The sequence below is a fragment of the Amycolatopsis sp. NPDC023774 genome (assembly GCF_040639695.1).
GTDB lineage: Bacteria > Actinomycetota > Actinomycetes > Mycobacteriales > Pseudonocardiaceae > Amycolatopsis.
Genome location: NZ_JBFAAJ010000030.1, coordinates 1 through 57,671 on the forward strand (window position 1 = coordinate 1; position 57,671 = coordinate 57,671).

47 protein-coding genes and 3 pseudogenes (1 of these 50 running past the window's edge) are annotated in these 57,671 nt (G+C 71.7%); 18 read left to right on the forward strand and 32 right to left on the reverse strand.

What is annotated here, in order from left to right; translation table 11 throughout:
• From AB0F91_RS37905 to AB0F91_RS37925, 5 genes are all read left to right on the forward strand, one after another.
• A partial coding sequence (locus AB0F91_RS37905) for a hypothetical protein (protein WP_360605713.1) occupies positions 1-198 on the forward strand: 198 nt, incomplete at its 5' end.
• Between the two features lie 918 nt (positions 199-1,116).
• Entirely contained in the window at positions 1,117-3,546 is a 2,430-nt protein-coding gene (locus AB0F91_RS37910; protein ID WP_360605715.1) for an MFS transporter, read from the forward strand.
• The gene (locus tag AB0F91_RS37915; RefSeq protein ID WP_360605717.1) at positions 3,546-4,448 is read left to right on the forward strand and encodes an alcohol dehydrogenase catalytic domain-containing protein; all 903 of its coding nucleotides are present in this window, start codon (positions 3,546-3,548) and stop codon (positions 4,446-4,448) included. Before AB0F91_RS37910 ends, AB0F91_RS37915 begins: the two co-directional genes overlap by 1 nt.
• Positions 4,445-5,413 (forward strand): CoA transferase, encoded by a 969-nt coding sequence (locus tag AB0F91_RS37920; protein ID WP_360605718.1) that lies wholly within the window; start codon positions 4,445-4,447, stop codon positions 5,411-5,413. Before AB0F91_RS37915 ends, AB0F91_RS37920 begins: the two co-directional genes overlap by 4 nt.
• Before the next feature lie 220 nt (positions 5,414-5,633).
• Positions 5,634-6,449 (forward strand): IclR family transcriptional regulator, encoded by an 816-nt coding sequence (locus AB0F91_RS37925; RefSeq protein WP_360605720.1) that lies wholly within the window; start codon positions 5,634-5,636, stop codon positions 6,447-6,449.
• 7 nt (positions 6,450-6,456) lie between these two features.
• Here AB0F91_RS37925 and AB0F91_RS37930 read toward each other — a convergent pair whose 3' ends face one another.
• Complete coding sequence (locus tag AB0F91_RS37930) at positions 6,457-6,891, reverse strand: VOC family protein (RefSeq protein ID WP_360605722.1); 435 nt, start codon at positions 6,889-6,891, stop codon at positions 6,457-6,459.
• A gap of 230 nt (positions 6,892-7,121) precedes the next feature.
• Here AB0F91_RS37930 and AB0F91_RS37935 point away from each other — a divergent pair, with 230 nt between their 5' ends.
• Positions 7,122-7,655 (forward strand): DUF1062 domain-containing protein, encoded by a 534-nt coding sequence (locus tag AB0F91_RS37935; RefSeq protein WP_360605724.1) that lies wholly within the window; start codon positions 7,122-7,124, stop codon positions 7,653-7,655.
• Between the two features lie 153 nt (positions 7,656-7,808).
• Here AB0F91_RS37935 and AB0F91_RS37940 read toward each other — a convergent pair whose 3' ends face one another.
• From AB0F91_RS37940 to AB0F91_RS37950, 3 genes and pseudogenes are all read right to left on the reverse strand, one after another.
• Positions 7,809-9,209, reverse strand: a complete 1,401-nt coding sequence (locus tag AB0F91_RS37940) for an AMP-binding protein (protein WP_360605726.1) — start codon at positions 9,207-9,209, stop codon at positions 7,809-7,811.
• A gap of 219 nt (positions 9,210-9,428) precedes the next feature.
• Positions 9,429-10,605 (reverse strand): annotated as a pseudogene (locus AB0F91_RS37945) (CaiB/BaiF CoA-transferase family protein).
• Positions 10,602-11,780 carry an acyl-CoA dehydrogenase family protein gene (locus AB0F91_RS37950; RefSeq protein WP_360605728.1) on the reverse strand — a complete coding sequence of 393 codons (1,179 nt, stop codon included), beginning with the start codon at positions 11,778-11,780 and terminating at the stop codon, positions 10,602-10,604. The pseudogene AB0F91_RS37945 and the gene AB0F91_RS37950 overlap by 4 nt, the downstream one beginning before the upstream one ends.
• Positions 11,781-11,886: 106 nt before the next feature.
• Between AB0F91_RS37950 and AB0F91_RS37955 the strand changes: the two genes are divergently transcribed.
• On the forward strand, positions 11,887-12,684 hold the full coding sequence (locus tag AB0F91_RS37955) for a methyltransferase domain-containing protein (protein WP_360605730.1): 798 nt from the start codon (positions 11,887-11,889) through the stop codon (positions 12,682-12,684).
• A gap of 15 nt (positions 12,685-12,699) precedes the next feature.
• Here AB0F91_RS37955 and AB0F91_RS37960 read toward each other — a convergent pair whose 3' ends face one another.
• The gene (locus AB0F91_RS37960; protein ID WP_360605732.1) at positions 12,700-13,029 is read right to left on the reverse strand and encodes a hypothetical protein; all 330 of its coding nucleotides are present in this window, start codon (positions 13,027-13,029) and stop codon (positions 12,700-12,702) included.
• Positions 13,030-13,397: 368 nt separating this feature from the next.
• Between AB0F91_RS37960 and AB0F91_RS37965 the strand changes: the two genes are divergently transcribed.
• The 3 genes and pseudogenes from AB0F91_RS37965 (at position 13,398) to AB0F91_RS37975 (ending at position 14,194) form a co-directional block, all read left to right on the forward strand.
• Complete coding sequence (locus AB0F91_RS37965; protein ID WP_360605734.1) at positions 13,398-13,568, forward strand: LLM class flavin-dependent oxidoreductase; 171 nt, start codon at positions 13,398-13,400, stop codon at positions 13,566-13,568.
• A gap of 33 nt (positions 13,569-13,601) precedes the next feature.
• Positions 13,602-13,841: pseudogene (locus tag AB0F91_RS37970) on the forward strand (LLM class flavin-dependent oxidoreductase); the annotation flags it as partial.
• Positions 13,842-13,936: 95 nt separating this feature from the next.
• Entirely contained in the window at positions 13,937-14,194 is a 258-nt protein-coding gene (locus AB0F91_RS37975; protein ID WP_360605736.1) for a hypothetical protein, read from the forward strand.
• A 13-nt stretch (positions 14,195-14,207) separates the two neighbouring features.
• Here AB0F91_RS37975 and AB0F91_RS37980 read toward each other — a convergent pair whose 3' ends face one another.
• The 5 genes from AB0F91_RS37980 to AB0F91_RS38000 are packed head-to-tail and all read right to left on the reverse strand — an operon-like array spanning position 14,208 to position 19,342.
• A complete protein-coding gene (locus tag AB0F91_RS37980; protein WP_360605738.1) occupies positions 14,208-15,065 on the reverse strand; it encodes an NAD(P)-dependent oxidoreductase in 858 nt (285 codons plus the stop codon).
• Complete coding sequence (locus tag AB0F91_RS37985; protein WP_360605740.1) at positions 15,062-16,114, reverse strand: alcohol dehydrogenase catalytic domain-containing protein; 1,053 nt, start codon at positions 16,112-16,114, stop codon at positions 15,062-15,064. Before AB0F91_RS37985 ends, AB0F91_RS37980 begins: the two co-directional genes overlap by 4 nt.
• A gap of 8 nt (positions 16,115-16,122) precedes the next feature.
• Positions 16,123-17,103, reverse strand: coding sequence for a zinc-binding dehydrogenase (locus AB0F91_RS37990; protein WP_360605742.1), 981 nt, complete (start codon positions 17,101-17,103; stop codon positions 16,123-16,125).
• Positions 17,104-17,117: 14 nt separating this feature from the next.
• A complete protein-coding gene (locus AB0F91_RS37995; protein WP_360605744.1) occupies positions 17,118-18,503 on the reverse strand; it encodes a Xaa-Pro peptidase family protein in 1,386 nt (461 codons plus the stop codon).
• A gap of 59 nt (positions 18,504-18,562) precedes the next feature.
• Positions 18,563-19,342, reverse strand: coding sequence for a glucose 1-dehydrogenase (locus AB0F91_RS38000; protein ID WP_360605746.1), 780 nt, complete (start codon positions 19,340-19,342; stop codon positions 18,563-18,565).
• A 170-nt stretch (positions 19,343-19,512) separates the two neighbouring features.
• Between AB0F91_RS38000 and AB0F91_RS38005 the strand changes: the two genes are divergently transcribed.
• Positions 19,513-20,211, forward strand: a complete 699-nt coding sequence (locus AB0F91_RS38005) for a cupin domain-containing protein (protein WP_360605748.1) — start codon at positions 19,513-19,515, stop codon at positions 20,209-20,211.
• A gap of 44 nt (positions 20,212-20,255) precedes the next feature.
• Here AB0F91_RS38005 and AB0F91_RS38010 read toward each other — a convergent pair whose 3' ends face one another.
• From AB0F91_RS38010 to AB0F91_RS38030, 5 genes are all read right to left on the reverse strand, one after another.
• Complete coding sequence (locus AB0F91_RS38010) at positions 20,256-21,350, reverse strand: SDR family oxidoreductase (RefSeq protein ID WP_360605750.1); 1,095 nt, start codon at positions 21,348-21,350, stop codon at positions 20,256-20,258.
• A 43-nt stretch (positions 21,351-21,393) separates the two neighbouring features.
• Positions 21,394-23,907, reverse strand: a complete 2,514-nt coding sequence (locus tag AB0F91_RS38015; protein ID WP_360605752.1) for an ATP-binding cassette domain-containing protein — start codon at positions 23,905-23,907, stop codon at positions 21,394-21,396.
• A gap of 11 nt (positions 23,908-23,918) precedes the next feature.
• A complete protein-coding gene (locus tag AB0F91_RS38020) occupies positions 23,919-25,028 on the reverse strand; it encodes a substrate-binding domain-containing protein (RefSeq protein ID WP_360605754.1) in 1,110 nt (369 codons plus the stop codon).
• Positions 25,029-25,040: 12 nt separating this feature from the next.
• Complete coding sequence (locus tag AB0F91_RS38025; protein WP_360605756.1) at positions 25,041-26,123, reverse strand: ABC transporter permease; 1,083 nt, start codon at positions 26,121-26,123, stop codon at positions 25,041-25,043.
• Positions 26,124-26,238: 115 nt separating this feature from the next.
• Positions 26,239-27,300 (reverse strand): 2,3-butanediol dehydrogenase, encoded by a 1,062-nt coding sequence (locus tag AB0F91_RS38030; protein ID WP_360605758.1) that lies wholly within the window; start codon positions 27,298-27,300, stop codon positions 26,239-26,241.
• Positions 27,301-27,591: 291 nt separating this feature from the next.
• Between AB0F91_RS38030 and eboE the strand changes: the two genes are divergently transcribed.
• From eboE to AB0F91_RS38045, 3 genes are all read left to right on the forward strand, one after another.
• Entirely contained in the window at positions 27,592-28,794 is a 1,203-nt protein-coding gene (gene eboE, locus AB0F91_RS38035; protein WP_360605760.1) for a metabolite traffic protein EboE, read from the forward strand.
• Between the two features lie 68 nt (positions 28,795-28,862).
• Positions 28,863-29,555 (forward strand): XRE family transcriptional regulator, encoded by a 693-nt coding sequence (locus AB0F91_RS38040; RefSeq protein WP_360605762.1) that lies wholly within the window; start codon positions 28,863-28,865, stop codon positions 29,553-29,555.
• Positions 29,556-29,989: 434 nt separating this feature from the next.
• Complete coding sequence (locus AB0F91_RS38045; RefSeq protein ID WP_360605764.1) at positions 29,990-31,423, forward strand: MFS transporter; 1,434 nt, start codon at positions 29,990-29,992, stop codon at positions 31,421-31,423.
• Here the strand turns inward: AB0F91_RS38045 and wrbA are convergent.
• Positions 31,407-32,018 (reverse strand): NAD(P)H:quinone oxidoreductase, encoded by a 612-nt coding sequence (wrbA, locus tag AB0F91_RS38050; protein WP_360605766.1) that lies wholly within the window; start codon positions 32,016-32,018, stop codon positions 31,407-31,409. The genes AB0F91_RS38045 and wrbA overlap by 17 nt on opposite strands.
• 426 nt (positions 32,019-32,444) lie before the next feature.
• On the opposite strand from wrbA, the gene AB0F91_RS38055 reads away from it, so the two are divergent.
• The gene (locus AB0F91_RS38055; protein WP_360605768.1) at positions 32,445-33,170 is read left to right on the forward strand and encodes a PIG-L deacetylase family protein; all 726 of its coding nucleotides are present in this window, start codon (positions 32,445-32,447) and stop codon (positions 33,168-33,170) included.
• A 193-nt stretch (positions 33,171-33,363) separates the two neighbouring features.
• On the opposite strand, the gene AB0F91_RS38060 is transcribed toward AB0F91_RS38055, so the two are convergent.
• Both AB0F91_RS38060 and AB0F91_RS38065 read right to left on the reverse strand, forming a co-directional pair.
• Positions 33,364-34,350, reverse strand: a complete 987-nt coding sequence (locus AB0F91_RS38060; protein ID WP_360605770.1) for a hypothetical protein — start codon at positions 34,348-34,350, stop codon at positions 33,364-33,366.
• Between the two features lie 116 nt (positions 34,351-34,466).
• Positions 34,467-36,200, reverse strand: coding sequence for a GAF domain-containing protein (locus tag AB0F91_RS38065; RefSeq protein ID WP_360605772.1), 1,734 nt, complete (start codon positions 36,198-36,200; stop codon positions 34,467-34,469).
• Between the two features lie 138 nt (positions 36,201-36,338).
• Between AB0F91_RS38065 and AB0F91_RS38070 the strand changes: the two genes are divergently transcribed.
• Entirely contained in the window at positions 36,339-37,334 is a 996-nt protein-coding gene (locus AB0F91_RS38070; protein ID WP_360605774.1) for a nitroreductase family protein, read from the forward strand.
• Between the two features lie 18 nt (positions 37,335-37,352).
• Here the strand turns inward: AB0F91_RS38070 and AB0F91_RS38075 are convergent, their stop codons facing one another.
• The 12 genes and pseudogenes from AB0F91_RS38075 to AB0F91_RS38130 all read right to left on the reverse strand — a co-directional run bounded on the left by AB0F91_RS38075 (position 37,353) and on the right by AB0F91_RS38130 (position 53,653).
• Positions 37,353-39,062, reverse strand: coding sequence for a GAF domain-containing protein (locus AB0F91_RS38075; protein ID WP_360605776.1), 1,710 nt, complete (start codon positions 39,060-39,062; stop codon positions 37,353-37,355).
• A gap of 144 nt (positions 39,063-39,206) precedes the next feature.
• A pseudogene (locus AB0F91_RS38080) lies at positions 39,207-39,863 on the reverse strand (DUF6292 family protein).
• 73 nt (positions 39,864-39,936) lie between these two features.
• The gene (locus AB0F91_RS38085) at positions 39,937-40,575 is read right to left on the reverse strand and encodes a response regulator transcription factor (RefSeq protein WP_360605778.1); all 639 of its coding nucleotides are present in this window, start codon (positions 40,573-40,575) and stop codon (positions 39,937-39,939) included.
• A gap of 132 nt (positions 40,576-40,707) precedes the next feature.
• On the reverse strand, positions 40,708-41,319 hold the full coding sequence (locus tag AB0F91_RS38090) for a CBS domain-containing protein (RefSeq protein ID WP_360605780.1): 612 nt from the start codon (positions 41,317-41,319) through the stop codon (positions 40,708-40,710).
• A gap of 25 nt (positions 41,320-41,344) precedes the next feature.
• Positions 41,345-42,535: a CHAD domain-containing protein gene (locus tag AB0F91_RS38095; protein ID WP_360605782.1), complete on the reverse strand. Its 1,191-nt coding sequence runs from the start codon at positions 42,533-42,535 to the stop codon at positions 41,345-41,347.
• Entirely contained in the window at positions 42,532-43,416 is an 885-nt protein-coding gene (locus tag AB0F91_RS38100; protein WP_360605784.1) for a universal stress protein, read from the reverse strand. The genes AB0F91_RS38095 and AB0F91_RS38100 overlap by 4 nt, the downstream gene beginning before the upstream one ends.
• A complete protein-coding gene (locus AB0F91_RS38105) occupies positions 43,305-44,261 on the reverse strand; it encodes a universal stress protein (protein ID WP_360605786.1) in 957 nt (318 codons plus the stop codon). Before AB0F91_RS38105 ends, AB0F91_RS38100 begins: the two co-directional genes overlap by 112 nt.
• Before the next feature lie 401 nt (positions 44,262-44,662).
• Positions 44,663-45,679 (reverse strand): nitroreductase, encoded by a 1,017-nt coding sequence (locus tag AB0F91_RS38110; protein ID WP_360605788.1) that lies wholly within the window; start codon positions 45,677-45,679, stop codon positions 44,663-44,665.
• A gap of 191 nt (positions 45,680-45,870) precedes the next feature.
• A complete protein-coding gene (locus tag AB0F91_RS38115; RefSeq protein ID WP_360605790.1) occupies positions 45,871-46,599 on the reverse strand; it encodes an alpha/beta hydrolase in 729 nt (242 codons plus the stop codon).
• A gap of 188 nt (positions 46,600-46,787) precedes the next feature.
• Positions 46,788-49,637 carry an FAD-binding and (Fe-S)-binding domain-containing protein gene (locus AB0F91_RS38120; protein WP_360605792.1) on the reverse strand — a complete coding sequence of 950 codons (2,850 nt, stop codon included), beginning with the start codon at positions 49,635-49,637 and terminating at the stop codon, positions 46,788-46,790.
• 176 nt (positions 49,638-49,813) lie between these two features.
• A complete protein-coding gene (locus AB0F91_RS38125; protein ID WP_360605794.1) occupies positions 49,814-51,352 on the reverse strand; it encodes an amidase in 1,539 nt (512 codons plus the stop codon).
• 186 nt (positions 51,353-51,538) lie between these two features.
• Positions 51,539-53,653: an MMPL family transporter gene (locus tag AB0F91_RS38130; protein WP_360605864.1), complete on the reverse strand. Its 2,115-nt coding sequence runs from the start codon at positions 53,651-53,653 to the stop codon at positions 51,539-51,541.
• An 85-nt stretch (positions 53,654-53,738) separates the two neighbouring features.
• On the opposite strand from AB0F91_RS38130, the gene AB0F91_RS38135 reads away from it, so the two are divergent.
• Positions 53,739-54,266, forward strand: coding sequence for a MarR family transcriptional regulator (locus AB0F91_RS38135; protein ID WP_360605796.1), 528 nt, complete (start codon positions 53,739-53,741; stop codon positions 54,264-54,266).
• Positions 54,267-54,912: 646 nt separating this feature from the next.
• Here AB0F91_RS38135 and AB0F91_RS38140 read toward each other — a convergent pair.
• Positions 54,913-55,260: a TraR/DksA C4-type zinc finger protein gene (locus tag AB0F91_RS38140; protein ID WP_360605798.1), complete on the reverse strand. Its 348-nt coding sequence runs from the start codon at positions 55,258-55,260 to the stop codon at positions 54,913-54,915.
• A 113-nt stretch (positions 55,261-55,373) separates the two neighbouring features.
• On the opposite strand from AB0F91_RS38140, the gene AB0F91_RS38145 reads away from it, so the two are divergent.
• Entirely contained in the window at positions 55,374-55,571 is a 198-nt protein-coding gene (locus AB0F91_RS38145; RefSeq protein ID WP_360605800.1) for a hypothetical protein, read from the forward strand.
• Between the two features lie 157 nt (positions 55,572-55,728).
• Here AB0F91_RS38145 and AB0F91_RS38150 read toward each other — a convergent pair whose 3' ends face one another.
• Positions 55,729-57,671, reverse strand: partial view of a right-handed parallel beta-helix repeat-containing protein gene (locus AB0F91_RS38150; RefSeq protein WP_360605802.1) — the 3' portion only. Its footprint extends 52 nt past the window's final position; 1,943 of the gene's 1,995 nt are visible here — the last part of the coding sequence; the start codon falls outside the window, past its right edge — the gene reads right to left on this strand; its stop codon occupies positions 55,729-55,731.

Genomic DNA, 57,671 nt, shown 5'->3' on the forward strand with positions numbered 1-57,671 from the left:
CGTGCCAATGTGAGCAATCCGTTGATCGCGCCGACGCAAGATTCCACGAAGGCGTATTCGGGTATTTCGTTGCTGGAATCCGCGAATGACCTGTCGACGGCCATCGAGTCGGGCGACTGGGCGTCGGTGGCGATGGGGGCGGTCGGGACGGGGCTGGAGGCGTCGCCAAGGAACTGGGCAGCGTCTCCTCGGATCTGACCGCTGCGATCAACGCCGACCTGCAGTCGTGGTCGGGGTCGGCGTCGGATGCCTACCGGCAGCGCGGGCAGGATCTGGCGACGTCGTTGCAGGCGGCGCAGAAAGGCTGCGAAGGCGCCTCAAGCGGGGTGAAGACCGCCGGTGAGGTCGTGGCCGCGGTTCGCACCCTGGTCCGCGACATCATCTCCGAGCTGATCGGTCACATGATCAGCTGGGCCCTGCAAGTCGGGCTCACCGTCGGCATCGGGCTCACCTGGGTCGTCCCGCAGGTCGTGAACGCCGTGGCGAAAACCGCGTCGCAGATCACCGGTCTGGTCACCAAGCTGGTCAAGGCCCTCAAAGCATTGGTGCCGTTGCTGAAGGAGGCCGGGACGCTGTTCGAGGACGCCGGGAAGGCGTTCAAGGGCCTCAAAGCCGGCAAGGTCGCTCCGCCGTCCAAGACCAAAGACCTTTCCGGCACCCCGAAGGCGCCACCGGGGAAAACCCCCGGCGGCGACGGGGGCGGCACCCCGAAGGGCGGCGGTTACGAGGGCACCCCGAAGGACTACAGCCCACCCCCGGGCAAGTCGAGCGGCGACGACACCACCACAGCCTCCGGCTACAGCGGCGACGCCAAGTACTACACCCCACCCCCGGGCAAGTCGAGCGGCGACGACACCACCACAGCCTCCGGGTACGACGGCGACGCCAAGGCCTACACGCCGCCACCCGGCAAGTCGAGCGGCGACGACAGCACCTCGGCCTCGGGCTACAGCGGCGACGCCAACGACTACACCCCGCCACCGGGGTCCAAGGGCTGCGACGACACCACCCCACGCGTCCAGCCCGGGCGGCGGCGGCTCGACCGGAGGTGGCGGCACCCCGCCGCCGGCGAAGAGCGACCCGCCCCCGCTCAACACCGACCCCGAACCGCCTCCGGTGCAGACCCCGAAGGGGCTGGGGGACGACAAGACGGTCACCTCGAGCTCCGGTGGCTCCGGAGGTTCCGGCGGCGGCAAGAGCATCAAGGACAGCAACGCGAACCCGCACGAGAACGCCACCCCGCCCCCGGACCGGTCGGTGTGCGGCGACCCGATCGACGTGGCCACCGGGTGGATGCTGCTGACGCAGACGGACCTCGAGATCCCCGGCGCGTTGCCGCTGGAGGTGTCGCGCACGCACATCTCGTCCTACCGCGCGGGCCGCTACTTCGGCCCGTCGTGGGCGTCCACTGTGGACCAGCGGCTCGAGGTCGAGGACGACGGCCTGCACGTCGCGCTCGCCGACGGCAGCCTCCAGAGCTACCCCGTGCCGATGAGCTCGCCGGTGCTGCCGGTCGCGGGCCCGGCGCGGCCGCTGCGGCGCGTCGAGGGCGGGTACCTGGTCGAGGATCCGGAGCAGCAGCACACGCTGTTCTTCGAGGAGTCCGCCGACGGCGTGTTCCCGCTGCGGACGATCTTCGACGGTGACGGCAACCGGATCGACGTGGTGGACGGCGTGAACGGGGGGCCGGCGGAACTGGTCCACTCCTCCGGCGCCCGGGTGCTGTTCTCCGGCGAAGACGTCGCGACCTTCGCCTACGACAAGGCCGGCCGCATGATCTCCGCGCGCAACGCCGACGCCGAGGTCACCTTCGCCTACGACGCGCTGGGCCGCGTCGTCGCCGAGACCGTGGACGGGCGCGTGGTGCGCTCGGAGTACGACGAACTCGGCCGGCGCCGAGCGCGCCACACGCCTTCGGGCGCGGCGTCGCGCTTCGAGTACGGGCCGGCCGGCACGCTCGCCGCGCTGCACGTCGGGAACCGCTCACTGCGCTTCGAGCACGACCTCGCCGGCCACGAGCGGGTCCGCCGCTTCGGCGCCGCGGAACTTCGCCAGAGCTGGGCCCCGGGCGACCGGCTGGTGGCTCAGACGGTCGTCTCTGGCAACCGCACGACCCAGCACCGCGAGTACGGCTACCTCGCCGACGGCTATCTGGCTTCGGTGACCGACGCGATCACCGGCCCCCGCACGCTGGAGGTGGACCGCTCGGGCCGTGTCCGGGCCGTCGTGGGCCACGGCTGGCAGGAGAACCACGCCTACCACCGGACCGGCGTCATCGCCCAGGCGCAGACGCCGGGTGCGCCTACGACCGGGCCGCGCGAGTACCGCGGCACCCTGCTCATCGCCGCGGGCGCGGTCCGCTACGCCCACGACCCCGAAGGCCGCACCACGCTGCGCGGTGCCGGGCCGGCGGGCCCGCAGTGGCAGTTCCGGTGGAACGCCGAGAGCCGCCTGACCTCGGTGCTCACGCCCAACGGAGAGCACTGGCGCTACCGCTACGACGCGCTGGGCCGCCGCGTCGCCAAGCAGCGGCTCACGCCGGACGGCCGGGTGGCCGAGCAGGTGCAGTTCGCGCGGGACGGAGACACGCTCGCCGAGCAGGTGCGCACCGGACCGGGCCAACCTCAGGTCGCCACCGTGTGGGAGTGGGAACCGGGCACCGGCCGCGCCCTCACGCAGACCGAACGCGTCCTGGGCACGCCGGACGAGCGGTTCCACACCATCGTCACCGACCTCGACAGCTGGGGCTGGCCTGTGCCGTTCTTCGTCGCCGCGCCGCTGGCCGCCGTCGGCCTCTACGTCCGCCAGCGGCTGGAGGACACGTCGGTCTTCGAAGAACTAGCCAAGAGCGACGCGCCGCGCGCCCGGCTCAAGGACGCGCTGCGTCGCGACCAGGCGAAGGCGATCTTCGTGACCTTCGGGTTCTCCTGGATCTGCGGGGTGGGTCTGTACTTCCTCGGCACCTACGTCGTGAACTACCTGACCGCGACCGCGCACGTCGGCGGTACCCGCGCGACCGTGCTGACCTCGATCGGGCTCGCCGTCTACTGTGGACTGTGCCCGCTCGCGGGCCGGCTGTCCGACCGGCTGGGCCGGCGCCGCACGTTGCTGTTCGGCTGCCTCGGCCACGTCGTGTTCGGCATCCCGGTGTTCGTGGCGCTGGGCACCGGGTCGACGCCGGTGGTGATCGTCGCGCTGATCGTGTTCGCGATCTTCCAGGCGCCGATCAACGCCAACACCTCGCTGGTGCTCATCGAGATGTTCCCGGCCTCGACACGGCTCACCAGCGGGGCGCTCGGCTTCAACCTCGGCGTGGGCGCGCCGTCGGGCTTCGCGCCGCTGGTCGCCGCGGCGCTGGTGGTGTCGACCGGGCTGAGCTACGCACCGGGCATCCTGCTGGTCGGCGTCGCGCTGGTTTGCGGGCTGATCCTGCTGTTCTGGCTGCCGGAGACGGCCGGGCGCGACCTCACGCTCGACGTCGACGCGACCAAGCGCGGCCCCGCCCCGACGATCGCGCGCAAGGTGACCGAGCTCGTGGTGCCGTGATGCGAGCCGCGGTGCTGACGGCGCCGGACCGCTTCGAGGTGCACGACCGCCCGGTCCCCGAACCCGCGGCCGACCAGCTGCTCGTGCGGGTGGCAGCGTGCGGGATCTGCGGCCACGACGTGCTGGCACGCAAGGGTTTGCTGGCCGCCCCACCCGGCCAGGTACTCGGGCACGAGATCGCCGGACGCGTCGAGGCCGTCGGTCCCGCGGGCGATGCCTCGTGGGTCGGCCGCCGGGTCGCGCTCGTGCAGCGGTTCCCGTGCGGTACGTGTGCCGAGTGCTTGGCCGGGCACACCAACACCTGTCGCAGCGGCCCGGGTTTCTACGGTGAGGACCTCCCCGGCGGATACGCGCGAGCCGCGGCAGGTGACCTCGTGCTCGTGACCGGCGCCAGCGGAGGCGTCGGGGTCCACACGGTACGGATCGCCGACGCACTCGGCGCCACCGTGATCGCCGTGACGAGCAGCGACAGCAGAAAACAAGCGCTGCTCGACTCCGGCGCCCGGGCCGTGGTCACTCTCGCGGAAGGCGCACCGGCCGTACGCGCGGCCGCCGCGGACCTCGGCCGGCCGCGCGGGGTCGACGTCGCGATCGAGACCACCGGCACCCCGACCTTCGGGCTGTCGCTGAAAGCCTTGGCACCGCGCGGAAGACTGGCCGTCGTCGGCAACACCGACCCCGGCGCCGTCGAAGTCCACTTGGGACTCGTGATCCTCAAGGAGCTCGAGATCGCCGGCTCGGCCCACGCGAACCGCCGGGAGCTGCTCGACGTCGTCGACCTCGTCTCCAGCGGCAAGGTCACCCCGGTGCCCCCGAGGATCTGGCCCCTCGGCGACGTCGCGGCCGCCCACGCCGCCGTCGAATCCGGCGAGCTCGTCGGCCGGGCGGTGGTCCGGCCGTGACCGGCCCGCTGCACGGCATGACCGTGCTGGACCTGAGCCAGCAGCTGCCGGGGCCGTACGCGACGTTTCTGCTGGCGTCACTCGGCGCCGACGTCCTCAAGGTGGAGCCGCCCGCCGGCGACCCGGCCCGCCGCTTCGACCCGCCGATGTTCGAGCGCGTGAACGCCGGCAAGCGCAGCGTTTTCCTCGACTTGAAGTCCTCCGCCGACCGCGAACGGCTGCTGCAGCTGGCGGCCGGGTGCGCGGTGTTCGTCGAAGGCTTCCGCCCCGGGGTCACCGCCCGCCTCGGCTGCGACGAGCGGGCCGTGCGCGAGGTGCGCCCGGACGTCGTCTACTGCTCGATCAGCGGAATGGGCCAGACCGGGCCGCTGGCAGGCCACCCCACGCACGACCTGTCGCTGCAGGCCATGGCCGGCATCCTCGGCGACACAGGACAGTCCGACCGCATCGGCGTGCCGTGGGTCGACCTCGGCACCGCCACCACGGCCGCGCTCGCGATCAGCGCGGCGTGGCACGCGGGCGGTGGCACCTTCCTCGACCAGGCGATGCTCGACGTCGCCACCTCCTGGAACTCGGTCAAACCCCTCGCCGTGACCGAGCCGGAGGCGACCTACGGCGTCGTGCCGGCCAAGGACGGCTCCGTGGCGCTCGCGCTGCTCGAAGACCACATGTGGCTCCGCCTGTGCACGGCGCTGGGCTGGCCCGACGAACCGGCGCTGGCCACCTACGCCGAGCGGCGCGGCCACGCGGCGGAGATCCGCGCCCGGCTGGAGACCGCGTTCGCGCAGTACACCGTCGCGGAGCTCATCGCGCTGGCCCACGAGCACGACCTGCCGCTCGGCCCCACCGACGCCACGGGCGACCCCGACACGGTCGCCCAGCTCCACGCCCGAGGCCGCGGCGACAGCCCGGCCGCGCGCCACACCCCGTTGCCGCTCAACCTGATCACCCCGCGGGAGTCCTGACCTGTTCTCTCGCGCTTCCGCGGACCGGACGCGACGCCATGGCACATCGGCGTGATCGACGGCCCGATCACGTCCCCACCACAGCTATTCCGGCGCATTGCCGGGCCTGGCCCTGGCGCTGGATGACGTGGATTTCCTCGCCGGCGGGACCCGGCGGCACTGATCACCCCGGCCGTCTCGCCGCCGGGGACGGCCGGGGATCGGCTAGGCTTTTTGGCGGATGACCAGCGACGAAGGGCAGGGGTGCGTGGCAGCCGACGGAGGGGCGGAGCGGTTCTCGCGGGTGTTCGACACGCTCGAGCTGCTCGTCGGGCACCCGGAGGGCATGACGCTCACCGAGATCGTGAAACGGCTCGGGATGCCGGCGAGCAGCGCCCACAACCTGCTGCAGCGGATGGCCGCCACCGACGTCATCGTGGTCTCCGACGACCTGCGCTACTCGCTCGGCTCCCGCGCGGTGCGCCTGGGCATCCGCATCGTCGACGGCCTGGAGGTGCGTGACGTCGCCCGCCGCCCCCTGCAGGAGCTGACACGCGCGACCGGCGAGGACGTCTACCTCGCGGTGCGCCTGGGCACGCGCGTGTCCTACATCGACCGGTTCCCCGGCACGCGCCCGATCGCGGTCGACATCCGGCTCGGCCAGTCGCTGTTCCTGCACGCCACGGCCGTCGGCAAGCTGTTCGCCGCGTTCCACCCGCCGCTGCACCGGCGGCTGACGGGCGAATCGCGGCCGCGGCTGACCGAGCACACGCTCACCGAAGAGGCCGACCTCGAGCGCGAGCTGGAGACGATCCGGCGCGCCGGCTACTCGGTGAGCCGCGAGGAAGCCATCCCCGGCGTCGTCGGCTACGGGTTCCCGATCCGTGACGCGTACGGCGAGATCACCGCCGCCATCCACATCTCTGTGCCACTGGCGCAAATCGACGAGACGCACGAGAAACTGTTGCTGGACAAGGCTTTTGAGGCCGCCTCCGCGATCGAGGCCGACCTGGGCCGCGGCGGTGCGGACCTGTCGCGCCGCGGCCGCCGGGCCTAGCGCCGCCTCAGTCGAGGCAGAACTCGTTGCCCTCGACGTCCTGCATCACCAGGCACGACTCGTTCTCCTCGTCGGCGACCAGCAGCTGCTGGCGGACCGCGCCGAGCGCGACCAGACGGGCGCCCTCGGCTTCGAGCACGGCGACGCGCTCCTCGCCCGCGAGCCCGGTACCGACTCGCACGTCGAGGTGCACCCGGTTCTTGACGACCTTGCCTTCGGGCACGCGCTGGAAGTACATCCGCGGGCCCACACCGGTGGGATCGCTGCAGACGAACCCCGCGTCCTGCTTCTCCGGTGGGAGCGAGCGGGTGAACTCGTCCCACGTGGCGAACCCGTCCGGTGGCGGCGGGACGACGTAGCCGAGCACCTCGCACCAGAACCGCGCGACGCGCTCCGGCGACGCGCAGTCGAAGGTGATCTGGACCTGCCTGACTGACCCCATGGCCCCACCCTAGCCCGGCGCCGTCTTCCGCCGCACGCGAAAACCGGTGGAGCGGTGCTGCCGTGGCCGTTACCGTGCTGCCGAACCATGTTGCCCAGGAAAGGCCTGCCGTTGTACACGCTGTGAGACCTCCCGAGAGCTGATTCGTCGCGCGTCGCGCCTGTGCGCCGCGCTGACTTTTGCTGCGGACTTCTCACAGAGACCGGTGTACTTCTGTGCTCACTCATTGGGTGGTCGAACCCACCCGCCTTCCTGTTGTCCTCCGTCCTTGCCCTGCCTGCGCTTCCGGGCGTTTCCGGGCCAGTGGCAAGTTTCGTGTCAACGCCAACCACAAGCTCCTCGACGCTTGGCTCCTCGTGCTCTGCACCTCGTGCGGGGACACGGCGAAGCTGTCGGTCCTGGAGCGGGTGCACGTGCGCTCCGTCCGGCCGGAGCTGCTGGAGCGCTTGCACGACAACGACCTCGGCCTGATCGCCGAGCTGCTGCAGGACCCGGTCGTGCGGCACCGCAACCGCGTCGCCCTCGACTGGGCCGGCGCCTGGCGCCTCAACACCGGCGGATCGGATCACCTCGACCGCGAGGTGATCGACGTTTCGGTCCGCTTCGCCGCCCGGATTCCGGTCCGGCCGGTGCGCTTGATCGCCGACGGGTGCGCGCTTTCGCGCGCCGAAGTCGAAAGGCTTCTCGCCGACGGGAAACTCGTCTCGGCGGTCCGGCTGAGCGGCAAGCTCTCCGGCGACTTCACCTTCACGCTGAAGCGCTGAATTTTTCTGCCCCGGCTCCGCCGGGGCGTGCGAGATCGCCTTTGAGCCGGTGCGGGGATCGAGCGGTCGGATCGGCCCGGCGGCCGATCGCACCGCTCGATCCCCACACCGGCGCGATCTCGCGCGGTGTTCAGCACCAAAACCCAGCCGGGTTCAGGACAACAACGCCCAGCCGGGTCGTCCGGACTTGCAGGTCTCGTAGGCCACCGGGTCGATGGTCTGGTAGATGCCGATCACCGTCTCGCCTTCGCAGGTGACGCGGCACAGGTGCTCGTCGAGACCGCGCAGCCCGATTCTGGTGCGTGGGTCGGTCAGGTCGTAGGTCACGCCCTCGGTCAGCTCCGGGCCGTCGGTGCGGAACCAGCCGTCGCCGGTGAAGGTGTCGGCGTTGGCCTCGTCGTCGTCGAGATAACCCGGTGTCAGGCGGCCGCGCACCTGCAGCTCCCCCGGCTCGCCGGCCGCCAGCAGCGCGCCGGTTTCCTGGTCGGCCACCCGGATCTCGACGCCGGTCAGCCGCTCGCCCTGCGTGCTCAGGCGCGTCCCGAGCGGCATGCGGTGGTCGGTGACGCAGCAGTTGCCGTAGGTTTCGGTCGAGCCGTAGACGTTGCACATCTCGGTGATGCCCAGCTGCGTGATCGCGCGCTGGACCTCTTCGGGCCGGCCGATGGTCAGCCCGGTGCGCAACGACTCCACCGCCCGCACGCGCTCCGGCGGCCCGTTGGCGAGCGCGTCGACCATGGCGGGCAACAGGTATGCAGCCGTCACGCGCTCCGCCGCCATCAGCTCGGCCGCGGCTCGGGGTTCGAACTGCTGCTGCAGCACGAAGCAGGCCTGGTGCGTCATCGTGGCCATGAGCGCGTTGGCGCAGCCGAAGCTCCAGAACAACGGGGAGCCGAACCACACGCGGTCGTCGGCGGACAGGCCCATGCGCTCGCCGATGTGGAAGCCGTTGAGGATGAGGTCGCGGTGGCACAGCGGGACGGCCTTGGGGTTCTTCGTCGAGTCCGACGTGTAGAGGACGAACGCGGGTTCGGCGGGATCGGGTTTCGCCGGGGTTGCCGGCGGCCTCGGCAGATCCCGCCACGCCAGCGCCCCGTCCGGCACGTCGTCCCCGAGCACGACGATGTGCCTCAGCTCGGGAAAGGCGTCTTGCGGTCTCCCCAGGTGCGGCACCAGCTTCCGCAGCGCGCCGACGAGGTCGTTGCCCCGCACCCGGTCCACCATCACGAGCACCGACGCCTTCGAGCCGGTCAGCAGGTAGTCGATGTCGTAGGCCTTGACCCACGTGTTGAACGCGTCGACCCGCGCCCCGGCCGCCATCGCCCCGAACGCCACCGGCACCCACGCGGCGTCGTTCGGCGCCAGCAGCGCGACGACGTCCCCTTCCCCGACGCCGATCCCCTGCAACGCCCTGCGCGCGTCGTCCATCCGCTCGTCCAGCTGCGCGTAGGTCAGCCGCACCCCGGCGACCACGAGCGCCTCTCGCCCCGGCACGGCCGCGGCACACGCGCGCAACGGGTCGGGCAGGGTCTCGGCAGCAGGTGTCGTGGTCATCGCGACATCATCGTCACTTTCGTAATTTCGAATCAAAATTCGTATTTCTGCAAACAACGGGCCGTGCGGCGAGGGAGTCAAGGCGATCTGAAGCCGGGGCGGGGACCTGCTGTGGCGAGGGTGTGGTCGTGCCGCGGGCACGACCACACCGGCCCGGAACCACGCTGGTACCAACGGGTTGCGCGGGGCCGCGCTGAAAGTCCGGCGGCAGCCGGAACCTCACACCCTGGGCGGCCCTGCGATTCCGCGGGCGATGACGTCGTCGGCGTCCACTCCGGACTCGACGAGCAGGGCGCGCGTGTGCTGGCCCAACGCGGGAACGTCGCCCATGCGGGCCTCGACGTCGGTGAAGGTCGCGGGGGGCAGCAGGGCGTCGATCTCGGCGAACTCGGTGCCGACCTTGCGCCAGCGGTCCCGGGCGCGCAGCTGGGGGTGGTCGACGGCCTGCCCGACTTCCTTGAGCTGGGCGGCGGGAACGCCGGCCGCGGCGAGGCGCTCGTCGAGCTCGGCGTTGGTCCAGCGGGCGGTGCGGCCGGCGACCGCGGCGTCGCAGGCGGCGCGGTGGGCGACGCGGTCGACGTTGGTGGTGAAGCGCGGGTCGTCGGCGAGTTCGGGGGCGTCGAGCACCGCGGTGACCAGGGTGCGCCAGCCGCTGTCGTTCTGGACGCCGATGAGCATCTGGCCGTCGCGGGTCGGAAACGCGTCATACGGGGCGATCGAGGCGTGACTCAGGCCCATGCGGGCGGGCTGCGTGCCGGCGTACATCTGCGTGTAGAGCGCGTAGCCCATCCACTCGACGGTGGCCTCGAGCATCGAGACCTCGACGGTGGCGCCCTCGCCGGTGCGCCAGCGGCGCAGCAGCGCGGCCAGCACCGCTTGCGAGCAGTACATACCCGAGGCGATGTCGGCGGTCGGGATGCCGGTCTTCGCCGGCGTCTCGGGCGTGCCGGTGATGGCGATGAGGCCGGCCTCGGCTTGGATGAGCATGTCGTAGGCCTTGCGCTGCTCCATCGGCCCGCCGGCGCCGAATCCGGACACGTTCACCACGACCAGCTCCGGGTGCTCGGCGCGCAGGTCACCGAACCCGAGCCGCTCGGCGGCACCGGGGGCGAGGTTCTGCACGAACACGTCCGCGTTCGCGACGAGCCGGCGCGATGTCACGGCCCTCCGCCACCTTCAGGTCGAGCGCGATCGACTCCTTGCCCCGGTTGAGCCACACGAAGTGCGCTCCAGTGCCGTGCACGACATGGTCGTAGCCGCGCGAGAAGTCACCGCCGTCGATGCGCTCGATCTTGATCACGCGGGCACCGAGATCGGCCAGGTTGCGGGTCGCCAGCGGGGCCGCGACGGCCTGCTCGACGGCGACGACGGTGACCCCTTCAAGGGGGCGCGTCACGATTGCTTCTTCTTCTCGGCCCGCACGAGCCCACCGCCGACGATGAGCCGCTGGATCTCGCTGGTGCCTTCATACAGCCGCATCAGCCGCACGTCGCGGTAGATGCGCTCCACCGCGACTTCCCGCAGATAGCCGCTGCCACCGTGGATCTGCACCGCGAGGTCGGCGGTCTTGCCGGCCATCTCGGTGCAGAACAGCTTCGCCGCCGACGGCGCGATCCGGCGGTCCTCCCCCGTCACGTACAACCGCGCCGCCTCGCGGGCCAGCGCCCGCCCGGCCAGCACGCCGGTCTGCTGGTCGGCGATCATCGCCTGCACCAGCTGGAAATCCCCGATCACCGTGCCACCCTGCGTCGCGGTGGCGGCGTAGGACACCGACTCGTCCAGCGCCCGTTGCGCGGCACCGACGGCCAGCCCGGCCATGTGGACGCGGCCGCGGGCCAGCGACGTCATCGCGGCTTTGTACCCGACCTCGCCGTCCCCGCCGACCAGCGCTTCGGGGCCGACGCGGACCCCGGTGAAGGTGACCTCCGCGGTGCGCGAGCCCTCTTGCCCCATCTTGGCGTCCTTCGGGCCAACCGTGATCCCCGGCGCGTCGGCCGGTACGAGGAACACCGCGATGCCCGTGCCGGACTCCGACGCCGGCCGCGTGCGCGCGAACACCACGAACAGGCCCGCCTCGGTGGCGTTGGTGATGAACTGCTTACCACCATCGATCACCCAGCCCGCACCGTCCGGCTTCGCCGTGGTGCGCAGGCCCGCCGGGTTCGACCCGGCGCCGGGTTCGGTGAGCGCGAAGGAGGCGACGATTTCACCGGACGCGATGCCCGGCAGCCACCGCGCCCGCTGCTCCTCGGTGCCGAACCCGACCAGGACCTGGCCCGCGATGCCGTTGTTCGTCCCGAACATCGACCGCAGAGCCAGTGACGTATAGCCCAAGGCCATCGCGACCTCGACGTCCTGCACCAGATCCAGCCCCAGACCGCCCCACTCCTGCGGGATCGCGTACCCGAACAACCCCATCTCGGCGGCCTGCGCCCGAAGATCGGCCGGTATGGCATCCGTGGTCATGATCTCGACCTCGCGCGGCATCACGCGGGTACGCACGAAGTCGTTGATCTGGCTGAGAACGGCCGTGAACACGTCGTCAGGGACGTCGGGGTTGCCTGAGTACATGGCTATCACTATCGAGCCATGATCGACCTCAGTCCAGGGTTCCGCTCTGGTCCAGATGACGAGAACGACGTCCCGATTACTGAGAAGCGGAGCTAAGCTCACGAACGTGTCGTCCTACACCCATGGTCACCAGGAATCCGTGCTCCGCTCACACCGCTGGCGCACTGCCGAAAACTCGTGTGCGTACCTCCTGCCCCGGCTCGCGCCCGGGCAGGCGCTGCTCGACATCGGCAGTGGCCCCGGGACGATCACCGCCGACCTCGCCACGCTGGTGGCCCCGGGTCGGGTCACCGGTGTCGAGATCACCGAGGCCGCCCGTCAGCTCGGCGAAGCAGAGGCCGCCCGGCGCGGCCTGGACAACGTCGAGTTCGTGGTCGGCGACGTTCACGCGCTCGACTTCCCCGACGACAGCTTCGACGTCGTCCACGCCCACCAGGTGCTGCAGCACGTCGCGGACCCGGTGCAGGCTCTGCGCGAGATGCGCCGCGTCTGCCGTCCGGGCGGTCTCGTCGCCGCACGCGACGCGGACTACCAGGCCTTCACGTGGCACCCCGCGGACGCGGCGCTCGACCGATGGCTCGAGGTGTACCGCCAGGCCTTCCGCGCCAACGGCAGCGAACCCGACGCCGGCCGGCGACTGCTCACCTGGGCCCACGCCGCGGGGTTCACCGACGTCACGCCGTCGTCCGCCACGTGGTGCTTCGCCACCCCGGAGGATCGCGCCTACTGGGGCGGCATGTGGGCCGACCGCGTGCTGAACTCCGACACCACCGCCCAGATCCTCCGCGACGGCCTCGCGCGATCGGCCGAACTCGAGCAAATCTCCACCGCGTGGCGCCGCTGGGTCGACGATCCCGACGGCTGGTTTTCCGTGCTGCACGGCGAAATCGTGGCAGTCGCGTAAAGTCCGCGCAGGAAATCAGATTTCGTCGACCTGATACGCGACCACACTCGCCGGCGCGAGCAACGCGCCATGGCATTCCGCGGTCGCCGGGCCGAATCCGTACGGGACGAAATCACCCGCCGCGAACCAGAACGCGTTACCACTCGCACAGTACGCGATAACGCGGTAACCGTGGCCTTCACCGGGCAGGCACGAGACACTGATGCCCTGCCCGAAAAAGATGCTGTACCGCTCCCCGAAACAGCCCGCCGGCGCGAACTGGGCACCACTCGCCGCGGCAGGAACAGCGCACAGGCCCAGCAAAGAAAACACCACCGCGGCAAGAACAAGCAGCTTCCGACGCACACTTCCTCCCAGGCACGAGGATCTCGACCTTTTCCAGCGTAGAAGCGCGAGAGAATCACCGGCAATTCATCGGGCGAGTGAGCGAAAGCCAGCGGAAAGTCACAGCGCTGCTCCATTCGAGCCGGTCTGGGCGGCCCCCGGACACGTCCGCGCGACGGCCCGGCACACCACGCCGAACTCAGGGCCGTGCGCTCGGGTGGCGACGCCCGTGCCCTCCGCCTGCCCCAACGACTGGGCGTGGACCTGCGGCACGACGTGGTCGAAGCGGCCCGGGCGGCGGAAGCGGCCGGGTACGCCGGCTTGTGGACCTACGAACGGCTGCTCTTCCCGGAGCAGCCGTTGGAACCGTACGCGCCGCTGGACGTGCCATGGCCGTCCGCGTCCCGGCAGGCGGCCGACACTTGGCCGTGCTCGCCGCCGCCGCGGTGGTGACCAACACCGTGCGCCTCGGCACGTCCGTCCTGGTGGCCCCACTCCACCTGCCCACTCAGCTGGCGAAGGAACTGGCCACGGTCGACCAGCGCGCAGCGGCCGCGTGATCGCGGGCCTGAGCACCGGCTGGTCCACCGACGAGCTCCAGGCCGCACGGCACCGCCCGCGCCGACCGCGGCCGCATCCTCGACGAGACCCTCGACGTCTTCGACGCCGCGTGGGGCCCGGACCCGGTGACCTTCCGCGGCACTCGCACCGTCATCGACCACGCGGCAGTCCTGCCCAAGCCCCTGGCGAAGATCCCCGTCATGCTGGACGGCGGTGGCGACTCGCGCGCCATGCGGCGCATCGCCCGGCGCGCCGACGGCCGGCTGCCGCGGCTCACCACCCCCGGCCCGGCCGGCGCCACCGGACCGCGCACCGGCTGGGACCGCATCCGGAACTGGCCACCGGCTACGGCCGCGACACCAGCCGGATGGAGATGGTCGTGGTCGGCAACGTCACCTTCACCGACCGCCCGGCCGGCTCCGACCGCACCGCGTTCGTCGGCTCCCTCGACCAGATCCTGGAAGACGTCCACACGGCCGCCGAGGCGGGCGCGGACGAGCTCATCGTGGACGGTGAACCTGCAGGACTGCTTCACCGGCACCTGCCGGATGCTCGAGACCGCCGTAGAAATCCGCGACCGGGCCGACGTCTGACCACCGCAGTCGCAACCGGTTCCGCCGCCTGAGCGGCCCGCGCGCTCAACTCCCGTCGTACAGCCGCGCGAGCGTCGCCATGTCCTCCTGTCCAAGACCGGCGGACTGGGCCCGGTGCACCACGTCGACGGCGGTCCGCACCGTCGGGCTCTGCCGCTGCGGGTCGGGAACCGCCTCGAGGAACAGTTCGAGGTCCTTGCGCACCAGGTCCACCGCGAAGGCCACCGGGGGGTTGGTCTCGGACAGGAAGGCGTCGCGCTTGTAGCGCACGAACGGGGCGGCGATGGCGGACTCGCCGATCGTGTCGTAGGCCGTGCGCAGGTCGATGCCCGCGCGCGTCGCGGTGCCGAGGACCTCGCCGAGCGTGGCGTTGAACGTGTGCAGCAGCGCGTTGACGCACAGCTTCAGCGTCGAGGCGGCGCCGACCGGTCCGATGTGGATGGTCCGCCCGCCCAGGAACCGCAGTACCGGTTCTGCCGTGGACAGGTCCTCGGCGGAACCGCCGAACATGATCGTCAACGACCCGGTGCGGGCCGCGCCGACCGACCCGGACACCGGGGCCTCGGCGAACCGGATCCCGTGCCCGGCCAGGGTTTCCGCCACTTCGCGCGAAAGCCCCGGCCCGGAGGTGCCCATGTCGAGCACCAGCGTGTTGCCGGCGAGCGCGTCGACGATCCCGGTGAGCACGGCCCGCAAGGCCGGCCCGTCGGCGAGCATGGCGATCACCACGTCGGCCCCGGTCACGGCGTCGGCCGCCGACGACACGACCCGGTCCGGCGCGATCCCGGCTCGCCGCGCGCGTTCGGGATCGCGGTTCCAGCCGACGACGTCCACGCCGCTGTCGATCAGCCGCAGCAGCAGCTGCGAGCCCATCGCGCCCAGCCCCAGCACCGCTACCTTCACGAGCGCCTCCCCGGATCGATGAGGACCTTCCCGTCCACGCCCCCCGCGGCCAGCCGCGCGAGGCCGCGGTCGGTGAGCTCGTCGAGCCCGATCACCGAGTCGAGCAGCTCGGCACCGAGCACCCCGGTGGAGAGGATCTCCAACGCCGGCACCAGATCCTCGCCGCACACGTGCGCCACGGTCGACTCGACGGTGAGCTCGCGCAGCACCAGGCCGAACAGGTCGACCGCGGGCGCCTGCTTGGGCAGGCCAACGGCGAGAACGCGCCCGCCGTCGGTGACCATCCGCAGCGCGTTCTCGAACTGCCCGGGCGCGCCGCTCGCCTCGACGACCACGTCGGCGCCACGCCCACCGGTCAGCTCGCGCACGGCCTCGACGACGTCGAGCGCCGCGTCCACGGTCCGGGTGGCGCCGAGCCGGGCGGCCCGGTCCAGCTTGTCGCCGGCGAAGTCGACCACGGTCACGTCGGCGTCATACAGGTGCCGCAGCCCGGCCAGGACGAAGGAGCCGATGGCACCGGCCCCGATGACCACCACGGAGTCACCCGGCCGGACGCCCGCCCGCCGCGCGGCGTGCAAGCCGACGGCCAGCGGCTGCGCCAGCCCGGCGTGGTCGAGGGACACCCCGGCCGGGATCGGACGGAGCATGCCGGCAGGGGCGGCGACGTACTCCGCGAGCCCGCCGGGGGCGTTGAGCCCCAGCGTGTAGTACCGGCGGCACAGGTTGGTGCGGCCCTCGCCGCAGCGATCGCACTGTCCACACGAGACACCGGCGCCCGCCGCGACCAGATCACCCGCGGCGAACCCCTCACCGCCGTCCACGACCTCGCCGACGAACTCGTGCCCGATGATCATCGGGCCGAGGTGTCCGCTGCCGGGGTGGCGCCGGGTCAGCGGCACCATCTTCGGGCCGGCCGCCCACTCCGTGGCGTCCGAGCCGCAGATCCCACTGCGCCGCACGGCGACGAGCACCTCGCCGTCGCGGAGCCGCGGCACAGGCACCTCTTCGATCCGGACGTCCTCGCGGCCGTGGTAAACGGCCGCCCGCATGGTCCCGCTCACCGCGTCGCCCCGAACTCGAGGTGCACCTTGATGTTCTTCGCGGTGTCGCGCGAGGCGGTGATCGCCTCCGCGGCCCGCTCCACGGCGAACCGGCCGGTCACCAGGTCGGACAGGTCGAGCCCGGCGCGCGCGAGGAACCGCAGCGTCTCCGGCCACACCCCCGGCGAGCCGATGATGCCGCGGATGCTCAGCTCCTTCGACTGGATCAGACCCAGCTTCGCCGGCGCGCTGCCGCCCACGTCGATGCCGACGTACACGACCCGCGCGCCGTGCGCGGCGACGTCGAGCACGTCGGCCATCACCGACGGCCGCCCCGTCGCCTCGATCACCACGGTGCCCCCGACGCCGCCGGTCGCCTCGGCCACCTGCTGCGCGATCGGCCCGGCCGTCGGGTCGAGCACGACCGCGGCGCCGAGCTTGCGCGCCGCCTCCGCGCGCCCGGCCGCCGGCTCGACGGTGATGGTGCGCGCCCCCAGCGCCGCGGCCCCGGCGGTGACGCCGAGCCCGATCGGGCCGGCGCCGAACACCACCACCGTGTCGCTGGCGTTGACGTTGCCCGCCTTCATCAGCGCGTGGTACCCGCAGCTGAACGGCTCGACGAGCGCGCCGTCGGTGAACGACAGCGAGTCGGGCAGCCGGTGCAGCCACGCGGGTTTGGCGACGAAGAACTCCGCCGCCGCACCGCTGATCGAGAAGCCGAAGTGGTCGTCGCCGATCACGCACTCGCCCACCACGCGATCGCCGGGCTCGAACTCCGTGACGTCGCTACCGGTTTCGACGATCTGGCCGGACCACTCGTGGCCCGGGATCACCGGGTAGGAGAACGGGATGATGTAGCGGCCTTCGAGCAGCTCGATGTCGGAGTGGCAGATGCCGACCGAGCGGGCCGCGACAAGCACCTCGTCGGCCGCGATCCGCGGTACCTCCAGCTCGTCGACGGACACGGTGTCCGCCGCGGTGAACCTCAGGGCTTTCATCGTCTGGCTCCTTCTCAGGCGGTGGCTTCGCCGCGGCCGGCGGGCGTGTTGAGGTGCGACTGGGCCTCGCGCGCGGTGGAGAGCGCGCCGCTGACGGCGATGTAGCGGGGACCGGCGACCAGCAGCTCCTCGGCCGGGAACTTCGTGATCACCTCGCAGCCCTCGGGGGTCACCACGAGCTCCTCCTCGATCCGGGCCGCGCCGACGCCGTCGGCCGAGGGCCAGTACGTCTCGAGCGCGAACACGTTCCCGACCTCCAGCACCTCGGGATGCTCCAGCGAGACCAGGCGCGAGAAGATCGGCTTCTCCCAGATGGACAGCCCGACGCCGTGCCCGTACTGAAGGGCGAACGCGGCTTCCTCGTCGGCGAACCCGAACTCCTGCGCGGTGGGCCACACCGAGACGATGTCCGCTGTGGTGGCGCCCGGGCGCACCAGCGCGATGGCGTGGTCCATGTACTCGCGGGCCCGCACGTAGGCGTCGCGCTGCGCGCGACTGGCCGAACCGACCGCGAACGTGCGGTAGTAGCAGGTGCGGTAGCCCTGGTGGCTGTGCAGGATGTCGAAGAACGCGGGGTCACCGGGCCGGATCAGCCGGTCGGAGAACACGTGCGGGTGCGGCGAGCAGCGCTCACCGGAGATCGCGTTGACACCCTCGACGTACTCCGAGCCGAGGTCGTAGAGCGACTTCGAGACCAGCCCCACGCACTCGTTCTCCCGCACGCCCGGGCGCAGGAACCGGTAGAGGTCGTCGTAGGCCGCGTCGACCATCGAGGCCGCCTGGGTCAGCAACGAGATCTCGTCGGCGGTCTTCACGCGCCTGGCCTCCATGAAGACCTGCTGCCCGTCGGTGACTGTGACGCCCGCGCGCTGCAGGGCGGCGAGGATCGGCAGCTCGATCACGTCGACGCCGAGCGGTTCGTTCAGCAGCCCGAACTTCTCCAGCTCGCGCTTGATCTTCGCGGCGACCTCGTCGGCGATGCCCGCGTCCGGGTGGAACGCGCCGCGCAGCGTGGAGATCCCGGCGCGGGCCCCGGACTCGGCGCGCGGCCGGACCGCGCCGTGGTGCGGCGCGTGCGGGTCGGCGTCGGCCTCGGCGGTCGTGGTGGCGAGCCAAGGGTTGTAGAGCTCGTGGTGCTTGGCCGCGGACCCGAAGTCCCACACGATCGGGTCGGTGGTGCGGGTCAGCAGGGAGAATCGGATGAGCTTGTCCATGGCCCACGTGCCGATGTGGGTGGCGGACATGTAGCGGATGTTGGCGAAGTCGAACGCGAGGACAGCGCCGAGGCTCGACTTGTCCAGCTGCTCGCGCAGGCGCTGCAGGCGTTGGGTGCGCAGGCGTTCGTGGTCGATCCGGGTCTCCCAGTCGACGGCGTTGGGCCCGAACGTGGCGATCGGCATGAGTTTTCCTTTCCCCCGCGGCGGTGGACCGCCGGGAACGTGTGACGAGCGGGTCGGTCTCAGACGAGGACCATCCCGCCCTCGATCGGGATCACCTGCCCGGTGATGTAGTCGGAGTCGGGACCGGCGAGGAAGACGGCCGTGGGCACCAGGTCCTCGGGTTCGGCCGGGCGGCCGAGGATGATGTCCCCGGCCATCGCGGCGAACCCCGAGCCGCCCTCCCCGATGCGCTCGAGGTCGCTGTCGAGCTTGTCCCACAACGGGGTCCGCACCACGCCGGGTGCGAAGGCGTTGACGGTGATGCCGTGGCCGGCCAGCGCCCGCGCGCCCGACTGGGTCAGCGAAATCACGGCGGCCTTGCTCGCGCAGTAGGGCGCGAAGCTCGCGAACCCCTGGCGGCCGGCGATCGAGGCGGTGTTCACGATCTTGCCGCCACCGCCCTGCCGGATGAACTGGCCGGCCGCCTCCTGGCTGCCGACCACGACGCCGAACGCGTTGACGCGGAAGATGCGCTCCCACACGGCTTCGGTGATGTCGAGGAACTTCTCCGGCTCGTTGAAGCCCGCGTTGTTGAAGTATGCGTCGAGCCGGCCGAACTCGCCCACGGCGAGGTCGATCGCGGCGCGGACGTCTTCGCGGTCGACGACGTCGACGCGCCGGTGCACGGCACGCCCGCCACCGTCGCGAATGGACTGCGCCACCGCGGCGGCTTCGGGCTCGTCACGGTCCGTGACAACCACCGCCGCGCCTTCGGCCGCCATCCCGCGGGCGAGCGCGGCTCCGATCCCCCGGCCCGCGCCGGTCACCACCACGGTCCTGTCGGTCAGCCGAGCCGGCATGGCCACGCTCCTCTCGTCGAGACACCGGGCGTTCGCTCCCGCTGAACGAAACACCGTCGATCCGGGATGTTGCGCAGGTCGCACCCGGGCGTGTGTACAGCCACAACGCACGAACGTATGATCGAGTGAACAGTCGGCGATGGCGCCGTGATTGGAACGGGAGCGGCACCGTGGACGACCGGATCGGCTCTGCCCTGCGCGAAGCGCGGATCAGGCAGAAGCGCACCCTGCGCGGCGTGGCCCTGGCCACGGGGATCTCGGCAAGCCTGCTGTCGCAGGTCGAGACCGGCAAGTCGCAACCGTCCGTGAGCACGCTCTACACGCTGGTCAGCCACTTGGGCCTGTCGCTGGACGAAGTGCTCGGCCTCGAGGTCGCCGGCCGCCGAACGACGGCGGAACCCGGCAGCCGCCCGGTCGTCCTCGAGCCCGACGAGACCGGCACCACCATCCAGCGCGCGGCCGACAACCCGGTGCTGGACATGGACAACGGCGTGCGCTGGGAACGCCTCGCGATCGACGGCTCGCGGTCGGTGGAACCGCTGCTGGTGACGTACGAGCCCGGCGCGAGCAGCTCCGTCGACGGCGGGCTGATGCGCCACCCGGGCACGGAGCACGCCTACCTCCTCGACGGCGAGCTCACGCTGCGGTTCGAGTACGACGAGCACGTGCTGCGCGCCGGTGACTCGTTTTCCTTCCACTCCGACCGCCCGCACCTCTACGTCAACCACACCGACGCGCCCGCGCGCGGACTGTGGTTCGTCGTCGGCCGCACCGGCCCCGTCCGGCCGCGCGACTGGCTCGCCGAGCCGCCGGCCGAACTGTTCGAGCTGCTCGGCCACCCGCTCCCGGCGACGAGCGACGAGCGCTGACCGGGCGCCCGGTGCGCCGGTCCTGCTCATTGCGTCCACTGTGCTCATTCCGCCGCGCTTGATTCCGTCGGGGCGGGCGGGATGATCCGCTCCGCACGCAAGGTCTCGAAGAGCCGGGCGAACGAGTCCAGCGTGCTGGTGTAGCCCGTGAACCCGGCCTTGCGGCTCTTGCTCATGTCGGTGAGGCACTCGATGGGCCGGCCGAGGTCGCTGTCGGTGTGCCACCACGACGCGACGCGGGCGAGATCCGGCTCGCGCAGCCCGTGGCGCTCGGCGATCCGGCGCCAGACTCCGGCGGCGTCGGCCATCTGCTCCTCCAGCGGCGCGGGCTTGCCGTCGAACCCGGCCGGCGTCACGCCGAGCAGCTTCGCGAGGCGGGGCCACATCCAGCGCCAGCGGAACACGTCGCCGTTGGCGATGTTGAACGCCTGGTCGCGCCCGTTCTCGTCGGTGGCCGCCCACACCATCTGGTCGGCCAGCAGCCCGGCGTCGGTCATGTCGGTGACGCCGTTCCACTGGACCTCCGAGCCGGGGAACCGGAAGTCCCGCCCGGTCTCCCGGCAGACGGCCGCGTAGACGGCCAGCGTCATCCCCATGTTCATGGCGTTGCCGACGGCGTGGCCGATGACGGTGTGCGCCCGGTGCACGCTCCAGGTGAAGCCGTGGCGCTCGGCGGCGGCGAAGAGCTCGTCCTCCTGTGCGTAGTAGAAGTTCGGCACGTCGAGCCGCGCCTCGTCCTCGTGGAACGGCGTGTCGGGCGTGACCCCGGCGGCGTAGGCCTCGAACGGCCCGAGGTAGTGCTTCAGCCCGGTCATCAGGGCGACGTGGCGCACGGCGCCGCCCGCGGTGGCCGCCGCCAGTACGTTGCGCACTATGCCCGCGTTGACCTCGATGTTCTCCGCTTCGGTGGGGCGGCGCGACCACGCGGTGAGGAAGACGTGCGTCGGTTTTGTGTCCGCGAGCGCGGCGCTCAGCGCGGCCGCGTCCTCGAGGTCGGCGCGCACCGAGCGGACTCCGGCGATTCCGGGCTCGCTGCGGCGGGACACCCCGGTCACCGCCCAGCCGCGCTCGACCAGCCGGGTGGCCACCGCGGCCCCGGCGATGCCGGTGACCCCGACGACGAGTGCTGTTTCGGTCACTGTCTCCTCTTTCTGCTCGAATGGGGCTCGGGTCCGGGAGGGCTCAGACCAGGGCCGGGGTCCGGCGGCGCACCCGGGTGTAGATCGCCGCCGCGACGAGGATCAGGATTCCCTGGAAGAAGTACTGCCAGCTCTGACTCAGGTTCAGGAACGTCGTCGCGTTGAGCACCTCCTGGATCAGCGCGGCGCCGAGCAGCGTCCCGATGAACGACCCGCGCCCGCCGGCGAGGCTCGCGCCGCCCAGCACGACCGCGGTGATGCTGGAGAGCGTGTAGCTCACCCCCTGGGTCGGGTCGCCGACGCCGATCTGGGCCATCAGCAGCAGCGCGCCGAAGAAGGTCAGGACCGCGCAGCCGATGTAGGCCAGTACGTGGACCCGGTTCACCTTCACGCCCAGGCGCCGGGCGGACCCCTCGTTCGAGCCCGCCGCACGCAGGCCTCGGCCCCAGGCGGTGAACCGCAGCGCCAGCTCCAGCCCGACGGCGACGACCACGGCCACGAGGAACGCGATCGGCACGAACCCGACCGTCGCGGTGATCGCGTCGGTGACGGAGGTGCTGATGAACCCGCCCTGGAACGGCCGAAGCAGCAGCGAGACACCCTGCAGTCCGATGTAGAGGGTCAGGGTGGCGGCCACCGCGGTGAACCCGCCGAAGCGGATCAGCACCCCGTTGAGCAGCCCGGACCCGACGGCGACCACGAGCATGATCACGAACGCGAGCGCCACGAGGAGCGGCGAGTGGCCGTCGGTGACGAAGAACGACGCGATCACCACGAGGAGCCCGGCGAGTGGACCGACGGACAGGTCGATCCCGCCGGTCATGATCACGATCGTCTGGCCCAGGCTGATGAACGCGAGCGCCGTGAGCAAGGTCAGCAGGGAGGTGACGTTGAACGGCGCGAGGAACCGCACGTTGTGGGCGAAGGTGTAACCGCCGAGCGCGAGGATGACCAGTGCGAGCACCAGGCTCGGCGCGTAGTCGCCCTTGGCCAGGTCGCGCAGGCGCTCGGTCAGCGGGGTCCGCCCGGTCGAGGGAGCCGGCTTGGCCGGCACGGCCTTCTTCGCCGAGGGCGCGTCGCCGCGCAGCGTGGTGGCGTTGACGACCGAGCCGGTGATCTTCTCCTCGGTGACGTCGTCGCCGGTGAGCTCGGCGACCACGTGGCCGCGCGAGAACACCACGACCCGGTCGCAGAGCCCTTCCAGCTCCTTGGCGTCGGAGGACACCACGACCACCGGCACCCCGGACGCGGCCACGTCGCGCATGATCGTGTAGATCTCCGACCGGGCACCGACGTCGACACCCTGGGTCGGCTCGTCGGCCAGCAGCAGCCGCGGCGCGGCGAGCAGGGCGCGCGCCATCACCACCTTCTGCTGGTTGCCGCCGGACAGCGCCATCACGTTCGTCTCGCGCGAAGCCGTCTTGACCGAGAGCTTGGCCAGTTCGGCGTCCACTCCTGCCCGTTCGCGTTCGCCGGACACCACTCCCCCGCCGGCGAACGAGGGCAATGCGCTGACCGCGGCGTTCTCTCGTACCGACATCGCCGGCAGCAGGCTTTCCCGGTGCCGGTCGGCCGGCATGTACGCGGTCGAGCGGACCAGCGCCCGGCCCCGCAGCGCCACGCCGTCGAGCACGATCCGCCCCGTCGACGGGCGCAGCCCGGCCAGCGCGCGCAGGAACTCGCTCTGGCCGTTGCCGACGATGCCGGCCAGCCCGACGATCTCGCCGTGGTGCGCGACGAGCCGCGCGTCCTGGAAGCCCTCGCCGGACAGGCCTTCGACCTCCAGCGCCACCTTCGCATCGGCCAGGTCCGTGTCCTTCTCCGGGAACGCCGACGCGAGCTCGCGCCCGACGATCATGCGCAGCATCGCGTCGTCGGTGAGGTCGGCGACCGCCGAGTGCCCGCGCGCCCGGCCGTCGCGCAGCACCGTCACCTCGTCGGCGATCTCGCGCACCTCGGCGAGCCGGTGGGTGATGTAGACGACCGCCGTGCCGCGGGCGGTGGCCTGGCGCACCTGGTCGAACAGGATCTCGGTCTGCTCCGCACCCAGCGGTGCGGTCGGCTCGTCGAGGATCAGCACCTTCGGCTCCAGCGCGATGGCCTTCGCCAGTTCGAGCAGCTGCTTCTGCGCCACGCCGAGGTCGGCCACCCGGTCCTGCAGCCGCAGGTCCGAACCAACCCGGCGCAGCAGTTCCACCATCCACACGCGCGGGGTGCCGGCGGGCATCCGCTCGGCGGGGACGGCGAGGCGGATGTTCTCGGCAACCGTCATGTCGGCCAGCACGGCGGGGTGCTGGTGCACGATCGCGATGCCGAGCCGGCTCGCCCGGTCGGTGGTCAGGGCCGCGATCGGCTCGCCGGCCACCGTGATCGTGCCCTCGTCGGGCCGGGTGGAGCCCGACGCGACGCCCATCAGCGTGGATTTGCCCGCGCCGTTCTCACCGAGCAGCGCGTGCACCCGGCCGCCGAAGACGTCGAGCGACACCTCCGACAGGGCGCGCACGGGCCCGTAGCTCTTCGACACCCCGGACAGGCTCAGTGCCGCAACTTCGGTCATGGTCGCCTCTCCTACTTCAGCGCCGCGGTCTGGTCCGCTTTGGACAGCGAGCTGGACACGAACGCGTCGCTCGGGAGCTCCTTGTCACACGTGACGGGGTGCGGCTGCCCGGAGATCGAGTCCTCGAACGCGGACTGCGGGTAGACCAGGTCCTTCGGCACCACACCGCCGGTCGCCTTGGCCACCGCGACGTCGATCGCCAGGCGCGACATCGCGTTCTGCGAGGAGACGGTGAACAGCTGGAACGGGTTGCCGGCGTCCTTCTGCTGCTGCCAGTTGCAGGCCAGCTGGTTGGCGTCCTCGGTCGCGATCGCCGGGATCTTTCGCCCGGCCGAGGTGAACGCCGAGAACGAGCTCGCCAGCGCGGCACCGAAGTCGGTGGTGATCGCGTCGATCTCCGGGTTCTTGGCCAGCGCCGCGGTGATCACGCGCTGGGTCTGCGCCGCGTCCCAGTTGGTCACCTCGTACGGCGTGTTGCCGACGAACTGGATGCCCGGATGGTCCTTGAGCACGCTCTGCATGCCCTTGTACTCGTCGAGGCTCTGCGAGTTCGCGGCCGGGCCGCCGAGGTTGAGGACCTTGCCCTTGCCGCCCAGCGCCTTCACGAGCCACTGGCCCCACAGCACACCGGCCTGCTCGAAGTTCGTGCTCACGAACGCGTCGTAGTCCTGGCCGGGCGTCCCACCCGGGTTGACCCGGTACGGCACGGTGACCACGCCCGCCTTGTACGCGCTGCGCAAGGCGGGCAGCACCGCCTGGCCCGCGTCCGGGAAGACCACGATCGCCTGTGTGCCCTTGGCGACGAGGCCTTGGATGTCCGAAATGGCCTTCTGGGTGTTGCCCTGCCCGTCGGTGTAGGTGAACGACGTGACGCTGGGGCACTTCGCGACCTCGGCCTTGGCTTCGGCCGTGGTGACCTTGCGCCAGTTGTTGTCGCCGAAGCCGTCGGCCAGGCCGAGAGTCACCTGCTTCGAACCGCACCAGGCGGGCACGTTCGCGTTGGCGGGCTTGCCGCCCTCGGCGCTGGTCGAGCCGCCGTCGTCCACCGTGCAGGCGGTGGTGACGAGGGCGAGGGAAGCCAAGCCGGCGAGCAACGACCGGCGAAGGGACTGGGGAGACATGGGAAACCCTTCCTACTGCTGGGTCCGGGGAGTGGGGACACGGCGGAACCAGCCGCGCACGGCGGCCCAGTTCACGGTGTAGACGGCGACACCCGCGGCGAGCGCGAGCGCCTGGACGATGTTGTTCGTCGCCGCGCTGACGCCGAGCGTCAGCACGAACTGGTCGAGCTGGGACAGGAACAGGGCGGCGATGGCGCTGGCGATCGGGCTGCCCTTGCCGCCGAGCAGGGACGTGCCGCCCAGCACGACGGCCGCGACCGACGGCAGCAGCAGCGTGTCGCCCTGGAACGCGCCCGGCGTGGTCACGATGCCGGCCAGGAGGATGCCCGCGGTGCCGTAGAGCAGCGACGCCCAGACGTAGGCGGCGAGCTGGTGGCGTCGCACGCGCAGGCCCGCCAGTCCGGCGGCCTCCGGATTGTCGCCCACGGCCTCGAACCGCCGGCCCGGCACGGTGCGCTTCATCGCGAAGCCGGTCACCGCGACGAGGACGATGGCGATGTAGACCGCGTACGGCAACCCGAGGAACCGGCCGGTGACGAGCGAGTGCAGCGTGTCCGTGGTCGTCACCGGCGAGCCGCCCGAGACCCCCAGCACCACCGCATACAGCAACGCGTTGGTACCCAGGGAGGTGACGATCGCCGACATCCCCAGCCGGCTCACGACGAGGCCGTTGAGCAGGCCCGCCCCCAAGGCCGCGACGTAGGCGAGCAGCACCGCGGGAAGCAGCTTTCCGTTGTCACCGGCGGGGTAGTGCGTCACGATGATCACGCTCAGGGACACGGTGCCGGGCACCGACAGGTCGATCCCCGCCTGTTGCACGACCAGCGTCTGCCCGAGCGCGACCACGGCGAGCACCGCGGCGAAGGGAAGCATCCCCTGCAGCGAGCTGCGGCCCAGGCTTTCGGGCTGAAGCAGCAGGCTCACGAGGAACAGCAGCGCGGTCGCGACGAGGATCGTCACGAGTCCGCGCGAGGCGTGCTGCGCCGTCGTTTGCCGCCACAGGCTCGGGCGGCCGGGCGGGCGGGCGGTCCCCGAAGCCGGGGCGGGCGACGGGGCCGACTGTGTGACCACGGAACCCCTTGTCGTGTCGCTCATCGGATCGCTCCTCGGGTGCAGCGCACCGGGTCGCAGGGCAGGACGAAGTATGTCCACATAGGTCTCGTGGACAGCGGGAAACGGTTCTTTGGGAAAGGTGGCGCGCTTTCGCGCGTCAGCCGACCTTGACGAGCAGCTTCTGCGCGTCGCCTTCGGGGTCGAGCAGCCGGTCGAACCCGCCGGTGACGACGTCGCCGACCGGGATCACCTCGGTGAGCACACGCTCCACCGGGAAGCGGCCGGTTGCGACGAGCGAGATGATGCGCGGGAAATCGAACACGGGGTAGCACCACGTGCCGACCAGGCTCAGATCGCGCTGCGACAGCGCCATCGGGTCGATCGTGGCGGGCCGGACGTGCAGGCCCACCTGCGTCGCCGTGCCGTGGGCGCGCAGGCCGGCCAGCGCCGTGGCGAGGCCGGCCTCCGAGCCGGAGCACTCCGCGGCGACGTCGGCCCCGATCCCGCCGGTGAGCGCGCGGACCGCTTCCGGCACGTCCTCGGTCAGCGGGTCGAGCACGGTCGCGACCCCGAGCGCGTCGAGCAGGGCCCGGCGGCGCGCGTTCGGCTCGCTCACGAAGATCTGTGCCGCGCCGGACGCGTGGGCGTACAGCGCGGCGAGCGCGCCGATCGGCCCGGCTCCGGTGATCAGGACGCTGTCGCCGGAGGTGAAGCCAGTGCGGTCGACCCCGTACGCGGCGACCGCGGCCGGCTCGACCAGCGCGCCTTGCACGTCCGACACCGATTCCGGCAGCACCGAGATCTGGTGCTCCGGGACCACCACCTGCTCGCTGATCCCGCCGCCGGCCCAGCTCAGTCCGGTGCAGGCCATCTGCGGGCACAAGTGGTTGAGCCCGCGGCGGCAGTAGTAGCAGTGTCCACAGTAGATCAACGGCATCACCGAAACCCGGTCGCCCACGCGAACACCGGTGACCTCGGTGCCGATCTCCAGCACCTGTCCGGAGAACTCGTGCCCGAGCACCTGCGGCGCCGCGGCGTGTGAGAGCGGGTGCGGGCTGGTCGGGATGACGATCGGCCCCGCCGCGTACTCGTGCAGGTCGGTGCCGCAGATCCCGCACAGGTAGGGACGGACGCGCACTTGCCGCGCACCGACCCCGGCCGGCTCCGGGATGTCCTCGACCCGGATGTCGTGCTTGTCGTGGAAGACCGCGGCGCGCATGCTCAACTCCTCGTAGTCTTTCCGGAACCCGCGCAGCCGGGATCCGGGCGTGGACACGGCGTCGGTACTCGCCGGGTTCACTCCCGTTCGACGACGCTGTACAGCGGTAGTGAACAATGAACCAGCCGGTGAGTCAAGAGTCAGCGAACAACTTTGACAGAAGCGCAGGTCAACAGCAGTACTCCTTGACATCACAGGGTTTCAGACTGTTCACTTCGAGCAAACGTCTGCTGTAGCGCGTCACCGCAGCACTTCCTGCACCCCCTCTGCCGCCTTCCCCGGAGGAACCTCATGGACCTCGGCACGCGTCTGGGCCACCTGTCCTACTCGACCCTCGTGCACCCGGGTGACACCTGGGACGAGATGAACGCCAGCCTCGAGACCTACGTCCCCGAAGTGAAACGCCGGGTCTCCCCCGACGCGCCGTTCGGCGTGTCGCTGCGGCTCTCGGGCGCGTCCGCCGACCGGCTCTCCGACGACGGCCCTGAGCGCGACCGGCTGAAGAAGTACCTGGCGGACAACGATCTTTACGTCTACACGGTCAACGCGTTCCCGCACGGGCCCTTCAAGGGCCGCTCGGTGATGGAGAACGTGTACGAACCGGACTGGAGCACCGAAGAGCGCGTCGCGTACACCACGCGCGTGGCCGACGTGCTCGCCGACATCGCCGCCGACGGGGTGGAACCGACCATCCAGACCGTGCCGCTCGCCTACCGGCCCAAGGTCACCGGCGAGGCGTACGTGGAGCTGTTCACCCGCAACGTGCTGCGCGTCGTCGCCCACCTCGTCGCCCTCGAACGCCGCACCGGCCGGCGGGTGAAGCTCGCGATCGAGCCGGAACCGTTCTGCTACCTGGAAACCATCGAGGAGACCGTCCGGTATTTCACCTCGCGGCTGTACTCCCGGGCCGCGGCCGAAACCCTCTCCGTCCTCGCCGACCTGCCCCTCGCGGAAGCCTTCGGCGCCCTGCGCCGCCACGTGGGGATCGTGTTCGACATCGGGCACCAGGCCGTGGAGTTCGACGACATCCCGGCCTCGCTGGACCTGCTCGCCGACGCGGGCGTGCCCGTGTTCAAGCTGCAGCAGGCCGCCGCGCTGTGGGTGCCCGAGGTGACCGACGAGGTGGTGCGCGAGCTCGAGCGGTTCACCCGCACCATCTACCTGAGCCAGACGTCCGAGCTGCGCGAGGGCACCGTCACCCGCCACCTCAACCTCTCCGACGCGATCGCCGCCTGGCGCCGCGATCCCGGTGGCACGCGCGAATGGCGCACGCACTTCCACGTGCCGGTGTTCCTCGACGACCTGGGCCCGTTCCGCACCACGCGGTTCGCCCTGGAGCAGGCCCTGGACCGCCACCGCGCGCAGCCGCAGTCGTCGCACCTGGAGATCGAGACCTACACCTGGGACGTACTGCCCGAGCACCTCAAGACGGGCGACATCACCGACTACGTCGTGCGGGAGCTGGAGTTCGTGCGCGACCGGCTCACCGCTTGAGCCACCCTCACGGCAAGGGCGTCAAGCTATAGTGAACACTGACTGAACGAGAGCGCGAGGAGCGAGACGTGGCAGCGAAGCACGAGCCGGCGGCGGAGCACTCCGAGGCCGCGAACCTCGGCGAGCAGCTGCGGGCGCGCCGGCAGGCGTCCGGGCTGTCGCTGCGCCAGTTCGCGCGCGACCTCGGGTACTCGGCCGCCTTCGTGTCGCAGATCGAGAACAACAAGTCCCAGCCCTCGGTCGCGACCCTGTACGCGATCTGCAGCGCCCTCAACGTCTCGATCGACGAGTTGTTCAGCAGCGCCGCCGGTGCGGGCGCGGAGGAACCGCCCGCCCCCGCACCGGTCGCGGGCGTCGAGAAGCACAGCTTCCACGGCGCCCTGGCGAAGCTCAACGAAAATCCCGAGGAGCAGCAGAGCCCCATGCTCCGCCCCGGCGAACGGCGTCAGCTCGTCCTCGACTCCGGCGTCACGTGGGAGCAGCTGTCGTCCATCCACGACAGCACGGTGGACTTCCTGCACGTCCGCTACGAGGTCGACGGCAGCTCCGTCCCCGACGACAAGCTCACCCGCCACTCGGGCATCGAATACGGCTACGTCATCAGCGGCACCCTGGAAGTCGCCCTGGCCTTCGACACCTACCAGCTCCACGCCGGCGACTCCATCGCCTTCGACTCGACGACCCCCCACCGCCTCACCAACCGCGGCGACGGCCCGGCCGAGGCGATCTGGTTCGTGCACGGCCGGAAACCGGCCCGCTGACGCACCCGCGGCCGATGAACATCGGCCGCGGGCGTGCACAGTGGACTGTCAGCACTGAACGGCGGGTTCCGGCCGCAGGCAAAGCACCAGGTGGCGATGGTGTGCCGAGCGACGCGGCCTGGGCGTCGGGCCCATCACGGGCGAGCTTCGCGGACTCAATACGTTACAGCTATTGACTGTAACGTAAGAAGTGTCTTACCTTCGTCGAGCGCGGGGCATCCCGCTCCGGCAATGACGCCAGGAGAAGACAGCACATGAGCGCGACAGCCGAAGACTTGATCGAGCGCACGATCCCGTTCGGGAACGAGATCAAGAACCGCACGGCCGGAGCCGAGCCCGGCTCCCGTTGAACCCGCTCGTCTCCCCCGCGTCACCACCGAACCCTCGGTGACTCGTGCCCCCACACGAAAGGCGATAGCGCCGTGTCTTCTCGCATGCCGGAACCGGGCCGCACCGTGCGCCTGGACGACCTGATCGACGGCCGACCGGTAGGCCGATTCCACTTCCTCGTCCTGGCCTTGACCGGCTTGGTCATGTTCCTCGACGGTCTCGACACCCAGGCGATCAGCTTCGTCGCCCCGGCTGTCGCCCGGGAATGGTCCTTGCCCGTCGCCGCGCTCGGACCCATCTTCTCGGCTTCGATCGTCGGGCTGATGATCGGTTACCTGGCACTCTCGCCGTTGGCCCACCGGATCGGACACCGGAAGCTCGTCATCACCGCCACGGCGTTGTTCGGGGTGTTCACCGTGCTGTGCGCGGTGGCCGAGAACGAGACGCAGCTGATCGCGCTGCGGCTGTCGACCGGGGCGGGCCTCGGCGCGGCCATCCCGAGCGCCGTCGCGCTGGCCAGCGAGTTCGCGCCGGCCCGGCGCCGCTCGACGTTCGTCATGTTGATCTACTGCTGGCTGGCCCTCGGCTTCGTCGCGGCGAGCCTGATCTCCGGAGTGGTCATCCCGGCCTGGGGATGGCGGCCCCTGTTCGTGCTCGCCGGCGTCCTGCCGTTGCTCCTCGCGCTCATTCTGCTGAAGTTGCTGCCCGATTCACCGAGCTACCTTCTGCCACGCGACGCCGCTCGAGCTCGCGCGACCCTGTGCCGCCTCGACCCGGACCTGGATCACCGAACGCTCGTGCTGCCCGCCGAGCACGGCTCCGCAGACGCCGCGGCACCGGCGCGGAACCGATCCCCGCTGATCGAGCTGTTCCGGCGGCACTGGCTGGTCAGCACCGGGTTGTTGTGGATCGCGTTCATGCTCAACCTGGGTGTCTTCTACGCGGTTCAGAGCTGGTTGCCCACGATCCTGGGCCGGCTCGGGCACGCGCCCTCGACGGCGGTCCTCGCGACGGCGCTCACGACGATCGGCGGGATCGTCGCGGCGCTCGTGATCGGACCTTCGATGGACCGGCGCGGGCCGTTCGGGACGCTCGGCGTGGTCTACCTGCTCGGCGCGGTGTTCGTCTCGATGCTGGCGTTCGCGGTCACCGGGGAGAGCTGGCTGGTGCTCGGCGCGGCTTTCCTCGCCGGCACCTGCGTGACCGGCGGGCAGATGAGCGTCGTCGCGCTGGCCACGGTGCTCTATCCGCCTCGGATCCGACCGGCCGGCGTCGGCTGGGCCCTGGGCGTCGGCCGGATCGGCGGCATCCTCGGGCCGCTGCTCGTCGGCTTCGCCCTGGGCGGCGGGACGGCGCCCCGAACCGTGTTCGTGGTGATGGGTGCGGTCCTGCTGGTGGCCGCCGGTGCGGTCATGGCCCTGGCCAGGGTTTCGCGCACCGTTCGGACCAACGAGCCACCGGCCCGCTCCGGCGGCTCGTCCGCCGCGGGAGATCTCCCTCGCGGCACCAGCCGGAAACCGATCAGCCGCAGGCTTTGACGCCGGTGGCGATCCGCGCGACGCGTTCTCCCTGGTGCCGGGCCGCCGCCCGAGCTGTCTCGTCGACGGGCGCCTCGCCTCGCCGCCCGACATGGCTGCTGCCGTAGGGGTTTCCGTCGGCGAACTTGACGGGATCGGTGTACCCCGGCGCGACGACGATGCCGCCGAAGTGGTGGAACGTGGTGTACAGGGCGAGCAACGTCGATTCCTGGCCGCCGTGATCGGTGTCGGTCGTCGTGAACCCGGAGTACACCTTGTCCGCGAGCTGCCCCTGCGCCCACTGGGGACCCAGCGTGTCGAGGAACTGCTTGAGCTGGCTGGCGATGTTGCCGAAGCGGGTGGGTGACCCCATCACGATGCCGTCCGCCCACAGCAGGTCTTCGGGCGTGACGACAGGCAGGTCGCGGGTCGCGGCGACGTGCTCGGCCCACGCCGGCCGCGACGCGATCGCCGCCTCGGGTGCGAGCTCGGGGACCTTGCGCAGGCGAACCTCGGCGCCGGCCTTCTCGGCTCCGATCGCGATCTCCCGGGCGAGTTCGTGCGTGGTGCCGGTGGACGAGTAGTAGACGACGGTCACCCTGGTCGGCTCGGGCATGGGGATTCCTCTCGCTTCACGGCCGTCAAGCCGTTCTAACGTTACAGTGAGGTTATGTAACTTATCAGGGGGCGGCTCGGTCCCAGTCACGATGTGGCGGAGGAGACGTATGACTCCGCGCGGTGTCCGCAACCGGTGCTGGGGTCGCGACGCCACCGCGTCGCACCCCGACCCGAAGCCGCTCACCCACGGGTGCGGGGGACCGGCAGCGGGCGCTCGCGCCGGCGACAGTTTCGGTGAATTCAACCGGCGCCGCAGTGTGAATACCCGACAAGAACAGAAAAGGAACAGCTGTGGTCGGGTCACTATTCGTCGAGATCGGCTCATCCGTCCCGACTGGAAGGACTGCCCGGAAACGCCACGTCCGTATTCGAGTAGGGTGACCGGCATTCAAGCTGCAGGTTTTCGAGAAAGGCTGACCCGAGGGTGACCGAACCACTTGTGCCGCTCGACGAATCGTGGTCGACCGCGCTGGCGTTCGCCGCGCACCCGGATGACCTCGAGTACGGCACGGCCTCGGCCGTCGCCCGCTGGACCTCGCAGGGCAAGCGGGTCGTCTACTGCCTGGCGACGAGCGGCGAAGCCGGCATCGACGCTCTGGATCCCGCGGTCGCCGGCCCCCTGCGCGAAGCGGAGGAGCGCGCGGGTGCCGCCACCGTCGGCGTCGACCTCGTGGAGTTCCTGGGTTACCCGGACGGCGTCCTGGAGTACGGGCTCCCCCTGCGCCGGGACCTCTCCCGGGCCATCCGCCGGCACCGCCCCGACGTCGTTGTGACCGGCAACTACCACGACCGCTGGCCCTCGGGCTCCCCCAACCAGGCCGACCACATCGCGCTGGGCCGCGCCGTCCTCGACGGCGCCCGGGACGCGGGCAACCGCTGGATCTTCCGGGAACTGCTCGACGAAGGGCTCGACCCGTGGCAGGTGCGGCAGATCATCGTCACCAACAGCCCCGAATCCACCCACGGCGTCGACACGACGGACTTCCTCGACCAGGGCGTCGCCTCCCTCGAAGCCCACGTCGAATACCTGCGCGGAATCGGCCCCGGCGACATGGCGTCGCCCCGGAAGTTCCTGGAATCCGCCGGGGCCGAGACGGGCCTGCGGCTGGGCGTGCGGTTCGCCGTCCCCGCCGAGGTCATCGTGCTGTGACCGGCAGCGCGCGAACACTGCGCAAGGCACGGCCGACGGCCGAGTGGTGTCCCCTTGGTCATGGATATTGACCAGCCGTTGAAGCGCCGGGCGAAACGGTCCGGCCGACCGGCGACATTTTCCTGATCGAGCGAGAATTCACCCACGCGAAGGCGCAGCACGACAACGCCTCGAAACTGTCCTGATCGGACGGTCAGACGGCCGGCACGTCAGGTGCGGCCCGCTGTGTCGTCACCTCGGCGACCGGCCGTCGCGACGTCATCCGGGTCGGGTGGCCGTACCCGATCCGCAGCAGCGCGTGCACCTGGCCCAGCCCGCGGAACAGCTCCAGGAACTCTCCCCGGGTGCCGTGGACCTCCAGCGGCTGGGAGAGGAACGAGGTGGCCAGGCCTTCCGCCGTGGCGGTCAACAGGACGCGCTGCATCACCATGCCGGCCCGGACCTCGGCGGCCGCGCCGCGGTCGCGCGTCAGCACGACCGCCAGCACCGGATCCTGCTCGAAAGCCCGCGAGGGAACGGCCGGGTTCGTGTGCGACGCGCGGTGGCACACGACACCGGGGGTCTCGTGCGGCGGCCCGAAAGCGACCGTCGGCACCCCGTCGGGGCTCTCCGCCGCGCGCCCGGTCCAGAACGCCGACTCCGCCCGGAACGCCGGGTCCTCGGACTGCAGCGACTCCGCTCGCCGGACGAGCGCGGCGACCTTCGGGTAGCGCCCCGAGGCGTCCAGGAACTCGAGCTGCCCGCCCTCGATCAGCGCCGCCGACTTCAGCCGCGCCCGGGGGACCGCCGGGACCGCGCGGTCGGCGAACGGGCGGCGGTTCGTGTGCCTGCGGTGCACCGCCTCGGCGAGCCGGCGGTCCTGTTCCGTCGAACGCCGTGTGCCCTCGATGCCGACCACGGCGAGCAGGTCCGGCGAGGCGGGGTCCGGCAGGATCCGCACCCGCGCGCCGAGCCCGTTGACCCGCAGGGTGATCACGAGGTTCAGCACGGCGGCACCACAGGAAACCCTCGCCTCGCGTGCCGCGGGATCCGCGACCGTGAGGACCCGGCCACGGTCGAGCCACACCTCGACCGTGGCCGCGTCCACCACGAACCGCCACGGCTGGGTGTTGTGCGGGGACGGCGCTCGCACCGCCGCCGCGAGGGCCTGGTCGAACACGGTGGGGAGCTGGTCGTTCATCGCGGTCTCCCGGGGGGCGACACCAAGGGTCACCGTCGAGCGTGGTCCGCGCAGCCGCCCCGGTGTACGGGCGGCGGTCACGAGGTCGAGGGACCTAAGACCCCGGTGCCACCGGCTCAAGGCAGGGGCACGGTCCACTCGACCCGCGTGCCGCCGCCCGGGCGCGACTCGATGGTGAAGGTCCCGCCCGCAGATTCGGCCCGGTCGCGCAGGTTGGCCAGCCCGCTCGGCGAGACGTCGGCGGGCAGCCCCGAGCCGTCGTCCGCGACCGCCACCCGGAGCAGGTCGTCCTTGACCGACACCGCGATGGTCACCGACGTGGCTCCGGCGTGCCGGACGACGTTGCTGACGGCCTCGCGGACCACGGCCTCCACGTGCTCGCCCAGCTGCGCGGGCACCGCGTCGACGGTGCCGGACATGCTCACCGTGGGATGCACGGGCGCGTCGTCGGTGAGCTCGGTGATCGCGTCGTAGAGCCGGTGCCGCAGGCTCAGCCCGGTCGCACCCGCCGCGCCACCGTGCAGATCGAAGATCGCGGTGCGGATCTCGTGGACGATCTCGTGCATCTGGTCGACGCTGTCCTGGAGCCGCCGCTTCAGCGCCGGCTCCTTCAGCCGGCGGCGCGTGCCCTGCATCGCGAGCCCGACCGCGAAGAGCCGCTGGATCACGTGGTCGTGCAGGTCCCGGGCGATCCGGTCGCGGTCGGACAGCACGTCCAGCTCCCGGGCGGCGCGTTGCTGGGCCGCCAGCTGCAGGGCGAGCGCGGCCTGGTCGGCGAACGACGCGAGCACCGGCAGCTGCGTCGGCCCGAACGCGGCGGCGCCCGGCTCGCGGACCGCGACCAGGACCCCCGATGTGCGGTCCCCCGCGCGCAGGGGCACCACGAGCGTCGGGCCGAAACGCCGGCCCCCGCCGAGATCCAGGACCGGGATGCTGCGCGGGGTCCGGTCCCGGTAGACCGCGCCCGGAACGGTCGAGGCGGTGTCGACCCGCACGCCGGTGAGCTCGACCGCGCTCACGCTCGCGCAGACGGTGATCGTCAGGTCGGTGGCCTCCTCGTCCCAGTCCTCGTCGACGTCCAGCCGGCCGGAGTTGGGCAGCGCCAGCATCGTCACGTCCGAGCCGGTCAGCTCCAGGGCCCGTTCGGCGATCAGGTTCAGCGCGTCGGCCGGATCCGTGCCGCCGAGCAGCTCGGTCGTGACCTCACTCGTCGCACCGAGCCAGCGCTGCCGCAGCTGCGCCTGCTCGTACAGGTGCGAGTTCTCGATCGCGATCCCCGCCGCGGCCGCAAGCGCTTGCACGATCACCTCGTCGTCGGCGGTGAAAGCGCCACCGCCCTGCTTCCCGGTGAGGTAGAGGTTGCCGAAGACCTCTTCGCGCACCCGGACGGGAACGCCGAGGAAGGAGTGCATCGGCGGGTGGTGCGGCGGAAACCCGACGGACGCGGGGTGCTCCGAGATCTCTTCCAGCCGCAGCGGCTTCGCCTCGTCGATGACCAGGCCCAGCAGCCCGCGCCCCTCGGGCAGGTGGCCGATGCGCTCCCGCGTAGCCGAGTCGATGCCGAGGTACACGAACTCTGCGAGCGAACCGTCGTCGGCGAGCACACCGAGCGCCCCGTACCGCGCCTCACCGAGGTCGATCGCGGCCTGGACGATGCGGCGCAGCGTCGCGTCGAGTTCCAGCCCCGACGCCACCGCGAGCACCGCGTCGAGCAGGCCGTCCATCTTGTCGCGCGTGCCGATCAGCTGCTCGACACGCTCCTGGAGGTCCCGCAGCGTCTCCCGCAGGCGCAGCTGTCCCAGGGTGCTCGAAAACCTGCGGGCGCTCTCCCCGGACCCGGTTGCCGGCATCGGTCCGCTCGCCTCCCTCATCCACGGCGTCGCCGCCCGTGATGACTTTCGCCTCTGTCCGCCGCGGCGTCGGCCGACGAGCCTGGCAGGGCAAGGCTCGACTTCGACCAGTACTCCCTTTCCACGGCCGGGAGACCGATGACCCTACAAGTGGCTGCGACCGGGCGGCTCACCTCCGAACAGGTGAGATCGGCCCTGCGCGCCGCGACGCTCGCGCCGTCGACGCACAACACTCAGCCCTGGCTGTTCGCCAGCGGACCGGGAGGCATCGAGGTCCGCGCGGACCCCGACCGGATCTTGCCCGTCGCCGACGCGGACCGGCGGGAGCTGCTGCTGTCCTGTGGCGCGGCGCTGTTCAACCTCCGCGCCGCGATCCACGCCTGCGGCGTGCACCCGGTCGTGTCCCTGTTCCCGCGCCGTCCGGAGCCGGACCTGCTGGCCGTGGTGCGGCCGGTGGGCGCCACTTCGGCCGACGACCGGCTCGCCCGGCTCGCCCGCGAGATCCCTCGTCGGCACACGAACCGGTCGCCGTTCAGCACCGAGATCGTGCCGCCGTCGGTCGTCGGCCTGCTGCGCCACGCCGCGGAGCTCGAGCACGCCTGGCTGCCCCGCCTCGACCACGGCCAGGTGGCGGGCCTGAAAGAGCTGGTGCGGACGAGCCACCGGATCCAGATGAACGATCCCGCGTTCCTCGCCGAGTGGCAGCGCTGGACCGCGCGCGACCGGTCCAGCCGGGACGGTGTGCCGATGTCCGCCGGGGGGATCCCGCCGGCCGACGACGCCTGGGTCCTTCGTGATTTCGGAACCCGCGCCGTCGGCGCGCCCTGCCCGGACCTGGCGCCCGAACCGCTGGTCGTGGTGATCGGCTCGTTCGGCGACCACCCGGTCGACCGGCTGAGGACCGGCCAGGCCATGCAACGCGTGCTGCTGACGGCAACGGCGCTGGGGCTCGACGCGTCCTTCATCTCGCAACCGGTCGAAGTCGCGCACGTGCGCCAACGGCTCCGCGTGCTGCTCGGTGGTGGGGTCTGGCCGCAGACCATCCTGCGCCTGGGCCACGGTTCGCCGGCCGCGCCGGTGCCGAGAAGGGACCTGGAGGAGGTCGTGGTCGCCCCGACTCTGCTCACCGCGTGACGACCGCGCAGGCTCCCCCTAGCTCCTGGGCACCGTCCAGCGCACCGAACGGGCCTCGTCACCGTGGCCCACCCCGCAGGTCCCGCCGCGCAGCCGCGCGGCTTCCGCCACCTCCGCGAGGTCCACGGCGGCCGGTTCTTCGAGATCGCCCGTGCCGTCGTGCCGGATCACCGCGGTGAGCCGGCCCGGCTCGGCCCGGATCTCCACCTGGACCCAGGCCGCGGCCGCGTGGCGCGCGACCAGGCGCAGGCCCCGCTCGAGGAACGGCACCAAATCGGCGGCCACCAGGGTGTCCAGCTTGCCGGAGAACTGGGTCGAGACGGCGAAACCCAGCACGGGGGTGGCCTCCGAGAGCACCCGCAGGATCTCGTCGCGCACCGGTGACGGTCCGGCGTCGGCCGGGTCGTCGAGCGAGAACACGGTGGCCTGGATCTGGTCGATGACGGCGTCGAGGTCGGCGATCGTCTCGCGGACCCGGTTGGCGACGTTCGCCGATCGGGCGAGACCGGCCGTCGTCTGCAACGCCAGGCCGGCGGAGTACAGCCGCCGGACCACCTGGCTGTGCAGATCGGCGGCGATCCGCTCACGTTCGTCGTACAGGGCGTTGCGCTGCTGTTCGGCCCGCGCCTCGGCCAGCTCGATCGCCACGGACGCCTGGTTGGCGAACCCCGCCGCCATCTCCAGATCGTCCACGCTGAACGGCGGGCGGCCCGTGGCGCGCGCCGCGGTGAGCACGCCGTTGACCTGCCCGCTGCCGGTGAGGGGCACGACGAGAACGGCGTCCACGTCCATCTCGATCGGCGGCCGCACCGGCAGCCGCTCCCGTTGTTCGAGCCACGAGCCCATCATCGGCTCACCGGTGGCGAATACCGAGCCGGAGACCGACGAGCCGACGGGCAGCACCAGGCCCTCCAGCTTCTCCGCGCCGGCCCCGACCGCGAGGTCCACGCGCAGGGTGCCCTCGGTACCGGCCGGCCTGACGACCGTCACCAGTTCGGCGTCGGCGAGCTCCCGGGTGTGGCGCGCGATGAGCGCGAGCGGGTTCTCCGACTCCGACGAGAGGAGCTCGCGGGTGATCGCGGCGGACGCGCGCAGCCACTCCTGCTGAACCCTCGCGGTCTGGTACAGGCGCGCGTTGTCGATCGCGCTGCCGGCGGCGGCGGCGAGGGCGAGCGCGAGCTCTTCGTCCTCGGCGCTGAACCCGCCGTTGACGCTGTCGGTGAGGTAGAGATTGCCGAACACGGCGTCACGCACCCGGATCGGGACGCCCAGGAAGCTCGCCATCGGCGGATGGCCGGCCGGGAAGCCGGTGGACCGCGGATCGTCCTGCAGGCGGGCGAGCCGGATGGGCCGGGGATCCTCGACCAGGGCGCCCAGCAGGCCCTTGCCCTCGGGCAGGTGGCCCAGTTTCGCCACCGTGTCCGCGGCCATGCCCACGTGCACGAACTCGGCCAGCTGTCCGTCCGGGCCGATCACGCCCAGCGCCGCGTAGTGCGCCCCCACCAGCTCGCGAGCCGCCTCGACGATGCGCGTGAGCAGTGCCGGCAAGGCGAGGTCACTCGTGATCATCGTGGTCGCGCGCAGCAGGCCGCGCAGCCGGCCCTGGGTCCCCATGACCTCCCGGGCGCGTTCGACCAGCTGCGCGAGCAACTGGTCGAGCTCCAGCCTCGGCAGATCGGGGAAGGTCAGCCTGCCCGGGTCGGGCTGGTCGTCCTGAGCTCCGCTCACAGCCGTTCCTGTCTTCGCCACGGTCCTCGCACACCGCGCAGGTCGCCGGTCCGGGAGCCCTAGTCTCCCACCCTCGCGAGCACCGTCAAGCCGGTGAAAACCCGACCGGCGGTCCACGGTTCCGGACGTTCACTCGAATGTCCACTATGGACAATTGGTCAACCGGCTCAGCGCAAGATCAGGACACCGGCGCAAGAAGGTGTCGAGGCGGTAGCGCAGCAACCGGGCGACCAGCTCACTCCGGTCCCCACCCGGCTCGGGCGGGACCGGTACCGGGACCGGTTCGGCGGACCGGACGCCGGCCACGAAGCGGCGCACGGCAACCGGATCGGGCACGACTTCGTCGCCGAAGTAGGCGAGCACCAGCAAGTCCTCGCCCGAATGCGTTTCCATGGCGAACGACCAGCCGTGGCGCTCGTCCTACACCAGGGCCGTGTCCCGCCCCGGTCGTCGGCGCAAGCGCACGTCGAGCGCCACGTACGCCGAGGCGGGGTCGTCGAGGTCCACGGTGCAGGATTTTACCCCCACGCCCACCGCGGCACTCACCGCGGCAAGATAGCCGGTCAGGCCGCAGCGCAGGCCGTGGTCGTCGTCGATGGCGGTCGGCAGCGGAATCACCCTCCAGTGTGGTCGGCACCCACCGGCTGCTTCCGGCTGTGGCCCCTCTCGCCGCGACGTTACGGCGGTGAGGTGGCGGTCCGAAGGCGGCGTTCGGCCTCGGCCGCAAGGACTTTCGTCCCCGCTCACCCCGCTGGCTGCGGCGCGCTCCGAAGCTCGGCGGCGACGAGGCCTTGAGTCCATTAAGGATGATCACACGGGTGCGTCGAGCCCGCAAACCCTTGCGGCACCACCGCGAGCAGCGCCGCGCGCCCGCTCAGCGGTCCTGGTTGCGCAGCTCTGTGGCCAGGACAGCGGCTTGGGTCCGGCGCTCCAGGCCCAGCTTGGTCAGCAGCCGTGAGACGTAGTTCTTGACGGTCTTCTCGGCCAGGAACATCCGTTCCGCGATCTGCCGGTTGGTCAGGCCTTCGCCGATCAGCTCCAGCAGCTTGCGTTCCTGGTCCGACAGGTCGGACAGCGGGCCTTTTTTGGCCTGGCTTTCGCGCAGCTTGGCCATCAAGGCCGCCGCCGCGTGCGCGTCGAGCAGGGACTTGCCCGCGCCGACCTCCCGGACGGCCGAAACCAGGTCCATACCCTTGATGTCCTTGATCACGAACCCGGCGGCGCCGGCCATCACCGCGTCGAGCATCGCCTGCTCGTCGGTGTAGGAGGTGAGCATCAGGCACTTGAGCTCGGGCAGCTTCGAACGCAGCTCGCGCGCCAGCTCGATGCCGTTGCCGTCGGGCATCCGCACGTCCAGCACGGCGACATCGGGCCGGAGCGCGGGGATCCGGGCCAGCGCCTGCGACACGCTGCCGGCCTGGCCGACGACGGTGATCTCCTCGTCCTCGTCCAGCAGGTCGGCCACGCCGCGGCGCACGACCTCGTGGTCATCCACGAGAAAAACGCGGAGCATCGAAGACCTCCCCGGCCGAGAAGGGATGACGCGGACCAGCGTACGGCCGCGCGGCCCCCGGATCGCGTTGACCAAAGTCCCGGGTCCCGAGCCGGACGTCACGTCCGGCCGATCAGGTGGTGCCGCGGGTGGTCACGACCACGGATCCGCGCCGGACGAGACGGCGTCCGCGGCGACCACGCCCGGCACCGCGAGCGCGAGCACCGTGGCGACGTGGCGGTCGGTCTCGTCGTCGTCGCGGTCGACGATCCGCACCACCCCCTCGCGGACCTCGACCTCCCACCGGCCGGTGCCACCGTAGATTTCCAGCCGGTGTCGCACGTCCGCGGCGATCGCGCTGTCCGCCCGCGCGAGCACGCGCACGACGTCGCCGCGGGTGACGATCCCGACCAGCCGGCTGCCGTCGGCGATCGGCATCGCCCGGATCCTCGCGTCGACCAGCGCCTGGCACAGGTCGGCCACGTCGGTCCCCGGCGACATCGCCGTGACCGGCGTGGTCATCACGTCTTCCACCGTCCGGCCGGCCGCTGCCGGGCCCGGACGCCCGGGCCCGGACCGGACGTCCGCGGGTACCCGGTGCCGGATCAAGTCGGCCTCGGTGACGATGCCGATCAGACGTTCGTCGTCGTCGACCACCGGGAGCGCGGTGAACCCGTGCTCCGTGAGCACTTCCGCCGCCTCCTTGGCCGACGCGGACGGTGACACCGCCACCACCGGCGCGGACATCAGGTCGCGTGCACGCATCGAGTTCTCCTCCTTCTCCTGCGGCTTAAGCCCGCATCGGCTCGAGTCCGCGCCGCAGGGTTTCCCACGCCGCGGGCAACGCGGCGAGGCACTCCTGCGCGGCGAGCGCCTCGGTCGTGATCAGCAGTTCGTAGGTCTCCGCCGGACGGCCGGCCTCCGTCGCCGCCGACGCGAGTGCGCGCAGCTGCTCGCGGGCGACCACCGCGTCCCGGTGCTCCCCCAGCAAGTCCTGCACCGCACGGCACTCCGCCAGCACGCGGTCCGGGACGAAGGGCAGGGCGCCCGCGGCCGCTTCGAGCGCATACCGGAGCCGCTTCGCGCTCTTGCGCACCGCGTGGACGTTCGGAGCGGAGCCGGCGAACGCCGCTTCCAGCCGCGCGTCGGTCTCGGTCACGACCGTCCACACGAGACCCGGCAGGACGACGCCGGCCGGTTTGAGCGCCGCCTTGCGCTGGTCGGACCGAGGCTGCTCCCGCAGCACGGCCCCGAACACTTCGAATGCGTTGAGCAGCTGGAGGTAGCGGTGCGAATCGAGCGCCTCGGCGCATTCGGCGGCGGATTCCGCGGCCGCCACGGCGAAGTGCCGCCGGCCGTCGGCCCGGACCGGGCCCAGGACCGCCTCGTCCGGCAGCTCGCCGAGGCGGCGCAGGAACCTGCACCGCTGCACCTCGGTGTCCTGCGCGGACCCGACGCTCGCACCGAGCCGGCGCAGCGACGCGCACAGGCCCCGCACCAGCCGCCGTCCACCGAGGACGGGAGCGAACGTCCACAGCGCCGCCCTGAGGCGACTCGCCGCCGCTCTCAGGTCGCGCACCCCCTCGGGTTCGCCCAGCCGCACGGCCAGATCGGCGCGGGCGAGCGCCTCGATCTGCGTCTCCAGGTAACCGAGCACCGTGGCCCGGGCGGTGTCCACCGGTACCGCGTCCCGGGTCAGGCGTCCGGTGCACGGACCGGTCACCGGGGTGAGCTCCAGGTCCCGGCTGTAGGCGCGGACGAGCCGGCGCAGCTCGTGCGGCACCTGATCCGACTCGGGCGCCTCGACCCGGCACCCTCTGCCGTCGCCGCGATCCAGCTGCCAGCTCGTGCCGACCCGGCTGAGCGACAGGCCGTGCCGCCGCAGCCGCAGGCCGGCGGTGTCGTAGTAGTGGATGCTGTAGTGCAGGAGCGCGTACTCGGGCGCGGGACGCGGGCTCGGCGCCGGTTTCGTCACGGTCACGGCCGGCTCCCCGGGCGGACCACCGCGACGGGGCACGCGGAGTGGACCAGCAGCGCGTGGCTCGTGGAGCCGAGCAGCATGCCGGTGAACCCGCCCCGGCCGCGGCTGCCGACCACCACGAGCTGGGCGCCGGCACTGCGGTCCAGCAGGGTCCGAGCCGGCCGGCCGTGCGCGACGACCACGTCGACCGGCAGTTCGGGGAACTTCTCCCGCCAGGGCGCGAGCTGCTCGTCCACCAGTCGCCGTTCCCCGGCGGCGATGTCGTCGGGGCTCGTTTTCCGCGGCGAGCCCCCCGACGTGATCTCGGTCCAGGCGCGCACCGCCACGAGCCCGGTCCTGCGAGCAGTGGCTTCGTCGCACGCGTAGCCGAGTGCCTCGTTGCTGTCCGGCGATCCGTCGAGCCCGACGAGGACCGGTCCGGTGGTGGGCGGCGCGTCGTCCGGCTTTCGCCCGCGCACGACCACGACCGGGCAAGGCGCGCGGCCGGCGAGCGCGGCCGCGGTCGAACCGAGCAGGAGCCCGGTGAACCCCCCGAGCCCGCGGGAGCCCAGCGCCACCACCTCGGCATCGGAGCTCTCCCGCAGGAGCACGCCCACGACACTGCCCTCGACGGCGCTCCGCTCGATCGGCAGCGACGGCCACTGCGCGAGCACCGTCCCCTCGGCCTCGGCGAGCCCCGTCTCGGCCACCGACCGGAACCCCTCCCGGACGGCGGCGACCGCCATGCCGGACACACTCGGCCCCGGAACCGTGTACGCCTGCACCAGCTTCAGCACCGCGCCCCGGCGTGCCGCCACCGCCGCGGCCCAGACCGCGGCGTGGCCGGAGGACGGCGACCCGTCGACACCTGCGAGCACCACACGGTTGTCACGTTCGGGCACTGCGCACACCCCCTCCGCTCCACCGAAGCGGACGCGTCCGGTGCCACGTCGCGCGCTCCTGCTCGTCGCGGACGGTGACCTCCGCCACGGCGCGCACGACGGCATCCGGCCCGGGCCGAACCGTGGACCGGCGGCCGGCGGAGAGCCGGCAGCCTCCGGGTTGTGCGTGCATCGGTTCTCCTCGTTTTCGACGTCGCCGGTACGCTCCACCGTCGCGCAGCCGGGCCCGGCCGGCGAGGGGACGAAGTCCCTTTTCCCGGGGACGAAAGCGCAGTTGCCTCCGCCGGAGCCGTGGCCACACCCGGGCGCAGACGGCGGCTTCCGCCGGGTCGTCGATCCACTGTGGACGGCGTTCGGCGGCCCCGCTGGTCCCCGGCCGGAGCGCTTCGGGAATCAGGTGTGCTACACGCCGCCGACCACCAGCACGGGGCAGCCGGCGCGGTGGAGCAAGGCGTGGGGTCGGGGGTCGGGGAACCGAGGACCATGCCCGTGAACCCGCCGCGGACCCGGCTGCCCACGACCACGAGCACCGCCTCGGCGCGCCGTTCGAGCAGCCTGTCGCGGGGAGATCGCGCTCGGCAACCGGTTCGACGTCGATGTCCGGGTACCGCGCGCCGACCGGCCAGGCGTTTGCGCGAGCAGCCACTGCTCGACGTCGCCGATCTCGACCAGCGGGCTTCCGGGTTGTTCGCGAACGGCCTGCCGCTCTCGCTGTCGTGCCACGCGGGCACCGCGACCAGCCTCGTGCTCCGCCGCGACGCCTCCTCGAACGCCCACGCCACGGCGGCCTCGCTCATCGGGCTGCGGTCGACGCCGACGACGACCGGGCCGCCCGTGCTTCGCACCGGTGCCGCACACGATCACCACCGGACGGCCCGCTCTCGCCATGAGGTCGGCGCCCGGCGAACCGGCCAGCAGCCCGGAGCGTGTCCGGTCGGCGGGCCGAGCACGAGCGGACGGCCGAGTCCTGCCGCACGGCGGCTTCGGCGCCGGCCGCACGGCCTTGGTCATGACCCGGCACACCCGGCTGGGCCGCCGCCGGCTCGTCACGCGCCGCCCGCGCCACCTCCTGCCGAGCACCGCCTTGGTTTCGAGCCACGCCGACGCGCCTGAACACGGGTCCTCCACCGCGCTCGCCGTGAGCACGGTCAGCGAGGTGTGCCACAACGCCGCTTCGCGCACGGCGCGGCCGACGCCGCCTGCCCGCACCCGTCCACACCCCCGACGACCGGCCCGGTCACCCCGTTCACGACTCGCTCGGGCCCGCTCCGACCAGAACTTCGCCCACCCCACGACGCAGGCTCGCGGGCGCGTTCCCGGCCGGCCGGCCGAGCCTCATCAACGCTTGCGGGAACCCGGCCAGACCGCGGTCCTCGCACAGCGCCGAGCGCACTCCCGGCACGTGCAGCGGCTGCGTCAGCACCGCGGCCGACAGCCCCAGCGTGACCGCTTCGAGCCAGCCACGTTCGAGCGCGTATCCGGCCCGGACGTGGTCGGCGCGGCTGTCGTCGGCCGTCAGGAACAGCAGGAACGTCTCAGCGGCCAGCCGGGACCGCAGCACGCGCGGCTCGGGCACCTCGGTGGCGCGCCGGACCAGCCCGGCCCACGGCAGCTCCCCCGGCGGCGCCACAGTGCGCCCCAGCCCCGCGCCGTGGCGGTGCCCGACCTCGTCGCGGATCGTCCACAGAGCGAGTTCGCGCTGGTAGGCACCGTCGTCTCGGATCGCGCGGGCGGCGTGGCCGAACAACCCCGCGAGCTCACCGGCATCGGTCAACGGCACCGCCTCGGCTCCGGTCGTCACCGCGGCTCGCACCACCCGATCGACCTGCCGCCGGGCGACCGGGAGCCCGCCGAACTGCCCGCGGTGGCTGCGCCGCACCGCGATCGCCGCGAACCACGCCAGGTCCTCTGCCGACGGCGCGCACCGCGTTGCCGCATCGACGCGCGCCACCACGTCCGGGCGGGCCGGATCGGGCAGGATCGTCACGTCGGCGCGCCGGCCGAGCACCCGCACGGCCAGTTCGAGGTTCGCCAGCGCCGTCCCGCACGACATCGCGAGGTCGCGCCGCCCCGGATCGTGCTGCGGCAATGCCACGTCTGTGCGTTCCCGCAGCAACACCGCACGGTCCTTCGGCTCCACGGCCCACGGCTGGGTGTTGTGCACCGACGGGGCCCGCAGGACCGCGCGCCCCAGAACCTCCACCTCGGCGCTCGTCCACCCGCCGTCCCCCGATGCCGGGGCGGGAACAGCTTTGTGGGACACGACTTCTCCTGGTGGCCTCGCCGGATCGGACGGGCTCAGCCAACCCCGGACCGCCGAGACCCCGCGCCGGCCACAAGACACCGCCGCGAAGGACCAACGTCACCGGGTCCGGGCCGGTGTCCACAACGGACCGTTCCCCGCCGCTGCCGGCCCCTCGCCCCGTCAACGGATCTCGGGCCGCCGGGCCGGCCTCACTTCAGGTGCCGCGCGAAGAACCGGTTCCCGTCCTCGCCCTCGAACCCCGGGACGCCCGTGTGCCCGCCCATGTTGGCGTGCAGCGTCTTCTCCTTCGAGCCGAAGGCGTCGAACAGGTCCAGGGCCAGCTGACGGTCGTTTCCCTCGTCGTCCCACTGAAGCAGGACGTGCAGGGGAATGGTGATCTGCCGCGCCTGCTCGAACATGCTGCGGGGCACGAAACTCCCGGCGAACAGCAGGGCGGCCGCGATGCGCGGCTCGACCGCCGCCAGCCGGACACCGATGGCGATCACCCCTCCCGCGAGCCCGACCGGACCGCCGATCTCCGGTAGCCCAAGAAGGGCGTCCAGGGCGGCCTGCCATTCCGGGACCGCCTGCTCGACCAGCGGCAGGATGAGCCGGTCGACGATCTCCTCGAGAGGCTCCCCGGTCTGCAGCGCCCGGCGCAGGTCGGCGCGAGCCTGCTCGGCGGAGGCGGAACGGGGCCGGTCGCCGCTTCCGGGGAGTTCGAGGGTGGCCGCGGCGTAGCCTTCTGCCGCGGAGTGCCGGGCCCGGGCCACCAGCCGCGGATACATCTTGCGCAGTCCGCCGGGGTGGCCGAGCAGGATCAGCGGGGCCGGCTCGGACGCCGATCCGGGGGTCCACAGGATGCCGGGGATCTCGCCCAGGGTGAACTCGCGCTCGAGGACGCCGTCGTCGAGGCGCTGTTCGGCGGTGAATCGCATGGTCGCCTTTCGGGAGTGCTCGTGAACGGCGCTCCCGGACGACCTACCGCCCGACCGTGACCTCTGAGGGGAGCACCCCTGTCGTTGCGTTCACGGGTACCACCTCCTCGGTCTCTCGCACGGCCTCCGGGAAGGTAGCAGTGGCTGCCGTGGTCCGCCACCGGGTTTTCGCGGACACGCCGCGCGCGTCACCGGTTTTCCGCCGCGGGCCGGGTGGCCCGTTCGACGAGCTCGAGGACGTGTTCGTAGCGGTGCCCGGTCGCCCTGGTCATACCCAGCTCACACGTGCGGTTGCAGGAGACGTGGGCGTCGAAGGGGCCGGCGGCGGAAAGCTCCCGGGCCTGGCGCGCGGTGGCCGACGCCGTCAGCTCCGGGTGCAGCAGACCGCGGTCGCCGGCGAAGCCGCAGCACCCCCACTCGTCGGGCACGGTCACGGTGCCGGCCACGGCCGCGGCGACCTCGCGCAGCGCGCCCGACAGCCCCATCCGCGTGGCCGAGCACGTCGGGTGCAGGGCCACGGCCGCGACCGGGGCGCTGATCGTGAGGCGCCCGAGCACCTCCTCGCGCACGAACTCGACGGCGTCGACCACCCGGATCTCCCGGAACCGCTCCGGCCCCCGTTCGATCATGTGCCGCAGCCCTTCGGTGCACGAGGACGCGTCGCCGATCACCGGGATCCGGCCGCCCCCCGTAGCGGTCCACAGAGCGGGGAGCACGCGCCGCGACATCTCGTCGTGCCCCCGGTCCAGGCCCTTGGACTTCCACGGGGTGCCACAGCACAGCGAAGCCGGCCCGTCCGGGGTCGTGAGGCGGATCCCGGCCCGCTCGCACAGGGTCCGCAGCGCCGCCGCGGCTCCGGGCCCCGCGCCGCCGAACATGGTGGCGGTGCACGAGGCGAACAGCACCGCGCCGGCGTTCCCGGTCACGGCTTCGGTGCGGCGCCGCCCGCCTCGCGGGAGCTCGGGCGACCACAGCGGGACCGAGTCGGTGCCGCCCGCCTTGCGGGCCAGTTCGTTCGCGCCGACGACCAGGCGCTCCGGCAGCTTGGCGGCGGTGGTGAGCGCGGTCGCGGCCGCCCGCGTCACGCCGTCCCAGTGCCGTGCCGCGCCGGCCCAGATCGCCGACGTGGTCCGTCCGACTTCTTCGGCCCGCAGCCGCTTCATCAGGTCGCCGGTGTTGATCGTCACGGGGCAGGCGGTCTGGCACATCCCGTCGACGGCGCAGGTCTCCACGGCGTCGTACTCGTACTCGGCCCGCAGCTGCGTGAGCGCGGCCGTGTCCCCGGCTTCGCGAGCGCGCTCGATCTCCCGGCGCAGCGCGATGCGCTGGCGCGGTGTGGTGGTCAGGTCGCGGCTCGGGCACACGGGTTCGCAGAAGCCGCATTCCACGCAGCGATCGACTTCTTCCTCCACCCGCGGCGAAGCCTTGAGGTCGCGCAGGTGCCCCGCCGGGTCCTCGGTGATGAGCACACCCGGGTTGAGCAGGCCCCGGGGGTCGCACAGGCGCTTGATCTCGCGCATGACCTCGTAGAGCTCGTCACCGTACTGGCGGCGCACGAACGGGGCCATCATCCGGCCGGTGCCGTGCTCGGCCTTCAGCGAGCCGCCGTGGCCGAGCACCAGGTCGACCATGTCGTCGGTGAAGGCCGCGAACCGGTCCAGCGGCCGGCCGTCGCCGAGGCGCTCGGTGAGCATGAAGTGGATGTTGCCGTCCTTGGCGTGGCCGAAGATCACGCTGTCGCGGTAGCCGTGGCGGTCGAACAGGCCCGTGAGCGACTCGCACGTCGGCAGCAGTTCGGGCACCGGCACGACGATGTCCTCCAGCAGGGCCGTGGTGCCGGCCGGCCGGGCCCCGGCGATCATGGCGTACAGGCCCTTCCGGACGTGCCAATGGCCGGCTCGGGTCGCCGGGTCCGCGGACAGCACCGCCGGCGCGGTGGTCGGCAGCGCCGCCAGGGCCACGCCGGCCGCCGCGGCCAGCTCGTCCACCTCCTCGGCGGTGCCGGCCTGGTACTCGACCAGCAACGCCGCGTGCCGGTCGACCACGAGGTCGCGCAGCACCGCGGTCGCCTGGGCGTCGCGCTGGCCCACGCGGATCGAAGTCGCGTCGAGGAGCTCGACCGTCGCCGGACCGGTGGCGACCAACGTCGGCAACGCCCCGGTCGCCCCGGCGAGGTCGTCGAAGACGAGCAGGCCGGTGCGCGCGTGCCCGTGCAACGGCACCGTGCGCAGCACCACCGACGCGATGAACGCCAGCGTGCCCTCGCTGCCGACCGCCAGGTGGGCCAGGATGTCCGCCGGCTCGGTGTGGTCGAGCAGCGAGTTGAGGCCGTAGCCCATGGTGTTCTTCATCGAGAACTGCTGCTCGACCCGCTTGCGCAACGCCGCGTCGCCCCGCACCCGGTCGCGCAGCCGGCGCAGGCCCGCGTGCAGCTCGGGCTCGGCGGCGCGCAGCCGGTGGTCCGCATCGGGTTTTCCGGTGTCCACGACCGTGCCGGACGGCAGCACGAGCACGATCGACTCGAGCGTCGCGTAGCTGTTGGCCCAGGTGCCGCACGCCATGCCGCTGGAGTTGTTCGCGACCACACCCCCGACAGTGCACGCGACCTCACTCGCCGGGTCGGGCCCGAGCTTGCGGCCCAGGCGCGCGAGGCGCGCGTTGACCTGCCGGATCGTGGCCCCGGGACCCACCCGCACCCGCGCACCGTCGTCGAGCACCTCGATGTCGCGGAAGTGGCGCCGGGTGTCGACGAGCACGCCGTCGGTCCCGCCCTGCCCCGACAGGCTCGTCCCCCCGGACCGGAACCCGAGCGGCACCCCGGCCGAGCCCGCGGCGGCGAACAACCGCCCGACCTCGTCCGCACTGCACGCCCTCACCACCGCCCGCGGCGTCAACAGGAAGTGCGACGCGTCGTGCGCGTGGGCCAGCCGATCGGACAGCCGCTGCCCGACCCGCCCCGGGTCCCCGGTCGCGGCGGCCAGCAGGGCGAGCAGATCGGCGGCGCCGCCCGCGGTGGCAGCGTGCTCGGTGACGGTCATCAGCTGATCCTCGTCGATCGTGTCGTGCGTGGCGCGTTCAGCGTGCTCGAAGTCGCTCGGCCGGCCGATCCAGATTCACGCTCGTCGCCGGCCGGGGCAAGGGTCGGCTGCGGAGATGTCCCCCACCTGGTCGGCCCGGTCGCCACCACACGACCAAACCTCTCCGATCGGTACAGCTAGGACGCCGCGGCAGCAGTACCGGCCGGAGCGGGGAACCCACCGACCGCTTGCTCGTACGCATGCGCGACCCGCAGGACCGTGGCGTCGTCGAACCGCTTGCCGATGATCATCATCCCGGCCGGCAGCCCGTCGACCAGCCCGGCCGGAACACTGCACGCGGGATGCCCGGTCACGTCGAAAGGCGCCGTGTTTCCGATCATCGACAAGGCCGTGTCCAGGTAATCGGCGAGCGACACGTCCGGTGCCGGCAGCTCCCGCGCGACATACGGCAGCGTCGGCATGACGAGGACGTCGTACTCACCCAGGACGGCGTCGTAGGCAGCCCGCAGTTCGTAGGAGAGGTTGCGCGCCATGGCGTAGTACTTGCCGCCGCCGAGTTCGAAGGTGTAACGGCCCGAGAGGCCGACGAGCTGGACCGTCTTGGACAGGTCGCGGCCGCGCGCGAGGCGGCCCCGGGCGTAGTGCGCGATCAGCTCGGGGTCGTACTGGCCCCAAGTGCCCATGCCATACCCGTGGCCGTCGATCATCTGGTAGGCGGCGCCTTCGGTCGCGATCACGTTCCACACCGCCATGGCGTCGGTGTGCCACGGGATCGAGACCTCGTCCGCGGTCAGCCCCGCCGACCGCAGTACCTCCACCGCGTCCCGGACCGCGTCGTCGACGCCGGCGAGCGACCCCGGCGTGCCGAACCCTTCCCGCACCACGCCCACGCGCAGCCCGGACGCACTCTCGCGCAGAGCGGCGACGTAGTCGACCGGGTCGAGGACCGTCGGCTGGCGGGAGTCGTAGCCGTCGACGCCGGCCAGCACGCTCAGCATCAGCGCGGCGTCGTCCACCGTGCGCGTCATCGGTCCGAGGTGGTCGATGGTCTGCTCGATCGGGAATGCACCGGTGTACGGCACCAGACCGTACGTCGGCTTGTGCCCCACGATCCCGGTGAACGACGCCGGGATCCGCACCGAGCCGCCCTGATCCCCGCCCACCGCCAGGTCGACGTCGCCGTTCGCCACCAGCGCGGCACTGCCGCTCGACGAACCACCCGCGTTGCGCGAGAGATCCCACGGGTTGCGCACGGGCCCCGGCCACGAAGTGAAACTGCCCCCGGAGAAACACAGGTCTTCACACGTCGACTTGCCGGCGATCGTCGCGCCCGCGGCGAGCAGCCGGCGCACGACCGTCGCGTCCCGCCTCGGCACGAAGCCCTCCATCGACGCCGAACCGTTGACCATCGGCACCCCGGCCACGGCGACGTTGTCCTTCACCGCGACCGTCCGCCCCGCCAGCGGGCCCTCCGCCGTCTCGCTGATCGCCGTCCGCACCGACCACGCGTTGAGCGGATTGTCCACCGGCAGCGACGACTCACGCACCGGCACCTCGGGCGACGACCGATCGTAGAGCCGCTCGACCTCCTCCGACGCCGCCAATGTCCCTTCGACCGCCGGGACGAACTCCCCGATCTCGGCCTGGGTCAGATCGAAACCGTAACGTTGAGACAGCTGCGCGAGCCTTGCCGCATCGGGCGCCGGAATAGCCATGACCGCTCCTTCGAGGTCGGCGATGGCGTCGAACCTAGGGACGATCCGACGGCAGGTCAACGAATGCCGGCGCGCCCAGGTCAGCAAGGCACGCCACAGGGCCTGGCAAGCTGGGCGCCACGACCGGCCCCCGTGACCGGTGGCGTGCGCCCGAGCCGCTCCTGCACCCGCACCCGGTAGCCACGTTCACCGCTCGATCGGATCAGCCCGCGACAGCGCCGAAGGCCACCAGACTCGGCGACCGATGTCGAGCGTAAGCGCGGGCACGAGGAGCGTGCGAACCAGCAGGGTGTCGATCAGCACGCCGACCGCGACGATGAAGGCGAGCTGGGCCAAGAACAGGACCGGGATGACGGCGAGCGCCGCGAACGTGGCGGCGAGAACCACACCGGCCGAAGTGATCACTCCCCCCGTCACGGCAAGCCCGCGCAGCGTTCCCGCCCGGGTGGACGAACGTCGCGTCTCCTCCCGCACCCTGGTCATCAGGAAGATGTTGTAGTCGACGCCCAGCGCGACCAGGAACACGAAACCGAACAACGGCACCACGGGGTCGGCTCCGGGAAACCCGAAGACCGAGTTGAACACGACCGCGGACAGTCCCATGGTGGCGGCGAACGACAACACGACGGTGGCGATCAGCAGCAGCGGCGCGAGCAACGCGCGCAGCAGCAACGCCAGCACCAGGAAGATCACCACCAGCACGATGGGGATGATCAGGTCGCGGTCGTGCTCGGCGGCGATCCGCGTGTCGAGCTGGACGGCGGTGGGGCCGCCCACCACCGCGTCCGCGCCGGGCACCGCGTGCACGGCGTCGCGAACGCGCTGGACGGTTTCGACGGCCGCGGTGGAATCCGGGGCGTCGCGCAGCACCACCTCCACCCGGGAGCGGCCGCCGACGACCGGGGGCACCACGGTAGCCCGCTCGACCCCGGCCACCACGGCCGCCGAACGCACCGCGGCGGACGCGCCGGCATTCGCGAGGACAACGGTCGGCGCGCCGGTGCCGCCGGGGAAGTGCCGCTCGAGCACCTGTTGCCCCGTGACGGAATCGACCCGGTCCAGGAACACGTCCGACTGGCTGGTGCCGGCGGCTTTCAACTGCGGCAGGAACGCCACTCCGACGGCCAGCACGAGTACCACGCCGATCCAGATCGCCCGGGGAGATCGCCCCACGAACTCGGCCACCTTCCCCCACACCCCGGCGGCCTCCGGGTGCGCGGAGCCCAGCGCGGGTACCCGGGGCCAGAAGATCACACGTCCGAACAGCACCAGCACCGCAGGCAGGAACGTCAGCGAAGCCACGAGTGCCGACGCGATGCCGATGGCGGCCACCGGCCCCAGCGCCTTGTTGGAGTTCAGCTCACTGAACAGCAGGCACAAGACACCGAGGATGACCGTCGCCGCGGACGCGACGATCGGTTCGACCGTGCCGCGCAGGGCCGCCCGCATGGCGTCGAACCGGCTGCCGGTATCGCGCAACTGCTCTCGGAACCGCGAAACCAGCAGCAGCGCGTAGTCGGTCGCCGCGCCGAAGACGAGGATCGAGAGGATACCTTGGCTCTGCCCGTTGAGATCGATGATCCCGTTGTCCGCCAAGAGATACACCGTCAGGCTCGCCAGCCCCAGTGCGAACACGGCGGACATGAGCACCAGCAGCGGCAGCAGCGGGCTGCGGTAGACCACGACGAGGATCAGGGCCACCACCGCACCGGCGACCAGCAGCAGCACCCCGTCGATCCCGCCGAACGCGACCACCAGGTCCGCGATCTGCGCGGCCGGCCCGGTCACCAGCACGGTCAACCCCCACGGCGCGTCCTCCAGCGCTTCGCGCACCCGGGTCGCGACGTCGCCGGGGTTGCCGGTGGCGTCGATCCCCACCACCACCTGCACGGCACGGTCGTCTCGCGGAGCCGGGATGACCGGCGACACCGGCGCCTCGACCCCGGGCAGCCGAGCGATCCGGGCGGACCGCTCGGCGAGGAACTCCCGGTCCGCCGCGGTGATCCCCGTGGACCGCTCGGCCACCACGACCGCCGGCAGCACCTCGCGGTCGACGAACGCCTGTGCCTGCGCTTGCGCCTGGGTGGCCTCGGCGCTTCGGGGCAGGAACGCGGAGCTGGCGTTCTGGACGACGTCGCCCAGCTTTCCGGCGAAGGGCCCGGCGAGCGCCCCCAACGCCAGCCACAGCACCGCGAGCACCGCCGGCAGCAGCCACCTGAGGCGCCGCGGCCGGCGAGCCCCCGGGTCGTCGTCGCTCACCTCTTGACATCCCCTCTCACGGGTCAGTTTTATTTCCACCATAGAAATATTCGATAATGGAAACATAGGGTGAGACGCTCGTGATCGCAACCGGGCTGTCGCTGTGCGAGACGACGAGGAGCACGACATGGAAGGAAGCCCGGCGGGAGCGGCCGGCGACCCCCACGGGTTGGCCGGGTTGCTGCGCCGCCACGCCGTGGAGACCGAGCGCTACGTCGCCACGATCGGCGCCGGCCACGACATGCACCGCACCGACCTGAACGCGCTGGCCGTGGTCATGGACGCCGACCGGACGCGGGAACCGATGACCCCCGGACGGCTCAGCGCGGCTCTGCACCTGAGCCCTCCGGCCACCAGCGCCCTCATCGACCGGCTCGAACAAGCCGGGCACCTGCGGCGCACCCGCAGCGCCACCGATCGCCGCCAGGTCGATCTGCGGATCACCGACTCGGCACTGGCAATCGGCGCCGCCCTGTTCGGCCCGCTCGCCGACCACGTCCGCGCCGTCATCGCGCGCTACAGCGAACCGCAGCAAGCCCTCATCGCGCGCTTCCTGCAGGAAGTGTCGACCGCCATCACCGCCGCGACCGACGATGACCGGGGCGCATCCGCCCGGAGAAGTGAGCCGCCTCCCAGGCGCGCTTCTCGTCGGTAGTGGTTCACGCAGGCACGTCCCGGGGACGTCAGGATGGCCGGTCGGACGCGGAGGCGAGCCAGGCACCTACGCGGTCGACGCGGTGTCCGGCCCGGCAAGCGGCGCGTGCTCAGGTCCGCTCGGCGGCGCAAGAGAATCTCCCGCGCCACTGCTTCCGGCGCTGTTTCAGGAACCCAGTGCGTGATCCCCTCGAGTTCGACGACGCGGTAGGGCCCGGTGACGTGCCGCCGGCAGCGTTCGGCGCCGACACGGCCCAGCGCCGTGTCGGCGGTGCCCCACGGGTACGTCGCCGGGACCGGCGACGGCCCCAGCGCCCGGAGTTGCCCATCGGCCGGTACCAGTTGAGGGCGGGGATGGCGGCGCCGCCCGGACATGAGTGCCCGGTGCGGGGCGAACTGTTCGTCGGACAGCGGTGGCACCATGAGCGCGCAGCATGCCGCCGTCCGCGATCACCTCGTCGATCTCGCCCGCACGCCTGAAATCGGCGAGGTGGCGAGAGCTGCGCTGCTGATCGGGATCGTTTTCCCGAGCCCACTCCCACGCGGCCGGGTGCGGCAGGAGGCGCGCAGCGCGTCCGTGAAGGTCTTGTCGTCCACTCCGGAAGCCGCGATTCGCACTGTCGCCGCGTTGCCGTGGAGTGGTTGCGTCACCTTCGATTCGCGCAGGCGATACAGGTCCGCGTCGCCGGCAGGGCGGCGAGCCGGCCTTCGGAGATCGGGCCGCCGCAGCGTTCGCAGATCTCGTAGACCCCGGCCAGCACCCGCTCGGCGGCTCGGTCGAGTGCCGCGAGTTCGTCCTGGGCTTGCCGCAGCAGCGCTTGGATCTGCGCCCGCTCGAAGGCGATGGTGGCACCTTCCGGGTCGTGTTCGTCGTCGCCGCTGCTGAACTCCGACGCCGCCACGATCTCGTTCCACTGCCGCGCCAGCGCCGAGGCCCGACGCGAGGTCTCGGCGTGCGCCCTCTCGATCAGCTCCATCGCGGCGCGCTCGTCCATGACGCAGGACCATCCTCCCCGTCGCCAGAGGCCGCCGCACCGTCGGTGGGTCACCGGTGGCACCTGAGGACAATTCGTGACGATACCGCCCTCGCCCGGCCACCCGCAGCCTGGTGAAACTCGACGGCCGGAAGACCGGCCAGCGCCGCCCGGTACTCCTCCACGCGGCGGCGACTCTGCTGGGCTTCAGCCAGCCGGCGACCCGCAGCCTCTCGCTCGGCCTGGTGATCAGCGCGGGCATCGCGCTCCTCGCGGGCATCGTGCTGCTGGTCGGGGTCAAGGCGGCGAATCTCAGGGAAACGCACCACTGAGCCGGGTTCCGCCGCGCCGGGTGTGCCGGAAGCGGCAAAATCGTTCGGCGCGGCGGAGAACGCCGTGACGCCCGGGAGCGGTCTGCAGAGCGGAGTCGCTCCCGGGCGTCACGGTGTGCCGGTCACAGTCGGCGCGCGGGGGAAGTGCCGTGCGGTGTCAGGACGAGGAGCCGGGGTGCGGTTGCGGGCGGATGCCCGCGTGGTCCATCACCGCTTGCGCCGCCGGGGGCCAGGTCCCGTCGGTGAGGTGGACGTTGCCGTCCAGCACGTTGTTGTGCGGGGCGCCGGTCGCGACCTGGGTGGCGCCGGTGTTGTACCAGTTGCCGGTGAAGGTGTTGTCGTCGGTGTTGTTGGTGGAGCCGGCGTTGGTGAACGCCCAGACGCCGGCGTCCTGGATCACGTTGTGCGACAGGCTCACGTAGCGCGAGCCTTCGTCGAGGTACAGCCCGACCGTGCTGTGGTTGTCGTAGATGTAGTTGTCGTCGATCACGGTGCCCGGGTCGGCGGAGAGGTTGTAGATGCTTCCGCCGTCGTGGAAGACCTTCTTGGTGCCGTGGACGAGGTTGCCGCGCACCACCGTGTCTTTCAGCGTGGTGGGCGTGGTGTACACCGGCTGGTAGTCGTACAGGCCCCGGTTGCGGTAGTCCTGGCTGCCACCGGGATCGTTGGCGCCCCAGCCCCAGCCGACGTCGATGCCGTCGTAGGCGAGGTCGGACACTTCGTTGTGCTCGATCACCGCGTGGGTGACGTAGGTGCTCAGGATGCCGGCCATGTCCTTGTAGTCCCGCGCGACGTTCGTCACGAGGTTGTCGGTGATGGTGATGTCCTTGTTGGTCATCGCCGGGTTGCTCGGGTGGTGCGCATCGGGCTGCACCCCGCCGACGACGATGCCGGAACCGGAGTCGTCGGTGAAGGTGTTGCGCTGCACGGTGATCCCCGACGCGCCGAGGCCGATGCCGGAAGCGTGGGCGTTCGCGTCGTTGCCGATGCCGAGCGCCACCTGGCCCAGGTGGGCGAACGTGTTGCCCACGAAGGAGATGTTGCGAGCGGCCGAGACCTGGACGGCGGCGGGAACCTGGTTCCAGTCGTTGCGCGAGGCCTCGAACTGGGGGCAGCCGAGCTGACAGGACGTGAGGAAGTCCGCCGGCTGCGAATACGTTCCGGTGATGAAGGTGCCGCTCTGCTGGTCGGCGTAACCCACCGCGGTGCCGGGCTGCAGCCAGGTGGTGTGCTCGAAGCTCAAGCCGCGGAAGGTGAGGTCGTGGATGGGCTGGCCCCGCGTTCCGCTCAGCCGGACCAACGAGCTCAGCCGCGGCAGTTCCACCTGACTGTGCGCCGGGGTCTGCCCGGGGGCGGCCTTGTAGTAGAGCTTCCCGGCCTGGGGGTCGAGGTACCACTGCCCGGCCTTCAGGAACGAGTACGAGTTCTCCAGCAGCAGCGTGCCTCCCGCGAAGGGGCGCGCGAGCGTGTCGTAGCCCCAGTTGTTGTTGTTCCACGCGGGTTGCTGCATGGTGATCGTGGTGCCGCTGATGTGCTGCACCGGCGCGTACCGGTCGGTGAAGGAGTTCTGGCTCTCCACCTCGATCCGGTTCTTGTCGGGCAAGGTGGCCAGGTAGTCCAGTGCCGGGTTCACAATGGACAGTCCGGTCGTGGTGACCGAGACGTCGCTGCGGGCGATGGTGACCGCGGCCCGCGGCGCGAGCGCGCCGTCGACGACGAGCTGGCGCGTGTCCACGCCCTTCGGGGTGTCGGCGACGTAGATGTTCGCCGCCGGGTCGTGCAGCTTCCAGCCGGTCACGGCCTGTCCCCCGGACAGGACGGGGGTCTGGCCGGGGCGGGCCTGCCACGTAATGGTGTGGCCGTTACGGCCGGAGTCCTCAGCGGTGAACGTGAGGGGCGCCGTCAGCCGGTACGTGCCGCCGGCGAGCTCGACGGTCACGTTCGCCCGGCCGACGAGGTCGCGGGCCAGTTTTTGGGCTTTTTGCAGCGAGGCGACGGGGCGGCCGGCGCTGCCCGGGTTGTGGTCGTTGCCGTTCGGCGCGACGACGATCGTGAACCCGGGCGGTCCGGCCGCCTGCGCACCGGGCGCGGCCGCGACGG

Excerpts from the sequence above, each read along its gene's own strand:
- AB0F91_RS37915 (WP_360605717.1), top strand. The coding sequence starts at position 3,546 with ATGCGAGCCGCGGTGCTGACGGCGCCGGACCGCTTCGAGGTGCACGAC.
- AB0F91_RS37925 (WP_360605720.1), top strand. The coding sequence starts at position 5,634 with ATGACCAGCGACGAAGGGCAGGGGTGCGTGGCAGCCGACGGAGGGGCG.
- AB0F91_RS37930 (WP_360605722.1), bottom strand. The coding sequence starts at position 6,891 with ATGGGGTCAGTCAGGCAGGTCCAGATCACCTTCGACTGCGCGTCGCCG.
- AB0F91_RS37940 (WP_360605726.1), bottom strand. The coding sequence starts at position 9,209 with ATGACCACGACACCTGCTGCCGAGACCCTGCCCGACCCGTTGCGCGCG.
- AB0F91_RS37950 (WP_360605728.1), bottom strand. The coding sequence starts at position 11,780 with ATGTACTCAGGCAACCCCGACGTCCCTGACGACGTGTTCACGGCCGTT.
- AB0F91_RS37965 (WP_360605734.1), top strand. The coding sequence starts at position 13,398 with ATGGCCGTCCGCGTCCCGGCAGGCGGCCGACACTTGGCCGTGCTCGCC.
- AB0F91_RS37975 (WP_360605736.1), top strand. The coding sequence starts at position 13,937 with ATGGAGATGGTCGTGGTCGGCAACGTCACCTTCACCGACCGCCCGGCC.
- AB0F91_RS37985 (WP_360605740.1), bottom strand. The coding sequence starts at position 16,114 with ATGCGGGCGGCCGTTTACCACGGCCGCGAGGACGTCCGGATCGAAGAG.
- AB0F91_RS37990 (WP_360605742.1), bottom strand. The coding sequence starts at position 17,103 with ATGAAAGCCCTGAGGTTCACCGCGGCGGACACCGTGTCCGTCGACGAG.
- AB0F91_RS37995 (WP_360605744.1), bottom strand. The coding sequence starts at position 18,503 with ATGCCGATCGCCACGTTCGGGCCCAACGCCGTCGACTGGGAGACCCGG.
- AB0F91_RS38000 (WP_360605746.1), bottom strand. The coding sequence starts at position 19,342 with ATGCCGGCTCGGCTGACCGACAGGACCGTGGTGGTGACCGGCGCGGGC.
- AB0F91_RS38015 (WP_360605752.1), bottom strand. The coding sequence starts at position 23,907 with ATGACCGAAGTTGCGGCACTGAGCCTGTCCGGGGTGTCGAAGAGCTAC.
- AB0F91_RS38020 (WP_360605754.1), bottom strand. The coding sequence starts at position 25,028 with ATGTCTCCCCAGTCCCTTCGCCGGTCGTTGCTCGCCGGCTTGGCTTCC.
- AB0F91_RS38025 (WP_360605756.1), bottom strand. The coding sequence starts at position 26,123 with ATGAGCGACACGACAAGGGGTTCCGTGGTCACACAGTCGGCCCCGTCG.
- AB0F91_RS38030 (WP_360605758.1), bottom strand. The coding sequence starts at position 27,300 with ATGCGCGCCGCGGTCTTCCACGACAAGCACGACATCCGGGTCGAGGAC.
- eboE (WP_360605760.1), top strand. The coding sequence starts at position 27,592 with ATGGACCTCGGCACGCGTCTGGGCCACCTGTCCTACTCGACCCTCGTG.
- AB0F91_RS38045 (WP_360605764.1), top strand. The coding sequence starts at position 29,990 with ATGCCGGAACCGGGCCGCACCGTGCGCCTGGACGACCTGATCGACGGC.
- wrbA (WP_360605766.1), bottom strand. The coding sequence starts at position 32,018 with ATGCCCGAGCCGACCAGGGTGACCGTCGTCTACTACTCGTCCACCGGC.
- AB0F91_RS38060 (WP_360605770.1), bottom strand. The coding sequence starts at position 34,350 with ATGAACGACCAGCTCCCCACCGTGTTCGACCAGGCCCTCGCGGCGGCG.
- AB0F91_RS38065 (WP_360605772.1), bottom strand. The coding sequence starts at position 36,200 with ATGCCGGCAACCGGGTCCGGGGAGAGCGCCCGCAGGTTTTCGAGCACC.
- AB0F91_RS38070 (WP_360605774.1), top strand. The coding sequence starts at position 36,339 with ATGACCCTACAAGTGGCTGCGACCGGGCGGCTCACCTCCGAACAGGTG.
- AB0F91_RS38085 (WP_360605778.1), bottom strand. The coding sequence starts at position 40,575 with ATGCTCCGCGTTTTTCTCGTGGATGACCACGAGGTCGTGCGCCGCGGC.
- AB0F91_RS38090 (WP_360605780.1), bottom strand. The coding sequence starts at position 41,319 with ATGCGTGCACGCGACCTGATGTCCGCGCCGGTGGTGGCGGTGTCACCG.
- AB0F91_RS38115 (WP_360605790.1), bottom strand. The coding sequence starts at position 46,599 with ATGCGATTCACCGCCGAACAGCGCCTCGACGACGGCGTCCTCGAGCGC.
- AB0F91_RS38120 (WP_360605792.1), bottom strand. The coding sequence starts at position 49,637 with ATGACCGTCACCGAGCACGCTGCCACCGCGGGCGGCGCCGCCGATCTG.
- AB0F91_RS38125 (WP_360605794.1), bottom strand. The coding sequence starts at position 51,352 with ATGGCTATTCCGGCGCCCGATGCGGCAAGGCTCGCGCAGCTGTCTCAA.
- AB0F91_RS38130 (WP_360605864.1), bottom strand. The coding sequence starts at position 53,653 with ATGGTGGAAATAAAACTGACCCGTGAGAGGGGATGTCAAGAGGTGAGC.
- AB0F91_RS38135 (WP_360605796.1), top strand. The coding sequence starts at position 53,739 with ATGGAAGGAAGCCCGGCGGGAGCGGCCGGCGACCCCCACGGGTTGGCC.
- AB0F91_RS38140 (WP_360605798.1), bottom strand. The coding sequence starts at position 55,260 with ATGGACGAGCGCGCCGCGATGGAGCTGATCGAGAGGGCGCACGCCGAG.